Raw genomic sequence first — 57671 nt, forward strand, 5'->3', positions numbered from 1 at the left:
GGGTCAACTCCGTAAGAAGAAACTTTGGCTTTGCGGATATAGTAGAATAAATATCTAAAAATCTTTTTTCTATTTCATCAACAGATTTTAATTGCAAAATTAATTATAAATACTTCAATATTTTTTTGAAACATTAAAACTTGATATTTCTTTCTTTTTTCAAGAAACTGAATTCAGATCCTATAATTTCAATTCAAGCCCATTGATGTCTAGCTTTTACTTCGTTAAGCCCGAATATAGTGAAGTAAAAATGGCTATTTGCTGTAAATAAGTTAATATCTCCATTTAAATTGGAGATACAATTAAATTAGGGTTAAGTGAGTTGGTTAGCCGGATACTTGAACTTCTATCTTGTGTAGTAATATGTTTTATGCCGGGATTATCCCTCGATGTTTTTCTTTATTCTTGTTATGTGCTTCAGGAGTATATCTGGGGTAAGATATAACAATGTTGATACTAGTTACTTGAATTATATTCAAAAGTATTACAAGTTAGAGAATTTAGTTGATATTTAGGGTAGATTAGTGGGTAAAATTGACGTAAGTATGACAATATTCAGGCAAAAATAGCCTATTTTACCAAGTTTGAATAGGGTTTTTCCCTGTTTTTTTTAAGCATTTTAATTATATTTTATAAGATTTAGCAGATTTAAATCATTATTTCAGCTGAAAACAGTTGTATTTTCCTGTTATTTAGATTATATGATACGTTATAGTATTTAATGAGTTTATAAAGTTTTATTATTCTATAAATTTGTCAAAGTTTATGGACGCGCTATTGTGGGAGTAATAAGTGTAATAATATTATTGAATTAATTATGATATTTAATGTTTTTCCATCTAAGAAGTGTTAGTAAATAGTTCCTTTTAGGTTTTTATTTAGTAATATTATGTATTTTGGATTTTGAATGGTTTTTGTTATTCTATAATCTAGACGGAGGTTATTATGTCGATTTTATATAAATATTACAACTAATAATACAAATACGATTATAAATAATAATCCTATAATATAATATATATGTTACATTTTATTTTATAAATTTAATTGTACCTAATCATATTAATAATATAATATATATGTTACATTTAAATATCATAAACTTTTATAATATTATATTATGAAGTATCAAAAAGAGGATATTCTTAATGATCAAGTTTTCAAAAATTTTCTAGATCATAAAAATATAGATAATAATAATACTATAATACAATATGAAACAAGAATAAAATCATACTGTAACTTTACAGAGAAAACAACAACTGAATTAATAGATGAAGCAATAGAAGAACAAAATAATAGTGTAAAGTCTAATGATAGAAAAGTTAATAAATATTTACAAGATTTTATAAATAAATTAACGAAAAAAAGTAAATCAGAAAATACTATTAAAGCATACTATGACACAATAAAAGCATTATATTACGATAATGATATTGAACTTCAAAAAATAGAATTTACATTTAATAAAAATGTTCAAAATACTTTTGAAGAATTACCTAATAAGGAACATATACTTAAAGCTCTTAAATATTGTAATTTAAGAGATAAAGCTATTATTCTTTTACAATTTTCTAGTGGATTGAGTGCTGCTGAAATACGGCATTTAACATATGGTCAATTTTTCATTGCAATTAAGGAATATATCAATTTTAATAATAATGAGATATTTAATATTGATAAAATATACCGTCAACTTAAAAATAAAGATAATATCATAGGAATTTGGAATTCATATGAGTCAAACACTGATATTGATTATTTAACATTTAATTCATCTGAGAGTAACAAAGCAATTATAGATTATCTATTAGAACGTAACAATAAAAAACCTATCACATCATTTAATGAACCGTTATTCATTGCTAATGGAAATAAAATTGGAGAACATACATTATCAGCTATATATCGAAGAATTAATCAGAGAGCAGGTTTAGGATCACGTAATGAAAAACGAAATTTTTTAACATCCAATATTCCACGTAAAATGTTCCAGAGAGCATTACTAGAATGTGATGTTGAATATTTAGCTATTGAATTAATGTTAGGCCATAAGATAGATAATATAAAATTAGCTTACTATAAAAATAACCCTGAAATACTTAAAAAGGAATATCTTAAAGGTCTCAGAAATATTACATTAGAAGAAGTAGAAATAGTAACAACAGATAGATATGATAACATAATCCTGGAGTTAAAGATCGAAAAGGATGAAAGAATAAAACTAGAAAATCGAATAAAAAAACTAGAAGATGAGAAACAAAACTCTAAAAATATAAAAAATCCTGATTTTTATAATAGTATAAAGGATAACTTCGAAAAATATAGGGACATCAATTTTTTTAAGAATATTAAAAAACCACGATGAAATGAAAAATTTTGAATGTTCACAATATCCGGTTTTTGCAGTTCTTCCCATATTTTCTCGTCTTTACCCGTATCAATTAAACGCTCACGGAAAGCCCAGACCGTATAACGGTGGCGTAATTACTTAGCAGAAGAACTCGTTTAATCTGAAGAACCAACGGTCATATGGTTCTTATTTTTTCACTCTTCAACTCTATTAATTTCAGCTAAAGTATCGAAATGCTTATCAAAACTTAGGATTTCATGGATATTAACATTTTTCATTGCAACATAAGTCACACAATCGTTGAAACCAATTTTGTTATCATGATATCGTTCTAAAATGACTAAAGCATCTTTTATGTCTTTTGTAGTCACAGCATAAATTTTGATATTTGGTGCTGTGACTACAAAATCTAAAATTTCTTTTGCAGCTTGATGGCTTAACCAGCTTTCTAAGATGTTGGCTACTTCAAAGATTTGTGCAGTAGTAATTATTACTTTTAAACTGCCAGTTTGCAAATTCTTAATAATTTCCATTGATTTTTGCTTAATTTCGCTATCTCTTTGTGTAAGATTCTCTTTAGGCTTTAAAAAAGCATGGATAAGAACATTACTATCCAAAAATTTTTCTTTCATGTCATAAGTTCTCCTAACCTATTTATGAAGGCCTTTTTTTATATAACTCTCTTTTAACATCGTTCCAATTATCATAATCTGATTCGATGTCTATTTCGAGTGAATTAAAGTACTTTGTTATATCCGCAGGTTCATGGCTCTTTACAACTATTTCATCATCTGTAACTTGTAAAAGAACTACAGAACTATTTTTAAGGTGTTTGTCTCTCCATTTTTTAGGAATGACAATACGTCCTTGTTCATCAACCTGTTTTAATACTTCCTTCCCTATGTTTCTCATTTCTTTTCTCCTCTTTCTCGTCCAATCTTTTCATTTCTTTTCTAATTGTATTCTAATATCCCATTTTTATTTTTTTCCTTTTCTCGTCAATGTTATTATTATAATCATGGTATATAAATATAATGGTATTAAATATTTCTACCATTTTTTTAAAATCCCATAAATTATATAATCCTATTGAAATTTTTCAAGAACCTATATAATTATTAATAAATAATAGTTGAAGGATTATAAAAAATATTGTGAAATTTTATATACTATGAAATTACAATGTATCATGAGGGATATGATGGTCACAGAAACAAAAATTTCAAAAGGATTCCAAACAGTAGTACCTTCGAACATAAGAAAAATGTTTAAAGTAGGTCCAGGGGATATTGTAGAATGGAAAACTAATAAAAATAATAGAGTTGAAGTCTTTTTCCGTAAAAAAATAACTATAAACGATGTTTTAGGTATGATCGATGGTCCTAAGACTGATGCTGTAGAAATGAAGAAAAGAATTCAAAGAGGCGAAAAAATTTGATATTTGCAGATTCATCTTTTTTTATTGCCCTTTTAAATAAAAAAGACCAATGGCATAAGGATATTCCTAAAGTATTGCCTCAAATTGGTAAAGTGAAAAAAATAACATCTATTCTTGTACTTTCTGAAACAGTAACCCTGGTAGGAAGTTTAAGCGGAGGCAAAGCAGGTGTTTTGATATATGAATACATCATAGATAACTATGAAGTTGTTTACATGGATAAAACATTAAGTAACAATGCTATGGAAAAATTCATTCAATATGATGGTACATTGTCCTTAGCAGATTGTGTGTCCCTTGAAATCATGGAAATGCACCAAGTTAATAGTATAGTTTCTTTTGATTCTGATTTCGATAAAGTTAAAAATCTCAACAGGATCCATTAATTTTCGATTAAATTATAGTTCAACAGGGCCCATGTACTAAATCTTGAAGTATACAACAACATTCATCATGTAATGGGAAAATCATATCTTCTTGTTCAATATCAAAAATCAACAGACCCCATCTCCATAAATACTGATAAATGCAACTTCACCTAGTAGGTCTTTATTTAATTGTTCGTTCTGTTTATTTAAGTAAATTTTATCATCTTGAAGGTTTTTATACTAGATTCGTACTCATCGAGTTGGTCCTTTATAACTCTTCTTTTCATTTTCTAAAGTTTCACAATCTTAAGTACCTTAACATGTTCAACTTAGTCATACCCACACTTTAGTGAGTTTGTATTTAACTTTTTTTTCCTGGAATAATTTCAAAATAGTATCCACATGAGCTGCATCAATTAGGAAAGTGGCCCTTCCCATCTTCTTACCATGTTCTTGTACTATCCCTTTTCCTTCACTTAAATATTCTTTCCCTTTATGGACTGATTTTACTTGGTAACCATAGATCTTCCTTTTCACATACATCTTATCCTTGGCAGGCATATCACTGAAATTATAAGATATGAATGCTGCAGGTTTCAGGTTTTCTTTTTGGCCCAATATTAACTCTGGACGAGCGTATAAAACTATTCCATCTTTAGTTACTTCCCATAGGAAGTCAGAATCTAAGTCTTCATTTTTATTCATAAATACAAAAGTAAAAGGGTTTTCCATGTTGAGGTTTTTTTCTATTTCTCCCGCGATTTTATGTACCAAATTTACTTCTTCCCCCAGTTCAGGGTCATGTTTAGCATTAAAAAGAAGTAAAATATCGATATCGCTTTTTTTATGCATTTCTCCTCGAGCTGCCGATCCGAATAATACAGCTTCATCAAGGGTTTTTATTTCTCCAAGTTTCTGTGCTAATCCAAAAGCAGATTCTTTAATATTCATCTTTCCAACCTTCAATTATATTCAATATTCCCATAACTTCCTTTATAGTATCTCCATTGCCTTTTCCACCATACCATCTACCATGCCTTATGGTTTCTAATTTGGAAAATAAATCAGCTATTTCATCTTCATCTCTTTCACGTAGAAATCTGATAAGGCCGTTGTGGATATCTTGATGCGTTCCGAACTTCATTTCGGAACCAAATGAAATATAATGTAAAGTACAGCCATAAGTCAGTTCAACTATCGCACTAGTATTTTTTTCATCCTTTTCCAGCGAATTTATACTTGATCTTATTTCATTTGCCTTTTTCAAATGCCCTTCTCTCTTCATTAGAAAACCTCTGTTATATTGATATAGAATTATTAATATATACAATTTTCTGTGTCCATATAACATAATCTTTTAATGTTATATGGATACATAATTCCAGTTTTAGAGCTAATTCTGTTATCTTATAACTATAATTTTTAAGAAATTATCGTTTATAATACAGATTACCTAACAAAAACCAGTACCCAATGTGACATAAAATCCTAAATGTAAAACATGATATATAATCAAAGTTTTCAATATCATCCCAATGTGTAATTTTCCAATTATATTATATTAATTCAACTAGTATAGACCAAAAAAGTGCCAATTGACTTTGAAAATGGAGAGGATAAAGCATATGCTGATGATTTAAGAAATAGTGCCCAATAATCTGAAGCAATACAATAAAGTAATAGTCGAGTTAAATTTTCATAAAAATTATACTTATTAATAATTAAAATTTGACTTCGTTAAATCGTGCTATAACGAAGTAAAACTCCTATTAATAGTATTTAAGTTATTATCAAGCATTAAAACTAGAAATACACGCATATTAATTTTAATTGGATAGATTGCATGATCCTTGAACCTCTATATGTTTAAATTAATATTTTGTATGAATAAATATACAGTAAGTAATACTTATTATTTTTTTAAATAACATATAAGGAACATATTTGAATAAATTTTTTCAGATCCAATAATTTATGAAAATTTCTATTTACTTGATTTTTTTTGTTTGATTTTTTTATAAATTTTTTTGTGAGAATTTTTGAGATTTTTTGACTCTTTTTTTGTGAATTTTCTTTTTTTTCTATTTATTTTCTCTATTTTTTCCATTTTTTTGTTAGCGTTCGCTAGGTTGTGTTTTTTTGTTTGATGGTGTTTAGTTGTAGGAGGTTGTAGCAGAAGCAGGTGAAGATGTTTTTGGTGTGTGTTCGTAGTGTTGTGGTGACTTTTACGTGGCCGTTGTGGAATATGTTTTTGATTACAGCGTATGGTCGTTCTCCTGGTGCTCTTTTGCGTGTTATGCGTTTATTTCGGTGTTTTTCTTTTTTATTTAGTGGGTGGTCGCGTGTTGCGCGGTTCATGGTGGCGTTGTGACCTTTACATGGTGCTCCGAAGTATCCTCGGTCTCGGTATGAAACTTCATCAGGTTTTGTTAGGTCTATTTGACTATCATGAACTGATGCTGGTGTTGTTTCTATTTATCTTATTAATTGGTGGTCTATATCCATTTTGCTGTGTAGTTTGTAGCCATAATAGGATTTTCCATTTTTCTTAACCCAATCGCAGTCTTTATTTCGTCGTGTTTTCGCACTAGGTCCACGAGGTTCATCTACTTTTTTATGGCCTGGCTCTGAAGTTATGAAGGTTGCATCTTGTATAACCCCTTCTTTAACCTTCAATCCCTTGGTATCTATCTGTCGTTGCAGTTCTTCCCATATTTTCTCGTCTTTACAGTATCAATTAAACGCTCTTTGAACGCCCAGACCGTGAAACGGTCTGGGATTCTTTCAGGAAACCCTAAAAACTTTCTGAAAGATATACGGTCAGTAGCTTGTCTTTCCAGCTCAGGATCCGATAAACCATACCACGATTGTAAAACCAACATCTTCATCATAACTATTTCATCATTAGGCCTACCACCCTGTTCGGTATGATTATCATACATTTCCCTAATTATTAGCCTAAACACTTCCCAATCAATAAGAGGATCAATCTCACCCAACTTATCACCAAGCTGTTCCACAAGCGCATACTTTTTCTTCATGAAATAATCATTAAATGACTTCATAATACTCCTATGTACATAATAACATATAAACAAATCCTATACAACAATTCAAACACCAAAACGAACTAAAAACAAAAACAATCAAAAAAAAGTAAGGTTTATAGAAATTTTCTTTTATATAGAATTCTAAGGAATCCCGGTGCGGCGGTGCCATAATGAAAATACTTAGTGTTTGTATTTCTCTTCCAAATGAAAGTGCTGCTTGGTGGAGAATCTCTAATATTGCAAAATTATTACAAAATAATGGCCATGAAGTAGAATTCGTTTTTTATGTTAGTAAAAATACCTTTAGAAAAATTGATTCAAATAAAATAAAAATTCCTTTTAAGTATTCCATAATCCAAGTAAACTTCATAAACATCCATTTTAAACACTTAATATTCATTTTAAAAAAACGATATGATCTTGTTTATTCTAATTTACAATCTGCAGCTTTTTGTTCTATTCTAACAAAATTCACGGGCATACCAATGGTTTTTGATATGCATGGAGATGTAGGAAATTTAGAAGAATTCTTAGAATATGATCTTAATACGAAAGAAAAATCTATAACGAATTTATTAAAGTATGTAATAAATAGAATTGTTGACTATTCTTCAATAAAATTTTCAGATAAAATAATTTGTGTATCAAAAAAAAATGATAATGTATTTAGAAGAAAAAGGCACATCTAATGAAAAATTAGTGTATTTAACAAATGGAATTTCTCAAGATAAAGCAAAAAAAACATAATAGAATATATCTAAGAAAAAAGTTAGGAATAAATGAAAAATTGGTTTTTGGATATATAGGAAATTTTCAAAAATGGCAAGGAATTGAAAAATTTGTAATAGCCGCTGAAACAATTGAAGATGATCAGATAGCTTTCATTATTGTAGGAAGTGAAAAAAAAAGAACTTACTAACAAAATTTATTATTTTCCAAAATTAGAAAGATCTGAAATATATGATTATTATTCAATTTGTGATGTTTTAGTTCTTCCCCGTCCGCATAGTATTGCTACTGAAATTGCTGCACCAACGAAATTTGCAGAATATTGTTCTATGAAAAAACCTATATTAACTTCTAATGTGGGTGATGCAGCAGATTTAATAAAAAGATATAATTGCGGAATTGTTGTAGAGAATAATGATCCAGAAAAGTTATTAGAAGGTATACTCAAATTTAAGAATATTAATAATAATGATCTAAAAAGGATGATTAAAGGATCAGAAGAATTATCTAAAAACGAATTTGATTGGAATAATATTAAAGATGATTTTTTAGATGCTATTAATTCTCTCAAACCTAGCCCATAAGTTATTTATATTACAAACGAAGAATAGGCTAATATGGATTTAAACAGCTAACAACATTCCATATAATGGACTAAAAAATATTATATTTGCGGAGATAAGAACTATTTTATTAGCAGAAATCTCCATATGGAGGCAACCCCTCTATAAACCCATATAAACTTTAGTTCAAATATAAAACTGAAATAAAAGGTAAATTTATGACCTAACTATTCAATAACTTTTCTTTTACCTCAGTTTTTTGTTACAGAATATCTTGAAGTAATATATCCTCCTTCTTCATTTCTTTTTACGTCCAAAATTATACCATTCTGCTCTTCAACTAATCTACATATTTCTTCTTCTTTTATCACATACATTTCCACTACATTATCTTTAAAAAAGTTTATAATTGACGTAAATGATTTTTTAACAAAATTTGTTTTTAATTTATTAATACCTAAAGCTTTACTCGGCAAATAAAATATTGAAATACCACCCGGTTCCAATATCCTTAAAAATTCTTTTATATATTTTTTGGAATATTTTGGTTCCATATGTAATAAAGTAATATTTGAATAAACAAAATCCATAGAGTTATTTTCAAATAGTTCTAGATTATCTTTTTCATTAAGAACAAATTCACATTTATCTTCCGGAAATAATTCATTGGCTAACTTTATCATCGTAGGAGAGATATCAATACCATAAACTTTATCAAAAAAATTTGTCAACGGCTGAGTTAATCTACCTACTCCACATCCAAAATCAACTGCTTTTTTAGTTGAAATTTGTTTATTTAAAGTTTCTAAATACATCATAAGGTCATTAATTTCATTAATACCTGTTTTAAAAAAATTTTCTAAGTCCCAATTTTTTTCGCTTGTTATAATAGCCCCTAATGGATTATCCTGAGCCAATCCTTCCCAATTTTTTTGAACATCTTTTAAATTAATAAATACACCCCCACCCATCTCGCAGATTTTAATAATAAATCCACTATAGAACGCAACTATAATAAAAATTAATTCTATAAATCACAGCTCCATATAGATCTAGTAATATATAAGTGATCTAGTAATATTAAATTTAGGGTCTTAAATTTTTTATGTTTCGGAAAGCTTTTGGAGTGCTGTTTTGGTGGTGTAGCCTGTTGTTGTGATGAGTCCTGCTAAAAATACAGTTAGTATGGTGGTTCTTTTGGCTGATTCTGGTGTATATTTGTGTAATTTTTTTAAGCTTAGTCCTGATTTGCATAATTTGAAAAAGTCTTCAATTTTTCCACGGATTGGTTTATATTTTTTCCAATTGTTTATTTTTTTGAGTAATTGCTTTTTTAGCTGCTTTTTCAGCCAAATCAAAGGAGGAATTTATAATTTATCCGTGAATAAGGTAATAAGTTTGTTTTTTCACTATAATCACTGGTTTACATTATACGGAAGGATTCGCAACAATTGACGATTACAGTTACTCTGGAAAGAAATATAAATTTGAACTAAGGGGTAGAGTAGATCAATCCAGATATTTATTTATAAATTAACTCGTACCACAAATAAGTGCCAAAAGATCCTATGCAAATCAGGTTAGTTCTGAAAGAACTTTCCGTGCTAACATAAATTTAATCTTGGATCAATGCAATTTTAGGAGTTGTTACATCAGAGCCGGCCAGAATAAATATTGCTTGCTTAAAAATGTAAATAGAAGAGATATCATGCGAAATTTAAACCTTTTTAATTTCTGCAGGGATTCCTACAGCAATACAATCGGAAGGAATATCATTTAATACAACAGCATTAGCCCCAATCCAAACATTATTCCCTATATTCAAATGACCTAATATTTTTGAACCCGTGCCGATTATAACATTATTTCCAATAGTAGGATATCTTCCATAAACTTTCTTCAATCCAATGACTACACCCATGTTTATAGATGCATTGTTCCCTATTTTACCCCCCCCAATTACAATACATTGTGGGTGAGGGATAAACAAACCAGAACCTATTTTTGTAGTTGCAGATATTTCAATAGGATTGAATAAGATGTTAAAAATATTAAAGAAGCGATATAAAATAGTGTGTTTTAAATGTAATATATGAGAAATCCTATAACAAAAAACAGCCCTAAATCCCCCTGAAACAACAAAAAAATATAGAGTATACTGAATTAAAACTAGTTTATTTGTTGTTAATACATTTATTCGACGTAAATCGCTGATTATGAGGTCAGTAACTTTCATGATTTTATATTTTAGTTTAGTTATATAATTGATTTTCTATTACTTTGTGTTTGTATTTTTTTGTATTTTTAGTTATTTTGTCATGTTTTTTTCTATTATTGCCTTTTTTTCTTTTTATGACTTTTACGTGGCCGGAGTGGAATATGTTTTTGATTACTGCATATGGACTTTCACCGTGCTATTTTACGTGTTATGCGTTTTTCGCATTTTTTATCTTATATTGAGCTTTTGGTCGCTGTTGTGCTTCATGGTGACGTTATGGCCTTTGCAGGTTGCTCCGAAGTATCCTCGGTCTTGGTATACAATTTCTCCAGGTTGGTAAAGGTCTATTTGACTATCATGAACTGAAACTGTGGTGGTTTCTAATTCTCTTATCAAACTGTGTTCCTGGTCCGTTTTCGTGTGTAATTTGTTGCCTTAGTGGGATTTTCCTCTTTTTTGGTCCAGGTGCCGTCTTTGTTTAGCCTGGTTTTTGCCTCTGAATTCACGTAGGTTCATAAACCTTTTGGTGGGTTGATCAGCTGTTATGAATGTGGCATCTTGTATAACGCCTTCTTTAATCTTTAATCCTTTGGAATCAATTAGTCTTTCAGTTTTTCTATATCTCTTGGTCTTTATCGTTTCTTTAATTGCGCTATAAGCTTTAACCGTGGAACGGTCTGGGATTATTTCAGGGAATCCTAAAAACTTGTGAAACGAAATATGAACTTTAGCTTGTCTTTCAAGCTCAGGATCCGATAATCCATACCACGATTGTAAAACCAACATCTTCATCATGACTATCTCATCATTATTCGGCCTGCCACCACGCTCTGTATGATTATCATACATTTCCCTAATAATTGGCCTGAAAACTTCCCAATCAATAAGAGGATCAATCTCAGCCAACTTATGACCAAATTGGTTCACACGAGCATACTTAATATTCATGAAATACTTCTCAAACGACTTCATAAAACTTCTATGACATTAAATTATTGCATTTAACAGTTAAACCAACATAAACAAATAAAATAACCCCAAAAAAATAAAAATAAAAAAAATTAAAAGTTTATTAGAAATTCTCTATTTTTTTAAAAAACAAAGTGTTTAAATCTATTATATCACAAAGATATTTTAATGAATGCAACACAAAAGCTTACGAAAAATATAGGTTCTCTTTTCACTTCACAATCTTTAAGCTACTTAATAAGTTTAATATATACAATTTATTTGGTCAGATATTTAGGTGTTGTAAATTATGGTATATTGTCTTTCGCATTAGCATTGACAAGTATACTCGGAATTTTTGCAGATTTCGGGTTAAACACTCTTATGACAAGAGAATTAGCTATAGAAAAGTCTTTGACCAATAAATATCTTAATAACATATTCTCAATCAAATTGTTAGAGGTTTCAATACTATTGATTTTAATCATTTTAATTGTACAAATAGTGGGTTATCCACAACAAACAGTATTTGTTCTTTACATTATGATGATATTTTTAATATTTAATACTTTTTCGACCTTTTTTTCATCACTATTTCAAGCTTATGAAAAACTTGAATATCAATCCATTGCTACTGTTTTAAATAGTTTATTGATGTTAGTAGGAATTTTAATTCTTATACACTATAATAATAATCTTATAACATTTACGCTTCTATATGCTATAATTGGGGGAGTAATATTAATTTATTATTTGTTCGTATCAACAACAAAATTTGAATTTCCACTGCCAAAAATAGAAATCGATTGGAATTTTTGGAAACCAACAATTAAAACAGCTGCTCAATTTGGCTTAATCGGAGTTTTTGTAACAATTTATGTATGGATAGATTCAGTAATGTTATCATTCATGCAAGGTAATCAAGCTGTAGGGTTATACAATGCAGCATATAGAATTGTACTACTTTTATTATTCATTCCAACTGTAATAAATGCTGCAATTTTCCCAGTAATGTCTAGGTTGTATGGTTCATCAAGTAATTCCTTGTCAAAAATAGTAGAAAAATATTTCAAATTCATGATCTTGATTGGCATCCCTATTGGTGTGGCAATAACTCTTTTATCAAGTCAGATAATTATTATGATCTTTGGAAATGCATTCTTAGAATCTACACCCGCTCTTCAAATACTTGTATGGGCTACTGTTTTTACGTTTGGAAATGCAGCCTTTGTCCAACTATTCCAGTCTACTGATAAACAGATACTCTTGACAAAAATAACTTTTATAGGGATGATCATAAACATTACACTTAATGTGATTCTAATTCCAAAATTTAGTTACATCGCAGCAAGTTTTAATACATTGATAACTGAATTTATCATTCTAGCATTGGTATTAATCCTAGCTAAACGATTAGGATATATCAAAAATGGAAAAGGACTAATAAAAGATTCAATTATAATAACGATCAGTTCTTTGATAATGGGAATATTTATTTGGGAATTTAAAGATTATAATCTATTAATATTAATATTAACATCAGCATTTATATATCTAATAATTTTATTTGCTTTAAAAGGAATAAATAATGATGATATTAATATAATTAGGAATATGAGGAATTAAAAATGGTTTCTTTTGAAATTACAAATATTTATAAAAGATTGAAAAATATCCTACTATCTAAAAGTAAAAACCCTAATATAATAATTGGTGAATTTACTTATGGAAATCCTATAATACATATTTGGACAGATAAATATAGAGTCGAAATTGGAAAATTCTGTTCATTTTCAAAAAATATTACGATTATAGTTGACGGTAATCATCAGACAGACTGGATAAGTACATATCCATTCGGAAGATGTATTGATAATATAAATCAAAATCCCGAACATCCCTCAGGTAAAGGGGATATTATTATTGGAAATGATGTATGGATAGGATTGAATGCTCTTATTTTACCTGGAGTAAAAATAGGAGATGGCGCAGTTATAGGGGCAAATTCAGTTGTAACAAAACCTGTAGACGATTATGAAATTGTTGCCGGAAATCCAGCAAGACACATTAAATATCGTTTCGATCAAAAACAGATAGATTTATTAAAAAAAATCAAATGGTGGGATTGGCCAATTGAAAAAATTAAAATTAATGTAGATATCCTAGAATCTCCTAATATCGAAGAATTTATTGAAAAATTTAGTTTATAGAGTTAATAAATAAAAAACTAATTTAAAATTATATAATTAAGTAAACGAAATCAATGCTAATTCATGATTTTAAATTCTATTACAAAATTTATCAATTAGATCGATTTGCATATGTTATGATTTCACCCTCAAAACATGTCTTGATTCTATAACCTAAATCTGTTAATAGTTCTTCTAATTGATTATAGGTTTGAACACCTTTAACTAAATGATAAGATGCAATTGACAGATTTATGTCATTGTTTTTTAAGGTGTGTTTTGAACCTTTAATTGCTTCAACTTCTGAACCTTCAATATCTAATTTAATAAAATTAATCTTTAATTTATATTTCTTAAGAATAGCATCTAAACTTACGACTTCTACTGCTATTTTTGAATCAATATTTTCATCCATAATAAATGTAGATCCGAAATTTCCTACACTAATGAATTCCAATATTGTATTATTACTCCACAAGCCTTTATTTATAGGAATTATATTATTAATATCATTTAAAGTAATATTATTAATAAGTTTTTTGTAACTTTTAGGGTCAGGTTCAAATGCAATTACAGTTCCATGTTTACCTACGAGTTTAGAAGCTATTAAAGCAAAAATTCCAGTGTAAGCTCCCCCATCAACAATATTATCCCCTTTTTTAAGTTTATAATATTTTAAATAAATAGGGATTGGAGTACCAATAATATCATAATAAGGATTATAATCAAATTTAAAAATCATATTATCAAAATTAACAATAAATTTTTTTTCATATCTAATTTTAAAATCGCATATAGATTCATCTTTTATTTTACGCTTGCCCCAACTGCTATTATAGTATTGGCACAATAATTTATATCTTAGAAATTTTGGAAATAATTCCACAATCTTGCCTATTAATCGTTCCATCATATTAACTCCCATCATTATGTGTAAGATTATATAACCAAATTAATCGTTTGTTTTTATACGAAAATTAAAGTTTAAAATAGTTTTATACTTTAATATAAGTTAATTATCTTTCTGTACTTAAAGTTTATAAAAATTATTATTTATAATAATAATTATACAATCTAAATCTATACAAGATCTATCCATTTTATATTAAATAAAGTTAAATGATTAGAAATCAGTTTATATATAACAAACGAATATTAAAAACCTATAAATTATTGATTTTTAGTTTAGTTGAATCAAATTAAGAGGACTAAATTTTAATTGATAAATATTAAAAAAATGAATTTAAATTATGAATTTTAAAAGGAGTAAAATTGATGCCTAAAGTTTCAATAATAATACTTAATTGGAATGGTTGGGAAGACACCATAGAATGTCTGGAATCTCTTTATCAGATTGATTATCCCAAGTTTGATGTTATAGTTTTAGATAATGCATCTTCTGATGGATCGATAGGAAAAATTAGAAAATATTGTGAGGGTAAATTAAAAGTTAAATCCGTTTTTTTTAAATATTGCATAAATAATAAACCTATAAAAATATTCGAACTTACTAACAAATCATTAACCAATAAAATAATTCCTATTGAATTATTGGATTTACCTTCAAATAAAAAATTAATTTTGATTAGAAACGATAGTAATTATGGTTTCGCGAAAGGAAATAATATTGGAATTCAATATGCTCTGAACTGTTTAAAATCGGATTACATATTACTTCTGAATAATGATACTGTAGTTAATAAAGATTTTTTAAATAATATGATAAATGTTGGCGAACAGGATAAAAAAATTGGTATTATAGGCCCTATAATTAATTATTACGAAAATAAAGATATTATATGGTTTGCAGGAGGTAAAATGAACTGGTTTAAATATCCATTTTATCATCATATAGGAATAAATGATAAAGAAAAGAATTTTTATAGTGGACTAAATTATTGTGATTGGATTACAGGAGCAGCAATTTTGATAAAAACAAATATTAAGGACATAAAATTAAATAATCGTTTTTTCTTTGGCTGTGAAGATGTAGATCTTAGTCTAAGGGTTAAAAATAATGGATACAAAATAGTTTGTGTTTTAGATTCCAAAATATGGCATAAAATTGGTAGTTCAAGAAAAAAAAGTTCAAATAAAAAGATAGTTTGGATATTCAGAAATTTAAAAACAAATTTAGAATTAATGAGAATATATAAGAAAGTATATTTAATGTTATTACCAATTTACATATTTCAAATACTATTAAAACCTTTAGAAAATTTTTGTATAAATATATTCCGGATATTATTTAGAAGTAGCCTTTAACAGTACCACTATCATAAATTTCATTATAATGTGAATCTAAAAATCTATTTACATCATAATTAACTTTATATACGCTTCCAGAGAAAATTGAGGGATTATTAATTATATTTTCTCTTATTACTTTTAAATAGTTATCATCTGTGAAATTTTTACCAACAATTTCCTCATCGACATCATTAATACCATAAATATTGTGAAGATAATCTTGAAAAACACTTGTTCCATAAATTCCATCAGTCGATATTTTACCATTATAACTTTCATTAAAAAATTCTGCAGCATCCATCTCAGAATTCGTATAACCATAAGTTACACCAGTATTCTGGGTTAAAGAAAACCCATCGACATTTGCTAAAGTGTTCGTGACCATGAAAAAAGTTAATAATAGGAAGATAATAGAAGATAGAATAATTTTCGTTTTTGAATAATTTTTTAACCAGTTTAGTATAATAAAAATTGCAACAGCTACGGGAATGGACAATAAAATCTCAGAAAAATAAATCCACCGTTCTTGGAGTATTCCTAACCCAATAACTAAAGAAAAATAAGAAATAAAGAATACTCCTAAGCCAATAAATGCATAAGTAAATGATTTTTCATCCCAATTTCTTTTTGAAATCATGAAAAAACTACCCAAGATAGCTAAAAATGAAAAAATCATATAATTTATATTTTCAACAATTTTAGAGATTAATGGAAGATTTTTTGAATATTCCAATATTACATTAGGAGCAGTTATAAAATTATCTATATTGAAACCCCAAGCAAATAACTCTTTAAAAGTATGGATAGTTCCATTCGCTGCAAATGCCCACCAAGATAACATGAATACTGTGAAAAAAATGAATAATGTTAATGAAATATGTAAATTATATTTTAATATTTGTTTTTTATTGATATATTTGTAAAAATTGGATGAGATAAATCCTATTAAAAGTATAATTAACATGGCTAATGCGGAAATAGAATGGGCCATAATTATCACCGCAAACATCAAAAAGATTAATACTGTTTTTTCAACTTTTATACTCGATTTAAATAATAAATAGATTATTATGGGGACAAATATGAAAGCAAATGAGGATGGAATGATCCAAATTGAATCTAAAATAAAATAACTAGATGTTACCATAATTAATGCAGCAAGAAGACCAATTTTGTAATTTAAGATTTTTTTAGATATTAAAAAAATGAATAATGTATTAAGAATCAAAATAGGGATACTACAAAATAAAATAGCTGAAAATTTATAGTTTAATGAACTCAAAATAATTGTTATAGCTACACCTAAATGAAAAATTGGTAAATTAGTATATGAAGTGCCAGTAATTATATGTCCATTTAGTATAGATTGTAAAGTAATAAACTGGTGATACCATGGATCTAATCCTATAACTCCTTGAAACAATAATAACTGTGATAAATCAATGTTAATTCCAATTATTATTATCTGAGATAATATAGCAATAGTATTACGATTAGTATTATTACTTAATAATATTTTAAAGAAAACACTCATAATCATTAACGTAATGAAAATAAAATAACTGAAAGGTCTAACATAAATTTCATCAAAACTATAAACTGATAAAATGCTTAATGTTAATCCTAAAAAAAATATTATGTCTAAAAGTACCAGGTAATTATTATTCTCTTTTAATTTAAAATTTAATGAACCCTTTTTCCTACTAAAGATCCAAGCTAAACATGCTAAAATAGGGAATATTGCCGAAATTTTATAAACCGGATTTTTAACTATTATCAAAAGTATAATTAATAAAATAATTCCCAAAATGGCCAGAAGCCAGTCAATATCAATTTTTCTAAGATTAATAGACATCATGACCCTCTAAAATTTTTTCCCATTTACTTTTAGTATTATCAAAACTAAATTCATTTTTTACAATACTTCTATTAATTTTAATCATTTCATCTATTTTGGTAGAATTTAAGGCACTAATTACAGTATTAACAATATTTTTAGTAGAATTATCTGGTATAATAAACCCATTTTTTCCATCTTGAATGAAATCTGGTACTGCACCCACTGGCGTAGTTATTATAGTAGTTCCACAAGCCATTGCTTCCAAAATTATATTAGGAAGTCCTTCAGTAAAAGAAGGTACAACAATTAATTTCAATTCATTTAAAATTTTGGGTATATCTTCGTGAGATATCCAATCAAAAAGTATTACTTTATCATTTAAATTTTCATTATTTAAAAAACATATTATTTCGTTTTTTAATTTCCCATTACCAACTATCCAAAATTTTAAATCTTTATTTATATTTAATAGTTCAGGGATTGATTTTATAAAGTTTAAAATACCTTTTTCGTAACTCAAACGTCCAATATAACCTATGAGATTCTCTTTATTTTTTACATGTTTTTCTATCTTAAATTCATCAAAGTTTAAAAAATGTTCACGTGCTATTTCAATTTTATCTTCATATTTTACCAAATTCCAATCCTTGATTAATGTTGGCGAATAAACTAGTATCTTATCTGCTAATTTACAATTGATATCAGATAAAATCTTTCCAAATTTATAAAGTTTATTTCCGGAAGACTGTTCAATTTTAGTTGAAGAACTAGCAAATAACAAAAATACTTCTTTCCTAAATAATTTTGCTAATAACATAGGAAATACTAATGTATCGCCGCCAATAAAAAATATCCATTTATCTACATTTTTAGTAATTTTAAATAGCATGCATGTTATCTTTATTTGAGTTATAATATATTCTAAAATTATCAAAAACGAATTTTTGTGCTTTTTATGATTTATTTGATAACTAAAAATTCTTTTATCATCTTTAAAATAATAATAGCCTGAATCACCAGTTATCAGATACATATTTTCTGAAAATTGATTTATTATTTCTATAAGACTAGATAAAGGTATTGTACCTGCTTGTTCAATTGGGAAAGTTAATATTCCCAAATTCATTTTTTTCATATTTATCACTCAAAAAGAAATTTGTAAAAATGTTATACTTAAAATTTTTATTATATTAAATCACAATTTTTTGGTAAATTTTTTAAAATATTCTATATTTTTTTTTCATTTATTATAAAAGCTAAGTTTCACTATTTTTCAATAGTTCTTTCTTGGAATTAACTAAACATCCTCTAGATATGTTTTTTCAATATCATTACTTATACTTTGCCAATTAAACTTAGTTTTAACAATATTCCTCCCATTTTGGCCAAATTTATTTCTTAAATCCTCATCAGAAAGAACTTTACATATAACATTTGATAATTTGATTTTTTGTAAATTCACTAACTGCAATTATTTTGTCTACACTTGTAATAGCTCTTTTCTCTATTAAATGTGTAAAAAAACTATTTTCTCCACTTATGTCAAATATTGTAGAAGTTAAAGTGAGATTATTATGTTTTGTGGCATCTGTTGTAATATGGTGTACAGTGAGTACTTGTGGAATATCTAATATTTTTTTATTCCTGAACCAATATGAAATTCCATTAAAATGTACTAAATCAAATTTATTCTTTAAATATTCTTTCCTCAAAACTTTAGGCAATTTCAACCAAAACTGCAATGCTTTTAGAGGGTTTTATTATTTATATTTACTGGAATTATTTTTAAATTTTTATTTTTATTTCCAGTTTCGTAGATATTAGGAGTAAAAACTGTGACTTCAATACCTAACTCTGCTAAGTTTTCAGTTATATTTTTAGCATAGATCCCTGCACCACCCATTATAAAAGGGGGATATTCATAAGTTACGAATGCAATTTTCATAAACTTTTTCGACCTCACTTGCAATTTTTTCCCAGTTTAAATTATTTATAATATATTTTTTTCCATTTTCGATTAATTTTGATTGTTTATCAAGATTTTTGAATATGTAACTAACTACATCAATTAACCCTTGAGTATCACCATATTCTACAAGGTTTCCACAATTTACTTTTTCTACCAATTCGCCACAACCATCATTTTTAGTGACAACTACAGATGTATCACACAAAATTGCTTCAAACGGCACCAAACCAAATATTTCGTGTATTGCAGGATAAACCAAAACGTCTGCGTCTGTATAGGCTTCCCATTTTTCTTCATCGTACAATGGTCCAGTTATTATAACTTTCCCTTCTTTAATTAATGTTTTTGATTGATTTTCTATTGTTTTTAGAAAGCCATCATCAGGACCCACAATAACCAATTTTACATGGCTTAAATTATCTGAAATATCAGGAAAAGCATTTAATAAGATATCTATACCTTTCCTTTTATGAATTCGTCCTAAATAAAGTATTATTTTTTCATTTTCATTAATTGAATATTTTTGTCGGAATTTTCCTTTTTCGGGGATTTGATCTAGGATAGATAAATTAATTCCATTAGGTATAATATCAATCTTTTCTTCATTTACTCCCATCTTTTTATATTGTTCTAATTCTGTATTAGTCAATGCAATTACTTTAGATGCATTTTTTAGGATATTATATCCCCATAATCTATCAAAAAATTTTTTTAAATTCGTTTTTTGGAATATGGGCATTACTGAGCCGTGTGCTTGGATAATATAAGGTATATTAGATTTTTTTGCATAATAGCATATAATAACTGCTAAAATCGTTCTGTGTTCATGGATGTGTATTATATCATAATTTTTAATTTCTTTCCTTGCTATTATAGGTAAGTAAAAAGGATTTGCTATTTGAAATTTGGATTTTATTTTCTTAGAAATATTTTTAAAATAATAAACTTTTAGCCCTTCAATATTTTTTGCATGTTTATTGTTTGGAGTTACTTCAATGCATCCATCAGTAGTATATACAGTAACTTCATGACCCATTGCAACTAGTTCTTTTGAGACTTCATAAACTACTCTCGCAACACCTCCTGAAGCGAAACATGGATAAAAAGATTGACTAACTTGTAATATTTTCATCATTTATCACCAATAATTTTTTTCATAACCCAAAGTTCTAGAGGAAATAATTTGGTTGAAAACTTTCTTAAATAAGGTTTTGAAGATAGATTAGTATTAAAATAAACAAAAAAACCTTTCATATAATTTTTAAATCCAGGTTTTAATAATTCTGTATTGTATTTTGGTATTTCTTTATTTAGAAGCCGTCTGATCAAGAATCTTCCGTTAATATCTTTTTTCTTTGATTCCATCATGGCCCCTGATTTTTTAACTTTTTGCGGGCTGATAATTTCTAAATTAATATATGTCTCTTCAACTGAGTCTAAAAGAAGTTTATTAGCATTTTCAGTTCTGCAAACAATTAATGTTTTTCCTTTTTTTTCTTTTTGAGTTATTTCAGGTAGCCATGGATCTCCAAATGATATATCAGATAGTTCTGCAGTTAAATCGCAGCAAAAAAGACATCTGCAAAGAGAATTTATCCATAAAATATGTTGAGACATAGCTTCTTGAAAGGGTAAGTTAAATATATTCCCATTCTTTAGTTCAATTACCATTTTTCCAGGCCACCCCTCACCCCTATAATCAATTTTAAGTACATCACTTTCTGCAATATCTAATTTATTGATTAAAGAGTAAGTTTGCCAAAATGTATCAGTATGCGAGCAAAATAGACCTAAATGCAAAACTATTTTATTTTTAAGGGATTTATTAAGTATTTCAGCTTTTCTTATACCATGGATATGGCAGGGTAAACCAACTACGGCAATTTTTAAATTTTCTGATTTCAGAATTTCCGTTATCAATTTATTTAATGGTACTGGACAATATTTTGATTTAGCTGCTTCTATAATTTCTTCTTTATTCTTTGCAATAAATGGTTCTGGTTCAAAAGGGTTATCTTTCTTCATTCGAGTAACTAGAGCTCCGTCAATAATACCTTTTTCTAAGGCATATATAAGTATTGATGTTATTACTCCTCCAGATGAAGAGTTATATCTTACATCTTCGTCTACGGAATTACCTAAATAACAATTAGAATATACTCCAATTCTTAAATCTTCAGGTTCTTTATTAAAAAAATATTTGTTTAACGATTTAAAATCTACAGAATAACCCGGACACACTAAAAAACAAGTATTACAATTATCACATTTTTTTCTATTTATAATAGGTTTATATTCCCTTCTATCATTATCTAAAATCAATCTTATGGCATTTTTGGGACATATACCTTCACATGTACCGCAATTACAACAAAGATCATTGTCAATTACATCTTGAATATTTTTAATCATTATTACACCTACTTAAATTAGTAGATATAATAACTTCGTTTATTAACTTACCATTTAGCAAAACTTGCTTTTTTACAAATTTTTCTCTTATTTTTAAATTTTCACTAATTTCATTCCTGATATCCAATATTTCAGTGACTTTAGATTTGAGAAGTAAAAAAAACTTGTCATAATTAAAATTATCGTCAATATCAAGGAGAAAATCTTCTTGTTGCATCATTTCCCCTAAAATTCCATGAAATTTATTATAACTGTAGGATACAATGCCTATGCTTGGAACAGCAAGGGAAGTTGAAGCCACTAAAGCATGGAACCTTGAACAAATAAACAGATCACATGCACTTATGATACCTTTTGTTTCTGGTGCACTGAATTCAAAGGGAAATGATATAATATTCTCGGATTGATTAACTTGATTACTTATTTTTTCTATTAGATATACATCTTGATAGGTATTGGTTAAGTAAATTATTTTATAATTAAGTACATCAATAATATAATTACTCAATTCAGAGAGTAATTTTATGTAATCTTCTTCAGTAAAATTAGAATTAACCATAGCAGCCGGCGTTATTCCTACAAATGAATCATTGATATCAATATCTAATTTTTTTAAAATATCATGAATTATACTTTCTTCAGGGGCATCCATAAGAAATGCCAAATCTGCAGTCAAAACTTGTTTAGTCTTATTAACTCCTAATTTAGGCATATAATCCAAACTAAATCTTTCTCTAAATGTGATTAAATCAACTTTATTAAGATAAATTCGAGCTAATATGCTAAGAAATTTACCATAAGAGCCTATTGTAGCAGAACACACAATTATTGGTTTTTTAACTGATAAAATATTTTTTATTCCAAGTAATACAAATAGTACGCCTGTAAAATTTATTATACTGAATTTATCTACTAATTTTTCAGGTTCAATAAAATTTAAATCTACAAAAGCATCGTATTCACTAAATCTTTGTGTTCTAATTTTGTTATTAATATTAAACCTTATTGAATTAATAAAAAAATATACACCCGTAATTATGAATGAATTTTTTTCATTAAACCAAAGATGATCCTCAAAATTAACTTCAGAATATTCATTTTTTAATCTAATAAATTCAGGATCCTCTTTATCAAAGTAACGATGAAAAACAGTGATTTCACATCCAGGAATAGTATCATTTAAACAATTTACCATTCCTTCTAATCTTCCCATACTACCTTTATTTGCAGAGGAATTTGTATCAAGTATCGCTATCTTAACCATCCTAATTCTCCAAAATAAGAATTAATTTAAATTTTATTAATAATATCCTCAAATTCATTTGTAATTTCGTTCCAGTCACACTTTTCAGCAAATTTACGAGCTTTTTTACCTTCAGCCTTGACATCAATCTCAATGACCTTCGATACCACATCTTCAGGTAGATCGACGTAAGAAATACCATTATTCTCACCAAACTCCATAATAATTCCTGGAAGTTTGGTTGTTATTACAGGTTTGCTCATGGCCATGTATTCATATATTTTTATAGGTACTATATCTTGCATAATCTCCTCATTTGGGTATGCTGGTAAAATGCAAATATCGGAAACTGCAATATATTCTGGTATTTCATTGTAATCCTTACGACCCACCAATAAAACTTTATCCTCTAAATTATGTTCTTTAACAATATTTTGAAGATCATCATATACATCTCCATCTCCTACAATTAACAACTTAACATTTTTATATTTACCTTTTGCTAACTCCAAAGCAACTTCTTTAAGCCCAGCAAAATGATATAAAAATCCCATAAAAAATAAAATCGTATCTCCATCCTTGATCCCATATTCTTGACGAATTCGAGACCCATCTAATGCCGGATCGAATTTATCCAAATCTATACCCGCCCCTATTACCATAGTATTTTTAGCACCTAAATTTCGTACAAATTCTTCCAGTTTATGGTTAATGGTGATGACTTGGGTTGAATTCTTGATTGTTGTCCTTTCCATGTACTCACCGAGAGCCTGAAAACTCTTTTCAGGTATTAATCTGTGTAGAACATCTATCCAATAGTATATGAAAGGTATCTTTTCTTTTCGGGCTATTCTGGCTGCAATGTAAGAGTTGATTATCCCAAAGCCCAGTAAAACATCTGGTTTGAATTCTTTTATCTGGCGTTTTATCTCCTTTCTGTGGGAAAATATAATAGATGGATAAACTAATAATGGTATTTTTAAAATGCTCGGCCTTATAACCTTCACGTTGGCTAACTGATGTATCTTATGGTATCCTTCCACCACTTCTCTCTTCTTGTAGTGGCCTTCCTCTTCCTTCCAGTCAATTGGGTAATCTATAACCCTTATTTCATGTCCCCTCATTGATAATCGTTCCATGAGGTGATGTTGCTGGTGAGGGTTCCTTTTAATCCAGTCAGATTCTTGAACAACTAGTAATCTCATTTTTTTGTTCCTTTAATTATACTCACATTACCAAATAAAGCATTAAATAACTTAAATTTCATGAAGATATTAATATATCTTGAAATCAACTTAATCATATTCAATGTTAAATTATTATCACCATAATAAGGTGGAAAAAAGAAATATTGAATTTTCATATTCATACCCCTTTCATTAAATATGTTTTTTACTCTGTTTTCATCCAAGCGATTTGGTTCAATTCCGCACCATTCTTCTTTAAACAAACCGAGTAAATTTAAAAACTTAGTTAATTTAGCATCCATAATATCAACAAATATTACTTCTTTAGAAACTCGGCATATTTCAGATATACTTTTATTATGGTTTGGGAAGTGATGTAAGGCTAAATAGATGTAACATATGTCAAAACTTTTGTCATTGTGCTTTAAATTTTCCGCATCCCCTAATTCAAGTTCTAAATTATTCAATTTATGTTCTTTTATTCTAATTTTTGCAGATTCCAACTGTCCTGGTGCAATATCAACCAATAATAGTTTTTTAACACCATTTTTTATTAAAAATTCTGCTTCGTTACCATTACCCCCACCAACATTAATTACACGCTTCCCCTTTAAATCCAGATTTTTAATACTCTTTTTTAGTAAAAAATCATTCCATTCATTATTATACTTATCAGCAATTGATTGGGACTTAACATCAAAACAGGAAGGTCCTTTCCACATTTCTGATTCAATTTTTTTTATTTGATCTGAATCCATTTTAGTTGATTTCATAATATTAAAACTCCGCACTCTCTTGGATGTTTTCCCAGTTTTCCACGAACCAGCTATGTGTCATTTTAAGACCGTCTTCAAAACCTGTTTTAGGTTTGTATCCTAATATATCATGAGCTTTATCAATTGATGATAATAAACAAGTTTTAGCATCCCAATCTCGTCTTTCAGTATATTTAATCCCTGATTTATTCCTAGTTAGTCTATTTATTATCTCTGCCATATCCCCTACTCGATGATCATTGGCGGAGCCAAGGTTTATAGCTTCCCCAATAGCTTCTTCAACTACACCCATTGCTAGAAGTCCATCGACTATATCTTCAACATAGGTCCAGTCCCTGGTTTCTGTGCCGTTTCCTGTTATGGGTAAAGCCTGACCATTCATTGACCAGTAGAAGAAGTTTGGAATTACGTTACGATATTTTCCTGGAATTTCACCAGATCCAAAGACATTGAAAAATCGGGCGTTTACAATGGGTAGGTCGTATAAATTGTGGAAATAATTGGTGTAAAGCTCCCCTAAAAGTTTTGTAACCTGGTAAGGAGTGTGTAAATTAATGGAAATATCATGTTCTTTAAATGGCATTTTAGACCCTAATCCGTAAACCCCGCAGCCTGATGAAGAATAAACAAATCTTTCAATTCCAACGAGCTGTGCATACTGTAGTACTTTTAATATTCCAATACCGTTAACCATTAAATCCTTCTCAGGATTGTCAACAGAGTTCTGGTTGGCAAAGTGTGCTGCCAAATGGAAAACATAATCAGGTTTTTCCTTAAACACCCTTTTCAGGTCTTCATCGTTAAGTATATCACCCTTCACAAATTGAATGTTTTCTGATTTAGGTATGTTCCATTCATAGGCGGATGATAAGTTGTCAAGGATTATAACCTTCTCAACATCCAGTTCAGAAAGTTTTTTGCATAAGTTACTTCCAACGCACCCTGCCCCACCAGTAACAAGTATTTTTTTTCCTTGATATTCAGTGTAATTCATTTATTCACCAACCCTGTAGTACCATTTCATCCATTCAACTGTTTTTTTAATTCCTTCTTCAGGAGTCACCTTGGGGTCGTGTTTTAAATCTTTTATAGATTTAGAAAAGTCAATAGTTTTAACATGTGTTGTAAATGGTTCTGCTTCTTCATATGTGACAATTGAATCATCAACTCCAACAGCATCTAAAATGATATCTGAATACTCTTTAATTTCCCTTTCCCATTCTTGTTTTCCGCCAACGTTATAAGCTTCCCCTGGTTTGAAGTTGTCAAGAATGTTTGCAAATGTTTTGGTAGTATCCCCTACGTAATCTATGATTCTTTTATGTCCTTTATAAACTGTGTAAGGTTTCCCAAAAAGAGCATGATAAATAAATAATGGTATAAAACCCCGGTAGGGAGTGAAATGTTCCTCTGGACCGTAACAGTTTACAGGCCTAACTCTTACGGTTTCGGTGTCATACATTTTTGCAGAGTTCATGCACATGAGTTCCCCTGCCCATTTACTTACTGCGTAGTCGTTCATCTGGTAGGTGTCTTTGATTGGATTATTTTCCATAACATCTTCACTCATTACACCATTGTAGTCCCCGTAAACTTCCGCTGATGAAAAAAAGATCATCTTAAAACCTAGTTTCTCTTGAAGACGTAACATATGTTTTGTTCCGATTACGTTAGTCTGCCAAAGGTTTTCATAATGTGCTTCACCGTTCCAGCGACCGTATTCTGCTGCTAGATGGTACACATAATCAAAGTTGTAGTTTTCAAACACTTTTTCAAGTTGTCTATAATTTTTGACATCTGCCCGTAGGTAGTTATCAAGATCAGAGTTAAGCAAATCAATGGACATAACTTCGTGCCCTCTTTTGTTTAATTCATTTACAAGGTTAGTACCTATGAATCCTGCACCACCAGTTACTAAAATTCTTTTTGTGTCCATCCTTAATCTCCTGATTAGATTTAACCTTAATTCTAGAGACTCATTTTATTACCGTAAAATTAATCGCCTCTAAATCTACTAATTCATAATTCTAATTACAGTATATATATGATTATGGATTCAAAAATTAGTCCTAATTCTAATAATCATTCGAATGTAATCAAACATTACTCTACTCGATTTTTTGTTGATTTTAAAATTCTTTAATAATTTGTTAAAACTTGGATAAACCTGTAAAAATAGGAAAATGGTGGAAAAAATGATTTCAATGACGATTTATCCCATTCCTCGTTGGTGGGTAAAAACATGATTTTTAAAAAATCTTTGATACGATGAGATCTTTTTTCACGGATATTGAAACGGATATCTGCCATTTGAAATAGACTATCATAATTCGGCATAAAAATTCTTTTTTTTACTTTAAAAGTTAAATATTGGATAGTTGTTGATTCTAAATGTTGATGAATAGTATTAGGAAGATTTAAATCTAAAAGATCCACAGCTAAACAGAGGTTTACTAATATTAATCGCTTAATTCCCAATTTATCAGCCTTTTCAAAGATGTATTCCCAATTGATCTCATAAGATTGAATCAGTTCAGATACATCACATATCCATGATAAACGATCCCAATAATGTCCTGAAGCATGGATACATAATATTAGTAACATGTTCTCAGGTGAAAGTGATGAAATTTCTTTATTGCTAATCTTAACTATTTCAACATTTTCTGGATCTCCCAAAAACAGGGGATCATTAGATAAAGAGAATGAAACTCCTTGAAACTGCCAATGTACTTCCAGGCTAATATTAGTTTCGGGATTCTTAAATTTGTATTCTCGTTGTGACTTAATAAATCTCTTTTCTTTGAATCCTTTAAGTTCGAATTGGGGATTGTACCCATATGAAATAAGTATTTCCTTTACCTTCAACACATCATTTTTGTCAACAAAAATATCAAGATCATCGAACTGCCTTAAAGCAAGGTTTTTATAAGCATAAATAGCCAGTAATGGGCCTTTATAGGGGATTACATTCAAGCCATGTTTTTCAAATAAATTCACTAATTTGAGTAGTTCTCCTAACATTAAAAGGTTTTTTTTAACATTTCTATTAAAACTCTCTTTAAAACATTTTAAAACATTTTCAGGGACTTCTTCCTTAAATTCTTTCAAATTCCAATATAATAATGGAGTTAATTTATGTTGAAAAGCTCTTTGAATTAGATAATCCCAATCTAAATCACTATGGAATAATTTAATTAATTTGGATTTAATTTCAGGATTTAATTGAGTTCGAGCGCATAGAATGAGTAGTTTATCTTCATTTGTTATTTTGATATTCTGATCCAAATTATTGCCCATTATAATCCACTCCAAAAAATTATTTGATATAACTAGATTATTATGAAACACTTATTATCTAGTTAGTTCTTTGATAGATTAGTAAAGAAAATTTTAAATTATTTCTCAATATTTATAAATGGTGAATTGTAATGTTTAAAAAATATTTCCTAGTGATTTTAATCTTATCATTGATTATTGTGGGAATATCTGGTTGTACAACAAAAACAGCAACTAACGGCACATTCGGAGAAAAAACAGTTTCAATCAATTCAATATTAATATCAAATAATACTACTGCAGATACTTACAATGATACGGATAATGGAAATGAATATTATTATATCGATGGTTATTTAGTAAATAACAATTCTAATGATGCTTTTAATGTAAAAGTCAATGCAACTGCATATGATGCAAATGGTAATGTGGTTGCAACGAATGACAGTGTATATTTAGATCCGACTGCAATACCTGCTAAAGGAGTTTCTGAATTTTACGTTGAGTTTCCAGACACTAATAATAATATAGTGAGATATGATGTAAAAATTGTTGATGCAACGGGAACTCTTTAATAAATGGGTTTTAATGAGATATTTCGTTTCTATTATTTTCAATTAATTGTTTATACCTTGAGCTTCACAAATATCTCTAAACCATCCTTCTTCTTTTTTTAGTAGTTCGTCCCATGTTCCGGACTCTAAGATTTGGCCTTCGTCAATTAAATAAATGTAATCCGCATTTTTAATGGTGGATAATCGGTGTGCTATGATTAAGATGGTTTTTTCCCCGTGAAGATCGTCAATAGCTTTTAATATCTTTTTTTCATTTTCTGAATCTAAGTTGCTGGTTGCTTCGTCTAATATGAGTAAATTAGGTTTTCTTAGTAATGCACGTGCCAGTGCGAGCCGTTGTCTTTCTCCGCCAGATAATTTAACTCCACGATCTCCTATAACTGTGTTTATGCCTTCAGGGAGTTTTGAAACGAATTCATATGCAGCTGCCAGTTTCAATGCGTCGAGAATATCTTCTTCATTAGATTCAGGTTGGGATAAATTTAGGTTAAATTTTATGGTTTCATTGAATAGGAAGGTTTCTTGGGACACATATCCTATTTGACTTCTCCATGAACCGATACTAAATTTAGAAAGTGGAACGCTATCAACTGTTATTTTACCTTCAGAAGGTTGAATTAAACCCATTATAAGATCTGCTACTGTACTTTTGCCTGCACCTGATGGCCCTACAATTGCTATACTTTTTCCAACTGGTATCTCAAGATTTAAGTCTTTCATTAAAAAGTGTTCTTCATCTCTGTATGAAAATGATACATTTTCAAGATTAATAACCTTGTTTAACAATATTTGACACTCTTTACTATCTAAAAGATCAGTATTCTCAAGACATTGTTTTTCAAGATTCATTACATTGTTAAAGGCGGGTAACATGTTTATGAAGTATTGGTAGCTGCGTTGTATAGTTGAAAATTGTGGAATCATAACTACAAATAAGTAGATTAGTAAAAATAAACTTGCAGTTGGTAATTTAATTACTTCAATTAAAAACAGTACCATTATGGAAAGTACAATTACAGTTCCTATATCAAATAATAATTTAACATCTGCATAACTCTTGATGGCATCAAGGTAATTATTAGCTACTTTGTTACTTTGATTGGAGAAAATATTAATATTTTCTTCTTGCATACCGAAACTTTTGATAGTTTTCATACCATCCATGTGTTGCATGATGGAAGAGTATAGGTCTCTTGTAGTAGTAGTGATTTCATCACCACTATGTCTAGATTTTACAGCTCTTCTGCGAAGCACTAATAGAATGGTCACCCCTACAAGGAATATTATACCTGTGCCTATGCCTGCAATTTTCAGGGCGAAAATTATATAGACAATCAAAATCATTATACTAGCTAAGAATGTTAAAAATTGTCCAGTTCCTATGCTAATTCTTTCTATCTCATTGGTAAGAGCATGGGCAAAGTTTGAGGACTTCATCTTTGTGAAAAAAAGCCAATTTGAATTAGTAATAGCCTTGTAGAGACGTTTGCGCAATTGGGCTGCAAATTGATACTCAATATTGGAAGTCCCGAGTGTCTGCAATCTAGATAATATTGCAATGAAACTGATTACTAGCACATAAATAATCAGAACTGACAATAAAGTAGGTTGTACATTTATAATGGCGAAAAATTCGGATACAATTCCTGCAATCTGGCCAAGAGATCCTTGACTAACATTCAAACCAACCAATTGTAATAGAGGGACTAATAATAGTAAACTAATTCCTTGAAGAAGACTTATCAAAACCATCAGGAACAGAGAAATAGCTACCTTTTGAGGCATTAATTTTATAAGGTTTTTTGTGTAATGGCCTAAGAGACTTTTTTTAAAATTAAGAATAATTTTTCCAATCATGAATAATCCCTATTCTTATAATATTATTTTTTGATTAAATCTTTGAAAAAAATTTAATCTATGCCAAAATATGCTATTATTCCTCTTGAGTGGGTAGAAAGATTAATCTATCTTTATGAAAATTTTGATTTTATAAATTTAAATATATCTGAAGACAATTTTTTTATTGATCTAACTCTAATATTGGCACAAACTCATTTTCAGATTCCCCCAATACGATCTCATCACCGATTTCTAACCATGCATGAGCTTCAAATTCATCTCCTTTCATAACACCTATTTTAAGATTAGACCGATGATTATATCTTGAAAGTAGTATTTGACCGGTTATTGCTTGGGTAAGGCATGTGGCTCTAGGAATATATGGGGATACAACTCTTACAGACCATATAATATCTCCAATAGTTGAAGTTGCTTTGGAATTATTTGGAGGTATTGAAAATATTTTTGAAATCTTTTTACCCCTTGAAAATGATAACAAAGAAAGTGATAATCGAATGAAGATTGTCAAAATCAAGCTCTTAATAAACAAACTTTTCTTTTCTGATGATAATTTATAAAAACTATGTATTTTATTCATTAAATTTAACCAGCCCGTTATCTAAAAGCTCTTCTACTAATTCGAAAATATCATCCTTGCATCGGTTTTTATCTACATCGTATTCATTCCATATTACTTCGACAACATCATCTATTGTTTTAGGCTTTTGAATTAAGTTCCAAATTTTAGCCCCTATAGGATCTAATCCATAATAAACTCCATCCTTGAGGTTTAATATCGCAGCTTCACCATCGAGATCACATGAAACCACATCATCTGCTACAACTACACTAGAATATATTGATATTTTTGTCATATTTTTTCACTTTTTAATTATCTTAAAATATATTATGTTTGTGAATATATTAATTAATTTTTAAGTTTGTTTCATTAGAAGAATAAAAATAATTGATTATTTTTATTTTGTGATTTCTATCACATAGGATAGATAATTGAAAAGAAAACTTTATATTTAATCACTTTAGTAGTATTGTTATGTGAAAATCATAGGCGGATTAACCTAAAAATATATACGATTTTTTATAAAAATTTATTGCTCAAAAAATAATAAAAATAGGAGGGAAAAAAATAAAAAATTATAAACAAATTTTGCTTTTTGTTTTAGCCTTTGCATTTATAATCACTATCTGTGGAACGGCCTCAGCTGCCACACCACACCAAGTAACAACAATTAATTCTCATAATAATAGTTCAGTAATTTCAACATTGCAAACACATTCAAAAAAAGCTAAAAAAACAGTTTCAAAGGGAGATCCAATAATTACTGGAACAGTAACAGTTAAAGAATATGACCATAGTCCAAGAAATTTATTTAATGCTACAGTTACTGTAAATTCATTAAGTGGTAGAACTTTAGCTATCACTAATACAGATAAGAATGGATATTATTCTGTAAACTTTTACAGTACAGATCCACAATTTAGGGTTACTGCTAGGTATATGGGATGCGATCCGGTAACAAATACAGTGACTGTTACACCTAGTTCAAATCATGCTGACCCCAATTATTATGGTACATCCAACATTCAAATAACACCTAAACAAGCATGGTGGAATGGGAATCTTGGATATGGAAGTAATATTTATATAACGCATTATAATAATTATTATTTTGCGGGACAAATAAAAACGTCAGTAGATGGTACAACAAACGTTTATAATTCTTACTGTATAGATATATATACCAATATATACGCAAATGATAAATTACTAGTAAATGGGCCTTTACCAGGAACTACAGGAGATTTATCAAACAAAATAGATTGGGGAGCAGTTAATTACATTATCAATAAGTATAAACCTACTTCAAATCAGGAAGGTGGTGCTATACAGTCAGCTATATGGGCGCTAACCACAGTCCAATACCAGGATTACAATCAAAATACCGGTAGTGCATATTATCATTTTTTAACCGCCCCAAACGATGCAATTACTTCTGACGGTGGAACTGCTATACGAAACAGAGCTTTGGAAATTGTAAGTGACGCTTCAGCTCACTCTATGTCTTACCCTTCTACTATCAGCGTATCACCAAAAAATACAAGAATTGCCAATGGACAACCCGTAACTATAACCGCTACCATACTTGACAATCTAGGAAAACCATTTAAAGGTGCAACAGTTAACTTCCAAACCACAGGGGGAATACTGGACACCATTACAGGAATTACAGATTCAAATGGACAAGTATTTACCACATTATCCAACCTACCCATCGATAGCAGTGTAACCGTAACTGCGTCCTTAAGTGGAGATTATGGTAATTTATTATATGATAATATAAATGATCCAAGACAAAATTTAGTGGCCGAAAATATTTTATCTGAAATTGTCTCAGACATTTCAATTATAAATTCCGACGTTACAGCAAATGTAAAATTAAGTCAAACTGCAAACTCACCTGTTAATACCGGTGACCTTGTAACCTATACAGTTACTGCCGTGAATAACGGACCCAACACTGCCACAGGTATAATGATAAATGATTTTGTGCCAGCAGGACTAACCGGGGTTACAGTAACTCCATCGGAAGGTACTTCATATTATAACGGTGTTTGGGTTATTCCAACTCTTGATGAAGGTGCATCAGCAACTTTAATCATAACTGGAACCGCTAGTGCAAGCATGGCAGGAACTACCACTACAAACACTGCAATCAGAACATCACAGGATCAAAGCAATTCATTATCCGCAGTAACAAAATCAGGAGTATATACAAAAATTGTTGATGTTGCTGTTTCAAATGGTGGATGGTATTATCTCACAGCGGAGGACAAGTATCAGGATTCCTTTGTTGTGGGTAACACACCAGTTTTCATGTGGGGTGTAAGAAATTCAGCAATATATGACGAAGCCACAGGAGTTGTAGCAGAATACATTATACCAAAAGGTTTTGAATACGTTGGCAGCAGCACAAACGTTGGAACACTATCATACATATACAATAACATAAATAAACAAGGAATAATAACATGGAATATCGGATATATGCCCAAAGACGGTAGCGTAATGACTTATGTAACTCTAAGAGTTGCCAAAGTAGGAGATAAAACATCCGACCTAACCCCAATAGCTAAACTAAAACAAGTAGACCAAACAGATAATAACTCTTCAAATGACCAATCAACATTTCCAATAATTGGCCAAAACTGTGCAGACATCCAAGTAAATCAATCATACAACACAAACACAAACAACGGCAAACACTACGTGACCTATTACATAACAGTAAATAACAATGGACCAAGTAGCGCCACAGGAGTGCAAATAACAGACATATTACCTGCAGGATTAACATATATCAGCCACAGCACCTCAAACGATGACGGAACAACATGGAACGACAATGACCCAGCATACAACCCAGAAACCACAAACGGAATATGGAACATAGGAAACTTCAACTATGGAAGCCAAACAAAAATACTTGTAATAACCGCAGAAATCACAGCAACAGAAGGAACCATAATAAACACAGCCACAAGAACAGCCCGAAATGAAAAAGACCCAAACTACAACAACGACGCACAAACAACATACCTCACCATTTCAGGGATTTACAAGAAAATTGTTGATGTTGCTGTTTCAAATGGTGGATGGTATTATCTCACAGCGGAGGACAAGTATCAGGATTCCTTTGTTGTGGGTAACACACCAGTTTTCATGTGGGGTGTAAGAAATTCAGCAATATATGACGAAGCCACAGGAGTTGTAGCAGAATACATTATACCAAAAGGTTTTGAATACGTTGGCAGCAGCACAAACGTTGGAACACTATCATACATATACAATAACATAAATAAACAAGGAATAATAACATGGAATATCGGATATATGCCCAAAGACGGTAGCGTAATGACTTATGTAACTCTAAGAGTTGCCAAAGTAGGAGATAAAACATCCGACCTAACCCCAATAGCTAAACTAAAACAAGTAGACCAAACAGATAATAACTCTTCAAATGACCAATCAACATTTCCAATAATTGGCCAAAACTGTGCAGACATCCAAGTAAATCAATCATACAACACAAACACAAACAACGGCAAACACTACGTGACCTATTACATAACAGTAAATAACAATGGACCAAGTAGCGCCACAGGAGTGCAAATAACAGACATATTACCTGCAGGATTAACATATATCAGCCACAGCATCTCAAACGATGACGGAACAACATGGAACGACAATGACCCAGCATACAACCCAGAAACCACAAACGGAATATGGAACATAGGAAACTTCAACTATGGAAGCCAAACAAAAATACTTGTAATAACCGCAGAAATCACAGCAACAGAAGGAACCATAATAAACACAGCCACAAGAACAGCCCGAAATGAAAAAGACCCAAACTACAACAACGACGCACAAACAACATACCTCACCCTACCTTTGGAAGATTCTTCAGTTGCAACGTAAAAAGTCTAGAAATTTAAAAATCGGACAGATATTAAATTTCCGATTTTTTAACTTCTTTTTTTTGATGATAAAATTTATTAATTAGAATAATGATTTAATTGTATGAATTAATTGGTGCTTAAAAATGGATAGTGAAAACAAAATAGTTTATAAAAAACCTAAAGTTGAAATACACGGTAATATCAAAACCATTACAAAAAAAAGTGGCAGATATGATGATGGGGCTAAGCCCGCCTCTCATTAACTAAATTAATTTTTTTTTTATTTATACTCTCATTTAACCATAAATCAAGCAATGTAACTAACCATATATATCGATTAGAAACAATATCTCCCCTTCCGGAATTATATTCCTTGTAAAACTCTTTGATCATTTCTATGTCGACATATTCCTTAATCATGAGATTTTCATGGCAAAAAATCTTTTTTAAAATATTGTTCTCGAATAATAAAAGATTTTTTTCATATACTGGGTTAAAAAATTTTTTTAAAGGACGCCATTGAACCTCTTTAGGTAGAATATTATCCATTGCCATTCTCTGTATATACCTGTTCCAACCAAATCTGAATTTCATTTCTGTTGGTATTGCATAACTAAATTCTACTAATCTTTTATCAAAAAATGGATATCTAGGTTCAATAGAAAATTCTGAAACAATTTTATCTATCATTTCCATTGTGCTCTGGTTTGAAATATTATTAATGTCAAAATAATGGGCCTCTTTAGCAGTTTTAATTGTTTTATTTTGATTAAAATAGGAATTATTATTACATTCAAAATCTATTGATCTTACAAATTCTTTATTTAGAATAAAACATTTATTTTCAGACCGTTTCATTATTAAAAAAGGTACAATTTCATGATAAAAATTCTTCAGAAATATTGGAGTTAATGGTATAAGAACTTCTTTTATAATTAAATTAAAAATACCAATGTTAACGCGTTTTGAGTAACCATTTATTTCTCTTATCAACTTTTTCCACTGCATACTTGTAGCAAGATCTCTGAGGTAATTTTTTCCATGAGAAACAGTTTCATCACCACCATTACCACCTAAAACAATGCGTATATTATCTTCTTTCATTGTTTTGTACATATTACAAAGTATTGCCATATTGGGAGTATAGAAAGGCTGTTCTTGATGCCATAAAATGCTTTCAATTTTTTCCAATGGACTTATTTTATCACTGATAATTAATTGAGGATTAGCTTCACAAGCATCTGTAACACTTTTTATATAATAACTCTCATCAACCTGAGGAAAATCATTGAAAATCATTGAAAATGTATTAATATTTGTTAGGTTAGAATGAACATTTTTTGATATATCTTTGGCCATACATACTACCGATGAAGAATCCAAACCTCCGCTTAATTCAAATCCTATAGGAAATGCACTTCTTAAACGACATTGTATAGCCTCTGCAAATATATCCTGAAATCTTTGGATATATTCTTCATCGGAATCTAAAATTATTTGATGTAATGGGTCTAATTCCCAATATTTTTCCAATTGATTATGATTTTGACTGATGCGTAATGATCTTGCAGCTGTCAAACAGAAAATATTTTTATAAAATGTTAATTTTTTGTCTGTATCCTCTTGCATTAAATATAATGCTACCTTTAGTTCATTTAATTCATAAGGAACATCAGAAATGGTGAAAAGCGCCTTCATCTCAGTTGCAAAGAAAAATCCATCGTCTGACAAATGATAATAGAAAGGTTTAACACCCATATGATCCCTGGCACAGAATAATTGTTCTTTATCTGGATCCCAGATTGCAAATGCAAAATCTCCTAAAAGGTTTTCAGGACAAGATTCGCCCCATTTTTCATAGGCTCTGATGATAAACAGGCTGTCTGGCACGTTTTTATTATTTTCCATTTCTAAAAGTTCTGAAAGTTCTTTGCGGTTGTCAATCCTTGCATCTGCAGTAATTACAAGTCCTGTTTCGTCATCTATGAATGGTAATTCTTCTTGCAGGGATTCTGGTGTGGTATGTAACATTTGGTGACCAAATGCCACTGAGCCTTCAAACCATGTTTTTGATCCATCTAACCCCCTGTGGCTCAGTTGATCATTCATTTTTTTTATCATTTTGGAATCGACTGATCTTCCGTCACGATAAAAAATACCAGTTATAGCACTCATAATTTTTCACTCAAATCTTCCTCAACTATCATTATAACTTCTTGTATTTTTTCGAGAGAATCTGGTATTTCCAAAATGGATACATCTACATTTTTAAGAATTCTTTCACACTGAAAAAAATTATCTGGGAGTTCTGATTTTGAAAACATATGAATTCCAAAAGAATTTTTAACAAGTTCTAAAAAAGCTTCCGGAGATTTAAGATCAATAATTTTAGATTCTTTACCTCTCTGTAGAATATAAATCTTTTTTAGAGGTATTTTATTACTAGAAAAATTGTTCGGAACAGATGCATAGATTTTATCATTATTAATTTTTAATCTAGGTTTATCAACAGTGCAACCCATAAAATCCATTGATTTAGATGAAAGCCTTAAGCTGGGGAATCCTGGAGAAATAAGTGGAATTTCGTCTTTATCAACATCAACAGCTATGTAATCATCGGCTACAACCGGGTATCCGTTGTTGTAAAATGCCATGGCCGTTGTTGATTTTCCATAGCCACTGAAGCCGGAAAAAGCTATTGCAGAACCGTTTATATTAACTGAACTGGCGTGGAATACAAATAAACCTCTTAGAATTAAAAACGTAGCAAATACTGTTCCCAAAAGAAAATTCCTTAAAATTATTTTATCGACTTCAGACGAGGGATCTATCATGATTGAATCCTTATTTATTTTAAATTTACCTATTACGTCCCAAAATCTATATATAGCATTTTCTGTAACTTTATAACTTAACTCTTCGTTCAGTACATTCTCAATAGGCAAATCAACTTCACCTAAATAAATGGTAATGTCTGCATTTTCTGATTCTGATGGTGTTAATTCCGGTAAAGATATTGTAGAATGAATCTTTAGTCCAAATGCTTCGTATTTGAAGCTTAAATCATTTGATTTAACAGATGCCATATTAATAATTACTATTCAATATATTTAAAAATATTGTATTGTAAAAAAAATTAGAATTGAATTGTAATTATAGTAAATTTCACATTTTTAGTCCAAATATAATAATGATATTTCTAATCATGTGGATATAACTCCAAATAGACATATTTGTAAATACTGAAAGAATATTTGAATTCAAGTTTCAATTAGATAATGATTTTATCCAAATATTTAAGATTTAGGTCAAAAATATATAACTTAGAACCTGTTATATACTTTAAATGATTACTGATAGATAGAGGAACATCTATGAAAAACCCACTCCCTAAAGGCATTGTACTGATAATTCTGCTAACAGTTATATCCATGTTTTGTATAGTTTATTTTCCATTAAATAAATATCCGATTAATTTAGTTTCATACTTACTCCTAGGATTGTTTTTACCCGGTTACGCATTTATGGTAGCCACATATCCTCTGAAAAATGATTTGAGCATGTTCAAACGAATTTCAGGAAGTATCATTATAAGTGGTTTGTTAGCTCTTCTTTTATTATTGATATCCTATTATCAAATTATTGGAATCAGTTATTCAAGTGTATTCCTTTTAATTGGAATTTTGACTATTTTATTATCCATTGATGCTTTAGGAGGGAGTAGGCGAAATTCAAAAGAAGATAATTTTAAACCAAATGAAGAGATAGCGATTTATAATATTCATCATTCAATTAAAGACATTTCTATTGTTATATTTTTGACCTTGCTCTCTCTGGTTATTCTGTCAATACCCATAAAATACATGGGGAACTCTTTCATTTACATTTTAAAACCTGTTTTTAGCTATTTATTAATATTTATAGTTTCTGGCTACGCATTTTGGGCAGCATTAATCCCAAGAAAGCAACTTAAAGCTAAAAGATTACTTCTCACTTTGATCTTTGGAATAATGCTATTTATTGTATCTTACTTCCTATTAAAGTTCAACCCTTTAAAAGGACCTTCACTCGTTTTTACAAGCATATTATCAATATTTATAGGCTTAATGTGTATAATAACCATTTTGAGGAGAATAAATACTCCAAAAATAGAGAAATATCCAGGTAAAAAATATGATGTTAGTAAACAAGAAGTTGTATATGAAAAAGTAGAATCCAAAAGTCCAGCTAATGAAAAACTCATTAGAGATGATAAAAAGTTGGATATAATTTACAATGAGCAAGGATCTAGTAACTTTATTACTAACGAACATACTTTACAGGAAAGCCCTAAAATACGTTTTAAATCATTGGATCTGTTATTAATAGCTATTACAACTGTTATATCCATTATATATATTTTAAATCCAATATTAAACAATACTGTACTTGAACCTGTTCTGGGGATAATATTAATATTATTTTTACCAGGATATGCTATAATTTCAGTTATATTTCCAAAGAAAGATTATTTATATGGTATTGAGCGTTTAGCACTGAGTTTTGCTTTCCCATTAATTGGTTTAGCAATATTTATATTTTTAACTAATTCCGCAGCGGTTTTAATTAGTTTGAAATCATTATCAATCGTAATTTCCGTTTTTACAATTCTAATGGTTTTAATAGGATTTATCAGAAGGAGAAGAGTAGCAGATGATGATAGGTTCTATTTGAATTTTGGTGGATCAAAAACAAGGAAAATTCTTACGATAATTTTAATCCTGTCAATTATATTAGCTATTTCAACTGCTGTTTATATTATTTTCAAACCCAATCAGAATGGATCAACCAATTTCAACATTTTAAGTCCAGTAGGTAATGCATCGGTTTATCCTACGAATCTGACTGTTGGAGAAAATGGTACGGTAATATTAGGCATTGTAAATAATGAATCTAAAACTGTTGATTATCATCTAATTATTAACTCTAACGGTGTGGTTATAAGTGAACAGAATTTAACACTGACAAAAGGTGAAAATAAAGAGATTCCATATACTTTCACTGCAGGTTCTGTTGGTTATAAGAAAATTGAGTTTTTACTGTATAAAATGCCTGACAATACAAACATTTACAGATCACAGTATATTTATGTTAACATGGTTTAAAATAAATCTACTACTTATTAATACGAACTTTTATCGAATATTTATAGGATACTATTAATCTTGAATATAGGACAGAGGGCATCTAAATGAAAAATCCATTTCGTAAAGACATTATGCTGGTAATCATATTAACCATTGTATCTATTGTATCTATAATTTTATATCCTTTAACTAAATATCCACTTAATCTGGTTTCATATATACCTCTTGCATTGTTTTTACCAGGTTACGTATTTATAGCAACCAAATATCCTCTGAAAGATGATCTGGGGTTGTTGAAACGTATCATAGGGAGCATTATAATAAGTGTATTATTAACTCTTCTTTTAATATTAATAACCAATATTAAAATTCTGGGAATAAATTTAACAAGCGCAATCCTGTTAATTGGAATTTTTACAATATTATTATCATTCAATGCATTAAAAAAAGATACAACAATAAATGAAGATGATGATGTCAAAACAATTGATAAAACAAGTTTCATATCAAAGGATCTTTTATTGATATTTTTAACCACTTTACTGGCTATAATATTTATTGTAACTCCCAAATTGAATGAGACTTTTATAAGAACAATTTTAGGACTATTTTTAATACTTTTTATACCAGGTTACTCGTTAATAGCTGCATTGTTCCCTAAAAAAGATGATTTAAATGGTATTGAACGGGCTGCTTTAAGTTTCGGTTTGAGTATTGCAGTCACCCCATTAATAGGGTTAGCGCTTAACTACACACCATGGGGAATTAGATTAACTCCTATACTAATTTCACTCTCGGCCTTTACAATTATAATGGTATTAATTGCATATATCCGTAGAAGAAGCGTTCCAGAAGATGAAAAATTTTATGTGAACTTTGGTGGATTTTTTAGTTCAATTAAAGGAATGTTTAAGGGAGAATCTAAAACAAGTAGAATACTTTCAATAATATTAATCATTTCAATAATCTTAGCCATAGGAACTACAGCATATATAATTGTCAAACCTAAGCAGGGTGAAACATTTACAGAATTTTATCTTTTAGGCCCCGGAGGTAAAGCATCAGATTATCCGACTAATTTAACTGTTGGACAGAACGCATCGGTTATAATAGGTGTTGTAAACCATGAATACAAAACAGTTGATTACAACGTAGTTGTTACCTCAGATGGTGTGATTATGAGTGAACAGAATATAACATTAACAAATGGTAACAAAACGGAAATCCCATACAACTTCACCGTCAGTTCGACAGGCACAAAGAAAATTGAGTTCCTTCTCTACAAACTTCCAGATACTACAAATATATACAGATCCTTACATTTGTTTGTGAACGTAGTTTAAACTAGAACTATAAATGCAATATTTAAGCCTAAATCCGATGTTATAACACCGAAAATTATTATTAAGAATATTTGGTGTTTTCTAAAATGAACTTTGAAAAAATTGTAACGGCAATTCTAATTATTTTACTTGTAGTCGCAGTTTCATTTACTGTTTATAATAGTCAATCCTAATCATGGTGAAAAATTTACTGAGTTTTATATTTTAGGTGCAGGTGATATGGCAGGGAATTATCCGACCAATTTGAGTGTTAATGAAACTGCAAATGTTACAATTGGGATTGTTAACCATGAACATTCCACAGCAACATATAACATGATAACAACTTTAAACGGTACAATAATATCATATGAAAATTATACGCTGGTGAATAATGAAACCAAATTGATAAATTATTCATTCCAACCAATAATATCTGGTCATCAATCTTTAGAATTTAAACTCTATAAATTACCGGATAACAATACAGTTTATCGTTCACTATTACTGTATTTGAATGTGAATTAATAGTTAGTTATAACAAAACGTTATTTAAAACAGTAGTTTCTGTTAAAATCACGTATGAACATTTTTTTCGTGAAAAAAGTCACATATCTGTTAGGGAAGAATAGAAAATCATATATACTAGTAAAAAAAAACTATATGTTATGATATCTACAGTAACCACAACCACAACTACCGTAACTACGACTGAGGTTATGGCTTACAGTATTATCGCTGTAATTGCTTTAATAGCATTACTAGCCCTTAAAGAAGTATTAAGTTCAGAAACAGAGAATACTAACCTAAAATCCTTTGTTAAAGGATCAAATATTGCCATAGTACCATTATTATTAGTTTTTGTAGCTATTGTGGCATATAAGGTAGTAACAGTAATTTAAGGAGCCAGTAATTATGAAAAGCACTAGAAATTCGATAATATTGTTAGTTTTAATCGCTTTAATAGCGGTAGCGGTGAGCGGATGTACCAGTAATACCAATTCCACTAGTGTAAATCAATCATCTACTAAAGTCGCTTTTTTCAACAACGGATCTACTTGGTTCCATTTTAATGCAGTAATAGAAAACATGACATTGAAAAATGGCACAGTACAAAATTTCTATGTTGATGGATATATGAAACCAGGCGGTAATGTTACCCTTGATTTAAGCAGTATAGCAGGTTATGGAAATCAACAGTTACCTGCTGGAACAACAGTCAGAGTTATGGCTTGGAAAGGATTATTCAACCAAACAATAAATTCCACTACAAACTCAAGTACTATGGAATTAGTTATGCAGGGATGGTCAAAAACTTTAAATCCTACATCTAATGATACAGCATACAATGTTTCAGTACCAAATTTACCTGTTAATCAACTACCAGCAAACATCACAAACAGTACATTGATAATTGGTACCGACCCTGCATTGATTCAAGGATCTGGTAATAATTCAACTATGTTACCTATCTTCGAAGAAGAAATTTTTACAGTTGATGCAAACGGTAAAGTAACAATGGTCTTTGTAACACCGGCAACACTGTGTAACATCTTAGCTATATAATTAAATATTTCTTTTTTTTTTAGAAATTAAATAACTATCTATATATGAAAGTGATATTGTGGAAAAAAAAGTTAAAATAGGCATAATATTAATCATTGCCTCCGGTTTTCTAATATACGGAGCAGCAACTGGTAGTTTAATGAGTTATGCCTTTGATCAGATTAATTATAATTACACTGGCTTTGCATCAATACCCAACAATACTGTAAATGGAGGATCGCTTGGAGGACCTTATAATATTAATGGTAAAGGTCAAAAGTTTAAATTCACAGTTGCATTGAAGGGAGCTGAAAATTTTGAAGATCCATTATGTTATACTAAAGATGGATTAACAGCTGATGGTAAATTAGATACTATCAATGTAAACTCTAATACTATAATGGCCCTCATGAATAAAGACTTTAAAAAGGCAATGTTTGTAACGCCCTTAACCGGACATTTTAACATGTCCTGTGCTGCATGGACCGGATATGGTAACTTCACAAATAATGGAACAGACTTCCCCGGTAACTTTAAAATTGATGGAGCTGTGACAGATTGGGAGGGAACATTTAAATTTATTCCTGATGGTAATAAAATTGCAATTATAACTAGTTATATATGGTATCCTCATGGACAGAAAGCTACCGGGCCAATCCATAATGTAAACAAAACATATTATATGTAAAAATATTAATTTTCTAATTATTTTTTTATTTAATTCAATTCTTTTTTTAAGAAAATTATATCATTTTTAAGGGTTCTTCGTTAATTCTATATGGATATAATTACATAATAATAAGTTGAGATATGTGTAATATATTCAATTAGAATTAGTCAACTTTTATGAGAATATAAAGGTGATCTTTAGTTAGGGAGTTATAATATTGTGTCTTATGAAATTAATATCAAAGAAAGAATTATATAAAAGATAAAATCGTATTATAATGATTATCCATGGTCTTTGGATAATACCATTGTGCTTGGAATATTTTAAGGAACGATTTGAAGGTTTAGGATATAATGTATTGACACCTGCATGGCCAGGTTCATGAAGGTGATGTTGAAGATATTCGTAGAAATGCCCAAGCAAAAATAACTAATCTTGGTTTAGAAGACATTATTCAACATTACGAAAAAATTATCCATGAAATGGGATGGCCTGCAATTCTTAATGGTCATTTGTTTGGTGGTTTGATTGTACAAATACTCCTTGACAATGGATATGGATCTGCTGGGGTAGGTATGGATTCTGCGGCTCCTAAAGGAGTGCATAAATTAACCTATGCTGAGCTAAAATCTGCATTTCCAGTATTATCTCGCCCAGGAAACAGACACAAGGCAGTTGGCTTAACTTTTGAAGAGTTCCATCATACATTTGCAAATAATATGTCAGGAAAAGATGCAAAAAAAGTTTATAACCGATATGCAATACCTGATACGGGTAAAGTTGTTTTTGAAAGTGTTTTCGATGACTTTACAAGTCATGCCCTTATAAATGTCAACTACAAAAAATAGCAAAAGAAGTCCGCTTTTGTTTATTGCGGGTAGTGATGATCATATAGTACCCGCAGCTGTAAGTAAATCAAACTATGGTAAATACAAAGATTCCACAGCTGTAACTGATTTTCACGAGTTCGAAGGTCGTTCATATTTGATCATGTTAGAAAAGGGCTGGGAAGAAGTAGTAGATTATATTGAACAATGGATAACAAAGATATTATAAATAATATCAATTAAATTTTTTTTAGAAAAATACTTCAGATATTCTTTTAATTCAAAATTTTGGAGGGCAATATATGACAGAAATTACCGATGAATATATGAAACAACTGCTTACAAAATCAAAAAATTACACCATTGTAATTTTAAGGAAAACTGAAAAAATTAATGAACCTGGGAATGATCAAATCAAATATGAACATGGCAAAAGGAATTTCCAACTTAGAAAAAATGGAATTATTTCAATTATTTGTAGAATAAAGGATGAAAGTAATATAAGTGGAATAGCGATTTTTAATAGCAATCCAGATGAAGTGAAGAAAATCATGGATGAAGATCCAGGAGTTACCGCAGGAATATTTACATATGAAATTCATCTCAGTAGCAGCTTCGTAGGTGACAAACTTCCATGATTAGAATATAAATATAATATATCAACAAGGGAATTTAGAAATATAACGGATATTTAATAAAATGGATTAAAAACAATCCATTTATCTTATTAAATAGAATTATTTCGATATAGTTATAAATCCTTTTTTTTAGATTAAGTTTTTTATTTTTAATTAAAGGAAATGGAAAAGTACAGGTGCATAAAATGGCACTATTAAAAAGAGGAATGTATTAGATATTCCGTGTGAGAGAGTTACTCCTATTATACTTCTTGTTTTTTGGAATGCATAACCATAGAACAGTGCTACAGAGAATACAAATATAAGATCGTAAAAAGAGTTCCATCCGATGTGGAGAGCTGTAAATAATAAAGCAGTATATAAAAGCCCTAATACGGTACCATAAACATTTTCAGCATTTTTTTGAATAATCCCTCTGAATAAAAGTTCCTCTGCTAATCCTGTTGAGATGATCAATATGACCGATGCAATAATCAAATTTACAGGATTTAATGTAGAAATTAATGGTTTAGGTTGAAGTATCAAATATTCAATGGTCCCCAAAAATATACCGGTTAAAGCTATTAATAGCTGTATCTTTTTATTACCCCAAATTAACCCTACATGTTTTCTTGTAAGTCCTTGACTCCTCATAATAGTATATGAAGCAGCAAATAGAGGTACTGCAATTACAGGGAACCAATATAATGCAGGCACTTGCATTAATGGTATAGAAAGACCAATAATCCTTATCATTGGCAATACCATCATGGATCTAAGTAGAATAGAATAGTTATGGGAAACATTAAATGATGAATTTATCAGAAGTGCGAAAAGTATAACAGTTTCCAAAACAAGTCCAAGTTCCTTATTCAAAAAAGTGACACATAACTCTGCAATGATTAATCCAATTAAATATGTAACAGCAAGTATTTTCTCGTTTCTTGTTGTTTTAACTTTAGAACGTTTGCTAGAAATTTCATGGATCAGTTTGTTGATATGTTTTACCCTGTCGTGTTCACCTATCTTTTCAAAAATTGTAGCTGAACTTTCATATTCTATTATTGCATCTTCCCATGCATCTTGTGATTCATAGGTTCCACCAACAAGTGATTGTACAACTGCTTTCCTTTCCTGTTCCTTTTTATTATCAAATTTGTTGATAGCATCTAAATAATATCCTCTTGCTTCAACAAATTTTCCTAACTTTTCTTGTATTAATCCAATTCCAGTTAGAGCATATCCTTCACCACTTTTATCTTCAGCTTGTTGATATGCTTTCAAAGATTTTTCATAGTAATCTTGTCCATTTTTGTAGTCTTCACTTTCAATGTAGATGTTGCCCATTTCAAGAAGTATATCTGCTTCAGTTTTTTTATCATCTTCATTTTTAAGATAATCCAATGCCTTATTATAGTACTTTAATGCCTCTTCAAAAGCACCAAGTTTATGAAACTTTGATCCTCTTTCTAAAAATTCTTGTACATTCTTCCGATCCATGTTTTATAACCTTGAAGAGTTTATTAAATATAATTGTGAATTAACTAGCATTTAATTTACAATTAGGGAGTTATAAATTTATCCAATAACATTACTTGTACCCTCTTTAATATACAGTTTTGTTGAGTTTATTTCATAAGTATATAATTACAGAGATAAAATAAAGATATAGGAAATGGAGATTATAAAAATGAGTTGGAATGATAAAAATGTTTTAATCACAGGTGCCAATGGTTTTGTTGGGTCATATCTGGCAGAGGAACTTCTAAAAAATGGATCTAATGTTTATGGATTGATACAAAGAGGAACAGGAGATTTGTATTCTACAAATCTGACAGATCATGGTTTAGAAAACGATCTTAAACTTATTGAAGGTGATTTAACCGATATAACTTCTCTTGCCAATGCATTAGATGAATCAGAACCAGATTATGTTTTTCATTTGGCTGCACAATCTTTTGTTCCTGCTTCATTCAAGAATCCTTTGGCAACACAAATGATAAATGGTATAGGAACTGCAAATCTTTTAGATGCAATCAGAATTAAAGAATATAATCCAAAAACAATTTTTGCAGGTTCAAGTGAAGAATATGGCATGATAATAACATCACAAGAACAGTATGAACAGGTGAAATCACAATACAAGAATATTTTTCCCGAACCTGAAGAAATTCCCGAACTACCTATAAAAGAAACCAATCCCCTTAGACCTATGTCACCCTATGCAACTTCAAAGGTTTATGGTGATTTTCTAATGAGAAATTATTTTAATTCATTTGGATTGAACACTATTGTTTCCAGGGCTTTTAACCATGAAGGTGCTGGAAGGGGAGTTATGTTTGTAACATCTGTAATCACGGATCAGGTAGCAAAACTTAAATCTGGACAAATAGATCGGATTAAAATAGGAAATCTAAACTCATTTAAAGACTGGTCACATGTAAAAGACATTATTATGGGTTATATGAAACTAGCTTTAAATGGTAAATCTGGAGATGTTTATAATCAAGGAGCTATGAGAACCAATTCTGTATTGAGTTACATACTACTCAGTTTAGAACAAGCAGGTTATACTATTAATAGGATAGAAACATTCAAAGGTGAAAAAAAAGTATCAAACCCTACAGAAATAGATGCTAATCCAATCTTTGGTGTTAAATTCGATAAAACACTTGTTGATCGAAAGATGCTAGAAGAGGATCTTGAATATTCAATTACAGATAAAGGAATTAATGTATGGACAGACCAGGGAAAAATTGTTGTAGAATTTAATCCAAACAGATTCAGACCAGCAGAGGTTCCAATAATGCTAGCCGACACAAGGAAGATTCAAAAAATTGGCGCTAAAACAAATTATTCCATAAAGGATATCATAAATGATCAGCTAAATTATTTAAATAAATAGTCTAATATTATCCATACAAATAAATTCCAAAACATTAAAATAACTGTTATATATAAGCAAAAATCAATTAATATTATTATAATATTTAAGGAAAAACTTGGGATTAATTTCATTTATAAATTTATTGTTAAACTCTGTAAAAATTCATCTTTAGAGGAGAATAATCAATGTACAAGAATAAAATTTTAGTTGTAGATGAGAATAGATTAGATGCAATTAAAATTAAAGAAAAACTTGAAAAATTAGGTTATAAAATATTAACAGCTACAACCGGTAAAGAAGGAATAAAGATTGCAATTGAAAATAATCCTGAAATTATTCTTGTAGATTTACAGCTAACAGGAAAAATGAGTGGAATAGAAGCTGTAAAAAAAATTCATACATACCACAATATTCCTGTTATCTATATGACAGATTATTGGGATGAAGAGATATTAGAAAAGGTTAAATTAACTAATCCCTATGGTTTTATTGTAAAACCCTTAAAAATAAGCGAAGTCAATGCCAATATCCAAATGGCAATTTACAAACATCAATCTGACAGTAACAAAAGAGAATTTTCAGAACGTATTACAGCAATAATACCTGCTTACAACGAACAAGTAACAATTGGAAGTGTTGTTTTAAAAACCAAGATGTATGTCAACAGGGTAATTGTTGTAGATGATGGAAGTACTGATAAAACAGTGGAAATAGCTGTTCTTGCTGGTGCAGAAATTATAAGACATAAAACCAATATGGGTAAAGGAAAGGCTCTTAAAACAGGTTTTGAAGTTTCAAAAGGTGCACAAATAATTGTGACATTGGATGCTGATGGTCAACATAGTTCATCAGATATACCGAAACTTGTAAAGCCCATAATTGATGGAGAAGCCGATATTGTTAATGGAAGTAGATATATTGATGGTGATGATAAAAATACTCCATCTTATAGGAGAGTTGGTCAAACTGTTTTGGATAAGGCAACAAACTTCAATGCAAAAACCCATATAACAGATAGTCAAAGTGGGCTCAGGGCATTTGCATCTTATACAATTCCTGCATTTAAATTCAGAGAAACAGGTTATGGTATTGAAAGTGAGATGATAATAGAAGCTTCAAATGCTGGATTTAAAATCGTAGAAGTTCCAATAGGAGTACGGTACGATGTTGATGGTTCTAAAATGAATCCTTTAAGCCATGGTATTGGTGTATTGGTTAAAGTTCTTCAGGATATAGAATTCAATAGACCCCTTTATTATTTCACAATACCTGGAGTTATTATGATAGCAGTAGGTTTAATATCCGGTTTAATATTCTTTGGATCTTATCTCGATCATAGAAGTAGTAGTCTTGCACCAACAATATTAGCAGCATTGTTAACAATAGCTGGAACATTTATAGCATTTACCGGAATAATACTACATTCAATTAGCAGAATGATTGAAAGAGTCTTAGACTAATAGATTTTATATTCTTAATAACACTTTTTTTTAAATAAAAGAGGAAAATAATATTTATTATACCCTGGTATGTAAAAACAATTTAAAAAAGGAAAAAAATGAATATAAAAATATTTATACTAAGTTCTGGTGATTATGGTTCCAGAATAATTAATAACATTGCAAATAGAGGATTTGCATCAGCCATAGTGGGTTTACATGAATTTCCAGAAGATCTTCCAGAATTTATTGATGATTTTAATAATTACATACCTAAAGATCTACCCGAATGTGATCTTATACTCTCACTAGGACTTAAAGGTGATATAAATATGATATTAGCAGAAATAGCTTCTAAAACCGGGGCTAAATCTGCTATAATAGAGATACATAATCCTGTCCAATTACCTTCCGGACTTCAAAGAGAGATAGAAGCCTCTTCAAATGGATTAAAGATAGTTTTTGCCAAACCTTTCTGTTCCCTAAAACCAGTGGGAGATAAAATAATAGATGAATTCGTAAAATATTTTGGAAAACCCGAAATTGAAATTGAGGGAGAAAGGTTTGTAAAAAAAATAAATGTTATTAGAGGAGCTCCATGTGGTTCTACATGGTATGTGGCTGAAAGGCTTGAAGGTATCCCCTTGGAAGATGTAGAATTAGAATCCGGAAACAAAATCCATAACTATCCATGTATAGCTTCCATGGCCACAGATTCTGTTATTGGTGATACAATATTACATCTTGCAGGCTATAAAATCAAGGAAGCTGTTAAGGAAAGTTTGGGATTTGCAACCAAATCAGCTGTTGTTGATGAGTCATCATGTAATGGTGGTGAAGATTGTGAATATCTCTGTATTGAGGTTTGTCCTAATATTAAAATTGGAGACAATACCATTAAAGTGAATGATAACAGTAAAGCTGTTATTAACTCTGCATCTTGTGGCTGTTGTGAAATATGTATCAGAATATGTCCTTACGGTGCAATTGAAATAATTGAAGAAAGAATGGAATTATAGAAACATTTTACAGATAGTAATTATAAAAAAATGGTGATTTAAATGGATGGAAAGGTTATTTTCATTGGCGGAGGTCCAGGTGACCCTGAACTCCTTACATTAAAAGCTTATAATGTAATTAAAAAAGCTGATGTTATTATATACGCAGGATCCCTTGTTAATAGAGATGTTTTAAACTGTGCAAAAAATGATAGTATCATAAAAAATAGTGCATCAATGAACCTTGATGAGATATTGGATCTAATGAAGAAAAGTGTTAAAAATGGTAAATTAGTTGCTCGTGTTCATACAGGGGATCCAGCCATTTATGGTGCTATAGGTGAACAAATAGAAGGTTTGAAAGAGAGGAAAATATCTTTTGAAATTATTCCCGGAGTAAGTTCATTTTTTGCGGCTGCAGCAGCTCTTGAAACTGAATTAACACTACCGGAAGTGTCTCAAACAGTAATAATAACACGTCCTGAGGGAAGAACTCCAAAACCCTCGTCTGAAGCTATTTCAAAACTATCTGAACACAATGCAACTATGTGCATATTTCTAGGAGTGCAGATGATTGAAAATGTGGTTGATGATCTTTTAACACATTACAAATCCGAGACTCCTGTGGCAGTTGTACAAAAGGCATCATGGCCAGATGAAAAAATTGTTAGGGGTACATTAAGTAACATATCTGAAAGGGTAAAAAGCTCTGGAATCACTAAGACATCTATGATAATTGTTGGTGATGTATTAAATACTGAATGCATAAAACCGTCAAAACTCTATGATAAAGAATTTACACACGAGTATAGAATAGGTGATAAAAAAATTTAATCAATTCATTTTTAATTTAATGTGGAGAATTTATATTTAATAATATATTAATAAATACTGGTTGATAAAAAAAATGGGAAAAAAATTAATTGTCAGTATACTAATTGTAATAGCTATTTTGTTAGTTAGTATTTACTATTCATATAGTATAGTTTCTAACGGCCCTATAAACCCATTAGGCAGACTTTCCTTTGTTAAAATTGAAAATCCCGATATGTACCCTGGACATCCACACTCCGAACTATTAGCAAATTATGCAGCTGAAAGAAATTCCCAATGCGCGATTGTAATACATTTTGCTGGAAGTTCTAACTATCGAAGCTATGAACAAACAGTAAACAATACAACTTCCAACCAAAGTTCAGTGTATATTATTGAAGCATCATACATCGACACTAAAGGAAAGGGTTCAGCAAATCTGAGTCAAATTGATTTTTTAGACTCTTTTAAAGTTGCTTTATTTGGCGTTCCCGATAATAGATATAGATACGTGTCTGATGGAAATGTATACAATAGCTACGATGAATTGCTGGCCCATATCAATACACTTGCACAGGAACATGGACAAAAAGGCCCTATTCCCATGGTATGGCATGGAACTGTAAGAACAGATAATCCTATCATTGATCCCGGATGTGGATTTCCATTATATTTCCAAATATTAACCAAAACCTATGGAATAATCCCAGCATATGTGTATATGGTCTACGGACTAATTTTTCCATATCTTAACAACCCATACAAAGATTATGAGTTATCAAATGCTTCAGAATTACAGAAACTTTACAATCAAAACGCAACCAACTTTGTTAAAAACAATGGTACTTCAAATACTGACAAATATATTTTAAACAATTATAGTGACAACATGAGTAACTATGATTAATTATTGTGAAGATAATTAAATCAATTTTTATTTGTTACCTAGTTAATACATATTGTAAGGGGACTTATTCTTTATTAAAGACCATAATAGGAGATTTTCAACATATTCATAAAAATAATTACAAATGTTTAAATCCAAAAACCATATTCTAATCATTTAACTGTAATTAGGTCCCTCCTCCCCAAGTGAACCATAACTTACCATCAATAATCCCATAATAAATGCAGTAATAGTTTATAAAAGGTAGTATTTATATAATCAGAACTGTTTAATAAGAGCATACTTCGATTTATGACAAGTTTAATTATTGTGATATCCTCATAATTAATTGATTAAGTTCATTTTCAAAGACTTCAATTTCATAGAATGGAAATGTTAAAGACTGTATAATATGCATAAACATAAATTAATCATTCTGATCCGGTTTAATTTTACTATATATGAAACCAAAATAATACTTGATACAGAGTGGATCACACCATCCAAACTCTATGACAAGGAGTTAACACATGAATACCGGAAGGGTCAATTAAATTAGAATTAGTTTATTAAATTGCTGTTTATTGATAATCTTCCTTCAGTATTGAAGAAGTTTTTATCTAGTCTAAATATGATACAGACTTTTTTTTCTTTTATTTCGTATAGTTTTTTTATTGGTTAATTCATTAAGAAGCAAATTACAAAATTTGGAGAAGCTGTACTATGGCAAAAGTTGATTACAACTTGGATAACATGTTAAAGTGTATTTGTTGTAAGTGTAAAGTTCAAACTAGAAGTATTTGTGCTAAGAACAAAACTAAAAAGATTCAAAAAATAGAATCAAAGGAACTGGAAGCAATACCCCTCTTTGAGCCTAAAGAGTTTCCATGGCTTTATTGTGCCACAGGTAAAGCAATATGTGAAGATCTAAATTTTGATGAAGAATGTAAATGTAAGGACTGCAATGTGTGGCAGGAAAATAAACTAGACCTTACATATCCATTAGAATTTTATTGCAAAGATGGGAAACCCGAATAAAAGAAATTATGGGTTTGAGCTTCTTATTTTCGATGATTCTTTAGAATCTATTAATTCATTGTAATCCAATGTTTCATTGTAGTTCATTATTTCATTGTAGAAATCTTGGAATCTTTTTATATTAAGGTCCATGAGATCGTAAAAATTAGGAGAATAAAAATTTTTAGAATATTTGATTTTTAAGTCAATTCGAACTGAAGGAGGTATAGCATTAACCCTTAACGCCATTAGAAATTCACTATCATCTTCTGTTTTATATTTTCGTATTTCTTCGGATTGTTCTGTATTAATTCCATCTATTTCTTCATCAATGAAGTATATGAAAATTGTATTTTGATCAATTATCTCTTTTGATATAGTTTTTAACATGTTATCACGATACCTATTTTCACCCTAATACATCTTATTACATATTAATATGACATAATAAATAAATTTTTCGATCAAACCAAGAAATGGTTAATTAGTAAAAAGTAATTAGTAAAAAGTAATTAGTAAAAAGTAATTAGTAATTAATTTTTAGTTTCTAGTAAACATTTAATAAAGACCGTCCATCAGGATGGTTTTAAACATCTCATAATTAATCTCTTAATGTAATCTAATAGATATCATATAATAAATAGAGATGGTTGGTTTAAAATTTAATATATTAAAAACTAATAATTAAAAAGTAAAAAGTTTTTATTTGTAAAACTGAAATTAAGTAGTACCGGAGTGAATTTAAAATGACTGAAGTTATAGGAATAATTAATCAAAAGGGTGGAGTGGCCAAAACCACAACAGCAATAAATTTAACAGCAACATTAACCCGGAAAGGAAAAAAAGTTTTATTGGTGGATTTGGATCCACAAGCCAATGCAACAACAGGTCTTGGAATAGATAAAACTAACTTAAATTATTCAATACGCGATGTATTGTTGGATGAATGTGAAATTGAAGAAGCAATAATACCCACAGACTATGAAAATTTAGATATATTACCTAGCAATTTATCTCTGAGCAAGGTAGAGAAACAGTTAGCAGGAGAAACAGCACCAGAATATATACTCCGACGATATTTGGAAAGGATTAATGAAAATTATGATATGATCATAATTGATTCACCCCCTACACTCGGAAGACTTGCATATAACGTTTTAGTTGCAAGTGACAGTGTAATAATACCTGTACAAACAGAATATTATGCAATGGAAGGAGTTGTAGACTTATTAGATGCAATCAAAGAAGTTGAAGATAAACTTTACAGCGAAACAGAAATCAAAGGTGTGTTGTTAACCATGCATGATAAAAGGGAAAAACTCACCAAAGAGGTTGCATATCTTGTTAAAGAATTTTTTAACGATAAAATGTTTAAAACAATCATCCCCAGAAATGCACCTGTAAAAAGAAGTGCTGCCGATGGAATACCCTGTGTAATAAAATATCCAGACAGTACCGGTGCTATAGCTTATGTTAAATTTACAGAAGAATTTTTGGAGAGATCATAATGAATGGAAAAAAAGTCATTTCAAGATCGCCACTACAAGAAAGAGCGGAAAGAGAATCTAAACCCACTAAAACTAAAAATCAACAAGGTGAAATTGATGAAATCATCATAAAAAAAGTTTTTAAGAAGATCGATAATAAACCTCGTTTAGCTTTTTGGGATCATGAATCTGCAGTAGTATTACATTACCTAAAAGAAACACTACCTAATTTTAGTATGAGTGCTGAAACGGCACGCTTAATGAGAAAAGCCATTAAAGAGGAACATCCAGATATTTGGCGTGCTGTTACAAACAAACTAAGAGAAAAAAAATTAGGAACAAAATAGGACAAATATTAAGTATTTAGTTTCTAGTTTTTACTAAAAACTTTTTATTAAAAATTAAGTATAATATTAAAATTAGATCATCCAAAATAAGATGATTTAATCGAAAAAATTATTCCCTGTTTTATTCAGTTTATAATCTTGAGAAATGTATTTCACATCTTCCTTTTAATTTTTAGTATGTTAAGGATAGTTTGACTGTTAGTTATAAAATATATATCTAATGTGGCACCCTTGTTAAATATACAACCGCTTGATATGATATTTCAGGATCTCCATACATTTGTACACCTAACATATCAGATACCACACCAATAAAGCAATGGATAATATAAAAACTAAAATGAATCTCAAAATAAAACAGTGCAAATAAAAAAAAGGAATTAATTAAAGAAGTTCTTCCCTTAGATCTATAGTATCTACAAGATCTGGCCCTGTTGATATTATGGTTACAGGAACTCCTGTTTCTCCTTCGATTTCTGCAACAAAGTTTTTAACATCTTGTGAGAGCTGTGAATAATCTTTAACACGTTCACATTTTGGGAATATTCTATCAACGCATGTAAGTGCAATCTGTGTTGCTCCATTTATCATACATGATTCCTTTGCAAGATCCATATCAAACATACCAACACGTCTTCTTCGACCTGTGACTGTACCGTACTCTTCTATATCTAATGATTCTGCTTCTTTTTGTGTTATTTCTGTTTTGAACGGCCCTTCACCCACACGTGTTATGTATGATTTGAATACTACAATTACTTCATCAACCCTTGTTGGTCCAATACCAACATCTGCTGCAAATGTGCTTGCTGTTGTATCTTTACTTGTAACGTATGGGTATGTACCGTAGTAGAGTGATAATCCGAATCCCTGTGAACCCTCTATGAAAACCTCTTTACCTTCGTCGAGTGCTTCATTAACTTCTGTTGGAACATCTGCTGTATAACCTTTCATTTCAGGTATATCGCCTGCGAGTTTAGCAACCCTCATGACTCTGTCTGAATTTGCAGGTCCACATCCGCTTCCAGTACTTCCTATTTTCTTTGAAAGATAGTCTGATGCCCTATCTTGTTCCTTGTGCTTTGGTTCTATTATTGCAGATCTGAAGTCTGCAAAAGTTCTTTCTTTTACATTGTATTTATTAAGATAGTTGAGTTCATAGTGGAATACTTCAGGATCCACAAGTACTCCTGCCCCAATAAGAAGTCTAGCACCGGTGTGCACAAATCCTGATGGGATCATTCTTAATCCATATTTCTCGCCATTAAATTCAACAGAGTGGCCTGCATTTGGCCCTACACCCGCTCTTGCTATGATATCTGGTTTATCGTTGAAACAGAGGTAGGTAATGCATTTACCTTTACCTTCATCCCCCCATCCTCCTCCAACTAATACGTTACATGTCATTTGAACTCTCCTTAAAGCTAATTCCTAACCTCTTTAATATTGTAAACTGCTTAATAAAAACCTTTCCATCGAGTGAAAAATTCTAAAAAATCCAAATCAAATTAGTTTAATTTACAATAAAACTATATAAACCTCATCAATCCAGATTTAGCGAGAAATATTGCCCAAAAAATATTATAAACATTAATAAATTTGTCAATATTTGAATATACCAGTTTTAGAGGTTAATTTTTTTGATTTAAACTTTTTTGTTAATTATTCTTTCATATAGTTCGGGTGTGTATTTTCGCTGGAGTGCAATTAAAATATGTTCATCCAAAGCTTCTTCAAGAACATCTAATGTGATTTTATCTTTATTATTTCTTATCCTTACAGCCTGTGCAATTTGTGCTATATCCCTAGCGTGAGCATAAGTTGGTTTTAACTGTTCCCCACCCTCTGAAATAGGAATATATACCTTTTTGAATCTATTAAGTATTGAATCATCATATTCTTCATTAAGTAGATCTAAGTTTCTTTTGAAAACCTCCAATATTTCTTCAGGGGTTGGTGGTCCTAAAAGAATGTGCATT

The 57671-nt window shown here is 29.8% G+C and carries 59 protein-coding genes and 2 pseudogenes (2 of these 61 running past the window's edge); 29 read left to right on the plus strand and 32 right to left on the minus strand.

The genetic code is table 11. The features are described from left to right. A protein-coding gene (locus DL91_RS07680) for a TRAM domain-containing protein (RefSeq protein WP_048192616.1) crosses the window boundary here: on the plus strand, nt 1-50 show its final stretch. 181 nt of this gene lie to the left of the window's left edge; the window shows 50 of its 231 coding nt (coding positions 182-231); the start codon falls outside the window, past its left edge; it ends in the stop codon at nt 48-50. 1070 nt (nt 51-1120) lie between these two features. Beyond that, nucleotides 1121-2368 (plus strand): site-specific integrase, encoded by a 1248-nt coding sequence (locus DL91_RS07685; protein ID WP_048190950.1) that lies wholly within the window; start codon nt 1121-1123, stop codon nt 2366-2368. Nucleotides 2369-2547: 179 nt separating this feature from the next. Here the strand turns inward: DL91_RS07685 and DL91_RS07690 are convergent, their stop codons facing one another. Together DL91_RS07690 and DL91_RS07695 are read right to left on the minus strand one after the other, a co-directional pair. After that, on the minus strand, nt 2548-2985 hold the full coding sequence (locus tag DL91_RS07690) for a type II toxin-antitoxin system VapC family toxin (RefSeq protein ID WP_048190951.1): 438 nt from the start codon (nt 2983-2985) through the stop codon (nt 2548-2550). Between the two features lie 22 nt (nt 2986-3007). After that, nucleotides 3008-3265, minus strand: a complete 258-nt coding sequence (locus DL91_RS07695) for an AbrB/MazE/SpoVT family DNA-binding domain-containing protein (RefSeq protein WP_048190952.1) — start codon at nt 3263-3265, stop codon at nt 3008-3010. A 289-nt stretch (nt 3266-3554) separates the two neighbouring features. Between DL91_RS07695 and DL91_RS07700 the strand changes: the two genes are divergently transcribed. Together DL91_RS07700 and DL91_RS07705 are read left to right on the plus strand one after the other, a co-directional pair. Further along, nucleotides 3555-3791, plus strand: a complete 237-nt coding sequence (locus DL91_RS07700; protein WP_156096054.1) for an AbrB/MazE/SpoVT family DNA-binding domain-containing protein — start codon at nt 3555-3557, stop codon at nt 3789-3791. Continuing rightward, nucleotides 3788-4177 carry a type II toxin-antitoxin system VapC family toxin gene (locus DL91_RS07705; protein WP_048190953.1) on the plus strand — a complete coding sequence of 130 codons (390 nt, stop codon included), beginning with the start codon at nt 3788-3790 and terminating at the stop codon, nt 4175-4177. Before DL91_RS07700 ends, DL91_RS07705 begins: the two co-directional genes overlap by 4 nt. Before the next feature lie 315 nt (nt 4178-4492). On the opposite strand, the gene DL91_RS07710 is transcribed toward DL91_RS07705, so the two are convergent. The 3 genes and pseudogenes from DL91_RS07710 to DL91_RS07720 all read right to left on the minus strand — a co-directional run bounded on the left by DL91_RS07710 (nt 4493) and on the right by DL91_RS07720 (nt 7224). Further along, nucleotides 4493-5110: a nucleotidyltransferase domain-containing protein gene (locus DL91_RS07710; RefSeq protein WP_048190954.1), complete on the minus strand. Its 618-nt coding sequence runs from the start codon at nt 5108-5110 to the stop codon at nt 4493-4495. Continuing rightward, on the minus strand, nt 5100-5444 hold the full coding sequence (locus DL91_RS07715) for a hypothetical protein (protein ID WP_048190955.1): 345 nt from the start codon (nt 5442-5444) through the stop codon (nt 5100-5102). Before DL91_RS07715 ends, DL91_RS07710 begins: the two co-directional genes overlap by 11 nt. A gap of 839 nt (nt 5445-6283) precedes the next feature. Then, nucleotides 6284-7224 (minus strand): annotated as a pseudogene (locus DL91_RS07720) (IS5 family transposase). Between the two features lie 155 nt (nt 7225-7379). Between DL91_RS07720 and DL91_RS07725 the strand changes: the two are divergent. Genes DL91_RS07725 through DL91_RS07735 form a run of 3 tightly spaced genes read left to right on the plus strand, consistent with a single transcriptional unit; the run spans nt 7380 to nt 8522 of the window. Then, entirely contained in the window at nt 7380-7898 is a 519-nt protein-coding gene (locus tag DL91_RS07725; protein ID WP_048190956.1) for a glycosyltransferase, read from the plus strand. Nucleotides 7899-7921: 23 nt separating this feature from the next. Continuing rightward, nucleotides 7922-8128, plus strand: coding sequence for a hypothetical protein (locus DL91_RS14235; protein WP_048190957.1), 207 nt, complete (start codon nt 7922-7924; stop codon nt 8126-8128). After that, nucleotides 8106-8522 carry a glycosyltransferase gene (locus DL91_RS07735; protein ID WP_048190958.1) on the plus strand — a complete coding sequence of 139 codons (417 nt, stop codon included), beginning with the start codon at nt 8106-8108 and terminating at the stop codon, nt 8520-8522. The genes DL91_RS14235 and DL91_RS07735 overlap by 23 nt, the downstream gene beginning before the upstream one ends. Nucleotides 8523-8752: 230 nt before the next feature. Here the strand turns inward: DL91_RS07735 and DL91_RS07740 are convergent, their stop codons facing one another. The 5 genes and pseudogenes from DL91_RS07740 to DL91_RS07755 all read right to left on the minus strand — a co-directional run bounded on the left by DL91_RS07740 (nt 8753) and on the right by DL91_RS07755 (nt 11691). Beyond that, nucleotides 8753-9472 carry a methyltransferase domain-containing protein gene (locus DL91_RS07740; RefSeq protein WP_052374306.1) on the minus strand — a complete coding sequence of 240 codons (720 nt, stop codon included), beginning with the start codon at nt 9470-9472 and terminating at the stop codon, nt 8753-8755. Nucleotides 9473-9604: 132 nt separating this feature from the next. Continuing rightward, a pseudogene (locus DL91_RS07745) lies at nt 9605-9850 on the minus strand (IS5/IS1182 family transposase); the annotation flags it as partial. A 368-nt stretch (nt 9851-10218) separates the two neighbouring features. Further along, a complete protein-coding gene (locus DL91_RS14240; protein WP_231551433.1) occupies nt 10219-10491 on the minus strand; it encodes a serine O-acetyltransferase in 273 nt (90 codons plus the stop codon). Between the two features lie 456 nt (nt 10492-10947). Further along, entirely contained in the window at nt 10948-11115 is a 168-nt protein-coding gene (locus DL91_RS13630; RefSeq protein WP_156096055.1) for a hypothetical protein, read from the minus strand. Between the two features lie 39 nt (nt 11116-11154). Continuing rightward, complete coding sequence (locus DL91_RS07755) at nt 11155-11691, minus strand: transposase (protein ID WP_081882640.1); 537 nt, start codon at nt 11689-11691, stop codon at nt 11155-11157. Between the two features lie 165 nt (nt 11692-11856). Between DL91_RS07755 and DL91_RS07760 the strand changes: the two genes are divergently transcribed. Further along, entirely contained in the window at nt 11857-13293 is a 1437-nt protein-coding gene (locus tag DL91_RS07760; RefSeq protein WP_048190960.1) for a flippase, read from the plus strand. 2 nt (nt 13294-13295) lie between these two features. After that, nucleotides 13296-13877, plus strand: a complete 582-nt coding sequence (locus tag DL91_RS07765; RefSeq protein WP_081882641.1) for a CatB-related O-acetyltransferase — start codon at nt 13296-13298, stop codon at nt 13875-13877. A gap of 91 nt (nt 13878-13968) precedes the next feature. Here DL91_RS07765 and DL91_RS07770 read toward each other — a convergent pair whose 3' ends face one another. Further along, nucleotides 13969-14742, minus strand: coding sequence for an FkbM family methyltransferase (locus DL91_RS07770; RefSeq protein ID WP_197050625.1), 774 nt, complete (start codon nt 14740-14742; stop codon nt 13969-13971). A 389-nt stretch (nt 14743-15131) separates the two neighbouring features. On the opposite strand from DL91_RS07770, the gene DL91_RS07775 reads away from it, so the two are divergent. Further along, entirely contained in the window at nt 15132-16121 is a 990-nt protein-coding gene (locus DL91_RS07775) for a glycosyltransferase family 2 protein (RefSeq protein WP_048190961.1), read from the plus strand. Here DL91_RS07775 and DL91_RS07780 read toward each other — a convergent pair. The 12 genes from DL91_RS07780 to DL91_RS12930 form a co-directional block, all read right to left on the minus strand. Continuing rightward, nucleotides 16105-17961, minus strand: coding sequence for a hypothetical protein (locus DL91_RS07780; protein WP_048190962.1), 1857 nt, complete (start codon nt 17959-17961; stop codon nt 16105-16107). The genes DL91_RS07775 and DL91_RS07780 overlap by 17 nt on opposite strands. Next, nucleotides 17951-19081, minus strand: a complete 1131-nt coding sequence (locus tag DL91_RS07785; RefSeq protein ID WP_048190963.1) for a glycosyltransferase family 4 protein — start codon at nt 19079-19081, stop codon at nt 17951-17953. Before DL91_RS07785 ends, DL91_RS07780 begins: the two co-directional genes overlap by 11 nt. A 286-nt stretch (nt 19082-19367) precedes the next feature. After that, a complete protein-coding gene (locus DL91_RS07790) occupies nt 19368-19676 on the minus strand; it encodes a glycosyltransferase family 4 protein (RefSeq protein ID WP_197050626.1) in 309 nt (102 codons plus the stop codon). A gap of 17 nt (nt 19677-19693) precedes the next feature. Beyond that, nucleotides 19694-19891, minus strand: coding sequence for a glycogen/starch synthase (locus DL91_RS07795; protein ID WP_048190965.1), 198 nt, complete (start codon nt 19889-19891; stop codon nt 19694-19696). Continuing rightward, nucleotides 19866-21047: a glycosyltransferase gene (locus DL91_RS07800; protein ID WP_048190966.1), complete on the minus strand. Its 1182-nt coding sequence runs from the start codon at nt 21045-21047 to the stop codon at nt 19866-19868. Before DL91_RS07800 ends, DL91_RS07795 begins: the two co-directional genes overlap by 26 nt. Continuing rightward, a complete protein-coding gene (locus DL91_RS07805; protein WP_052374312.1) occupies nt 21047-22327 on the minus strand; it encodes a Coenzyme F420 hydrogenase/dehydrogenase, beta subunit C-terminal domain in 1281 nt (426 codons plus the stop codon). The genes DL91_RS07800 and DL91_RS07805 overlap by 1 nt, the downstream gene beginning before the upstream one ends. Then, on the minus strand, nt 22320-23591 hold the full coding sequence (locus DL91_RS07810) for a polysaccharide pyruvyl transferase family protein (RefSeq protein WP_048190967.1): 1272 nt from the start codon (nt 23589-23591) through the stop codon (nt 22320-22322). Before DL91_RS07810 ends, DL91_RS07805 begins: the two co-directional genes overlap by 8 nt. Before the next feature lie 26 nt (nt 23592-23617). Beyond that, complete coding sequence (locus DL91_RS07815; protein ID WP_048190968.1) at nt 23618-24775, minus strand: glycosyltransferase; 1158 nt, start codon at nt 24773-24775, stop codon at nt 23618-23620. Further along, entirely contained in the window at nt 24772-25530 is a 759-nt protein-coding gene (locus DL91_RS07820) for a class I SAM-dependent methyltransferase (protein ID WP_048190969.1), read from the minus strand. Before DL91_RS07820 ends, DL91_RS07815 begins: the two co-directional genes overlap by 4 nt. A 4-nt stretch (nt 25531-25534) precedes the next feature. Next, complete coding sequence (locus DL91_RS07825) at nt 25535-26527, minus strand: NAD-dependent epimerase/dehydratase family protein (RefSeq protein WP_048190970.1); 993 nt, start codon at nt 26525-26527, stop codon at nt 25535-25537. Then, a complete protein-coding gene (locus DL91_RS07830) occupies nt 26528-27469 on the minus strand; it encodes an NAD(P)-dependent oxidoreductase (protein WP_048190971.1) in 942 nt (313 codons plus the stop codon). It abuts the gene before it with no gap. 203 nt (nt 27470-27672) lie between these two features. Next, entirely contained in the window at nt 27673-28833 is a 1161-nt protein-coding gene (locus DL91_RS12930; protein WP_052374314.1) for a nucleotidyltransferase family protein, read from the minus strand. Between the two features lie 131 nt (nt 28834-28964). On the opposite strand from DL91_RS12930, the gene DL91_RS07840 reads away from it, so the two are divergent. Next, nucleotides 28965-29387, plus strand: a complete 423-nt coding sequence (locus tag DL91_RS07840; RefSeq protein WP_048190972.1) for an FxLYD domain-containing protein — start codon at nt 28965-28967, stop codon at nt 29385-29387. A gap of 42 nt (nt 29388-29429) precedes the next feature. Here DL91_RS07840 and DL91_RS07845 read toward each other — a convergent pair whose 3' ends face one another. The 3 genes from DL91_RS07845 to DL91_RS07855 form a co-directional block, all read right to left on the minus strand. Then, the gene (locus tag DL91_RS07845; RefSeq protein WP_048190973.1) at nt 29430-31244 is read right to left on the minus strand and encodes an ABC transporter ATP-binding protein; all 1815 of its coding nucleotides are present in this window, start codon (nt 31242-31244) and stop codon (nt 29430-29432) included. A gap of 163 nt (nt 31245-31407) precedes the next feature. Next, nucleotides 31408-31824 (minus strand): lasso peptide biosynthesis B2 protein, encoded by a 417-nt coding sequence (locus tag DL91_RS07850; RefSeq protein WP_048190974.1) that lies wholly within the window; start codon nt 31822-31824, stop codon nt 31408-31410. After that, the gene (locus tag DL91_RS07855; protein WP_231551434.1) at nt 31817-32056 is read right to left on the minus strand and encodes a PqqD family peptide modification chaperone; all 240 of its coding nucleotides are present in this window, start codon (nt 32054-32056) and stop codon (nt 31817-31819) included. Before DL91_RS07855 ends, DL91_RS07850 begins: the two co-directional genes overlap by 8 nt. 338 nt (nt 32057-32394) lie before the next feature. Between DL91_RS07855 and DL91_RS07860 the strand changes: the two genes are divergently transcribed. Beyond that, on the plus strand, nt 32395-35730 hold the full coding sequence (locus DL91_RS07860; protein WP_048190976.1) for an Ig-like domain-containing protein: 3336 nt from the start codon (nt 32395-32397) through the stop codon (nt 35728-35730). A 224-nt stretch (nt 35731-35954) separates the two neighbouring features. Here DL91_RS07860 and DL91_RS07865 read toward each other — a convergent pair whose 3' ends face one another. After that, complete coding sequence (locus DL91_RS07865; protein WP_048190977.1) at nt 35955-37886, minus strand: lasso peptide isopeptide bond-forming cyclase; 1932 nt, start codon at nt 37884-37886, stop codon at nt 35955-35957. Beyond that, nucleotides 37883-38797 carry a hypothetical protein gene (locus DL91_RS07870; RefSeq protein WP_048190978.1) on the minus strand — a complete coding sequence of 305 codons (915 nt, stop codon included), beginning with the start codon at nt 38795-38797 and terminating at the stop codon, nt 37883-37885. The genes DL91_RS07865 and DL91_RS07870 overlap by 4 nt, the downstream gene beginning before the upstream one ends. A 288-nt stretch (nt 38798-39085) precedes the next feature. On the opposite strand from DL91_RS07870, the gene DL91_RS12935 reads away from it, so the two are divergent. From DL91_RS12935 to DL91_RS07910, 9 genes are all read left to right on the plus strand, one after another. Beyond that, on the plus strand, nt 39086-40855 hold the full coding sequence (locus DL91_RS12935; RefSeq protein WP_052374317.1) for a DUF1616 domain-containing protein: 1770 nt from the start codon (nt 39086-39088) through the stop codon (nt 40853-40855). An 86-nt stretch (nt 40856-40941) separates the two neighbouring features. Next, complete coding sequence (locus DL91_RS07880) at nt 40942-42180, plus strand: DUF1616 domain-containing protein (RefSeq protein ID WP_081882645.1); 1239 nt, start codon at nt 40942-40944, stop codon at nt 42178-42180. 201 nt (nt 42181-42381) lie between these two features. Continuing rightward, on the plus strand, nt 42382-42687 hold the full coding sequence (locus tag DL91_RS07885; protein ID WP_231551498.1) for a DUF1616 domain-containing protein: 306 nt from the start codon (nt 42382-42384) through the stop codon (nt 42685-42687). Nucleotides 42688-42827: 140 nt separating this feature from the next. After that, nucleotides 42828-43061, plus strand: a complete 234-nt coding sequence (locus DL91_RS07890) for a hypothetical protein (protein ID WP_048190979.1) — start codon at nt 42828-42830, stop codon at nt 43059-43061. A gap of 13 nt (nt 43062-43074) precedes the next feature. After that, on the plus strand, nt 43075-43725 hold the full coding sequence (locus tag DL91_RS07895; protein ID WP_048190980.1) for a hypothetical protein: 651 nt from the start codon (nt 43075-43077) through the stop codon (nt 43723-43725). Between the two features lie 58 nt (nt 43726-43783). Next, a complete protein-coding gene (locus tag DL91_RS07900; RefSeq protein ID WP_052374323.1) occupies nt 43784-44392 on the plus strand; it encodes a hypothetical protein in 609 nt (202 codons plus the stop codon). A 464-nt stretch (nt 44393-44856) separates the two neighbouring features. Next, on the plus strand, nt 44857-45222 hold the full coding sequence (locus DL91_RS12940; protein WP_052374325.1) for a hypothetical protein: 366 nt from the start codon (nt 44857-44859) through the stop codon (nt 45220-45222). Next, nucleotides 45203-45430 (plus strand): alpha/beta hydrolase, encoded by a 228-nt coding sequence (locus DL91_RS12945; RefSeq protein WP_052374327.1) that lies wholly within the window; start codon nt 45203-45205, stop codon nt 45428-45430. The genes DL91_RS12940 and DL91_RS12945 overlap by 20 nt, the downstream gene beginning before the upstream one ends. Nucleotides 45431-45503: 73 nt before the next feature. Next, nucleotides 45504-45839 carry a hypothetical protein gene (locus tag DL91_RS07910; RefSeq protein WP_048190982.1) on the plus strand — a complete coding sequence of 112 codons (336 nt, stop codon included), beginning with the start codon at nt 45504-45506 and terminating at the stop codon, nt 45837-45839. 153 nt (nt 45840-45992) lie between these two features. On the opposite strand, the gene DL91_RS12950 is transcribed toward DL91_RS07910, so the two are convergent. Continuing rightward, nucleotides 45993-47318: a type II CAAX prenyl endopeptidase Rce1 family protein gene (locus DL91_RS12950; RefSeq protein ID WP_052374329.1), complete on the minus strand. Its 1326-nt coding sequence runs from the start codon at nt 47316-47318 to the stop codon at nt 45993-45995. A gap of 190 nt (nt 47319-47508) precedes the next feature. Between DL91_RS12950 and DL91_RS07920 the strand changes: the two genes are divergently transcribed. The 6 genes from DL91_RS07920 (at nt 47509) to DL91_RS07945 (ending at nt 53879) form a co-directional block, all read left to right on the plus strand. Next, on the plus strand, nt 47509-48723 hold the full coding sequence (locus DL91_RS07920; RefSeq protein WP_048190983.1) for a GDP-mannose 4,6-dehydratase: 1215 nt from the start codon (nt 47509-47511) through the stop codon (nt 48721-48723). 167 nt (nt 48724-48890) lie between these two features. Then, nucleotides 48891-50165 (plus strand): glycosyltransferase, encoded by a 1275-nt coding sequence (locus DL91_RS07925; protein ID WP_081882647.1) that lies wholly within the window; start codon nt 48891-48893, stop codon nt 50163-50165. A 98-nt stretch (nt 50166-50263) separates the two neighbouring features. Beyond that, complete coding sequence (locus tag DL91_RS07930) at nt 50264-51163, plus strand: DUF166 domain-containing protein (RefSeq protein WP_197050628.1); 900 nt, start codon at nt 50264-50266, stop codon at nt 51161-51163. Nucleotides 51164-51205: 42 nt separating this feature from the next. Further along, nucleotides 51206-51976: a precorrin-4 C(11)-methyltransferase gene (gene cobM / locus DL91_RS07935; RefSeq protein ID WP_048190984.1), complete on the plus strand. Its 771-nt coding sequence runs from the start codon at nt 51206-51208 to the stop codon at nt 51974-51976. 73 nt (nt 51977-52049) lie between these two features. Further along, complete coding sequence (locus DL91_RS07940; RefSeq protein ID WP_048192644.1) at nt 52050-52862, plus strand: hypothetical protein; 813 nt, start codon at nt 52050-52052, stop codon at nt 52860-52862. Between the two features lie 702 nt (nt 52863-53564). Beyond that, the gene (locus DL91_RS07945; protein ID WP_052374331.1) at nt 53565-53879 is read left to right on the plus strand and encodes a hypothetical protein; all 315 of its coding nucleotides are present in this window, start codon (nt 53565-53567) and stop codon (nt 53877-53879) included. 6 nt (nt 53880-53885) lie between these two features. On the opposite strand, the gene DL91_RS07950 is transcribed toward DL91_RS07945, so the two are convergent. Next, the gene (locus tag DL91_RS07950) at nt 53886-54248 is read right to left on the minus strand and encodes a hypothetical protein (RefSeq protein ID WP_048190986.1); all 363 of its coding nucleotides are present in this window, start codon (nt 54246-54248) and stop codon (nt 53886-53888) included. Nucleotides 54249-54604: 356 nt separating this feature from the next. Between DL91_RS07950 and DL91_RS07955 the strand changes: the two genes are divergently transcribed. Further along, nucleotides 54605-55366: a ParA family protein gene (locus DL91_RS07955; RefSeq protein WP_048190987.1), complete on the plus strand. Its 762-nt coding sequence runs from the start codon at nt 54605-54607 to the stop codon at nt 55364-55366. After that, nucleotides 55366-55692 (plus strand): hypothetical protein, encoded by a 327-nt coding sequence (locus DL91_RS07960; RefSeq protein WP_048190988.1) that lies wholly within the window; start codon nt 55366-55368, stop codon nt 55690-55692. Before DL91_RS07955 ends, DL91_RS07960 begins: the two co-directional genes overlap by 1 nt. A 384-nt stretch (nt 55693-56076) precedes the next feature. Here DL91_RS07960 and DL91_RS07965 read toward each other — a convergent pair whose 3' ends face one another. Next, the gene (locus DL91_RS07965) at nt 56077-57099 is read right to left on the minus strand and encodes an adenylosuccinate synthetase (RefSeq protein ID WP_048190989.1); all 1023 of its coding nucleotides are present in this window, start codon (nt 57097-57099) and stop codon (nt 56077-56079) included. 238 nt (nt 57100-57337) lie between these two features. After that, nucleotides 57338-57671 carry the 3' end of an ATP-binding protein gene (locus DL91_RS07970; RefSeq protein ID WP_048190990.1) on the minus strand. 1007 nt of this gene lie beyond the right edge of the window, so only the last 334 of its 1341 coding nucleotides appear in the window; its start codon lies off the right edge, out of view; the stop codon is at nt 57338-57340.

Origin of the sequence: Methanobacterium sp. SMA-27, assembly GCF_000744455.1 — an archaeon.
In the GTDB taxonomy this organism is placed as follows: Archaea; Methanobacteriota; Methanobacteria; order Methanobacteriales; family Methanobacteriaceae; genus Methanobacterium_B.

What these genes read in the sequence shown, in the direction of transcription:
- DL91_RS07690 (WP_048190951.1), bottom strand. Translation starts at nt 2,985, where the DNA reads ATGAAAGAAAAATTTTTGGATAGTAATGTTCTTATCCATGCTTTTTTA.
- DL91_RS07740 (WP_052374306.1), bottom strand. Translation starts at nt 9,472, where the DNA reads ATGGGTGGGGGTGTATTTATTAATTTAAAAGATGTTCAAAAAAATTGG.
- DL91_RS07930 (WP_197050628.1), top strand. Translation starts at nt 50,264, where the DNA reads ATGAATATAAAAATATTTATACTAAGTTCTGGTGATTATGGTTCCAGA.
- DL91_RS07710 (WP_048190954.1), bottom strand. Translation starts at nt 5,110, where the DNA reads ATGAATATTAAAGAATCTGCTTTTGGATTAGCACAGAAACTTGGAGAA.
- DL91_RS07695 (WP_048190952.1), bottom strand. Translation starts at nt 3,265, where the DNA reads ATGAGAAACATAGGGAAGGAAGTATTAAAACAGGTTGATGAACAAGGA.
- DL91_RS07865 (WP_048190977.1), bottom strand. Translation starts at nt 37,886, where the DNA reads ATGAGTGCTATAACTGGTATTTTTTATCGTGACGGAAGATCAGTCGAT.
- DL91_RS07755 (WP_081882640.1), bottom strand. Translation starts at nt 11,691, where the DNA reads ATGAAGTCGTTTGAGAAGTATTTCATGAATATTAAGTATGCTCGTGTG.
- DL91_RS07785 (WP_048190963.1), bottom strand. Translation starts at nt 19,081, where the DNA reads ATGAAAAAAATGAATTTGGGAATATTAACTTTCCCAATTGAACAAGCA.
- DL91_RS07895 (WP_048190980.1), top strand. Translation starts at nt 43,075, where the DNA reads ATGAAAAGCACTAGAAATTCGATAATATTGTTAGTTTTAATCGCTTTA.
- DL91_RS12945 (WP_052374327.1), top strand. Translation starts at nt 45,203, where the DNA reads ATGTCAACTACAAAAAATAGCAAAAGAAGTCCGCTTTTGTTTATTGCG.
- DL91_RS07760 (WP_048190960.1), top strand. Translation starts at nt 11,857, where the DNA reads ATGAATGCAACACAAAAGCTTACGAAAAATATAGGTTCTCTTTTCACT.
- DL91_RS07960 (WP_048190988.1), top strand. Translation starts at nt 55,366, where the DNA reads ATGAATGGAAAAAAAGTCATTTCAAGATCGCCACTACAAGAAAGAGCG.
- DL91_RS07805 (WP_052374312.1), bottom strand. Translation starts at nt 22,327, where the DNA reads ATGATTAAAAATATTCAAGATGTAATTGACAATGATCTTTGTTGTAAT.
- DL91_RS07800 (WP_048190966.1), bottom strand. Translation starts at nt 21,047, where the DNA reads ATGAAAATATTACAAGTTAGTCAATCTTTTTATCCATGTTTCGCTTCA.
- DL91_RS07700 (WP_156096054.1), top strand. Translation starts at nt 3,555, where the DNA reads ATGGTCACAGAAACAAAAATTTCAAAAGGATTCCAAACAGTAGTACCT.
- DL91_RS07840 (WP_048190972.1), top strand. Translation starts at nt 28,965, where the DNA reads ATGTTTAAAAAATATTTCCTAGTGATTTTAATCTTATCATTGATTATT.
- DL91_RS12940 (WP_052374325.1), top strand. Translation starts at nt 44,857, where the DNA reads ATGGGATGGCCTGCAATTCTTAATGGTCATTTGTTTGGTGGTTTGATT.
- DL91_RS07890 (WP_048190979.1), top strand. Translation starts at nt 42,828, where the DNA reads ATGATATCTACAGTAACCACAACCACAACTACCGTAACTACGACTGAG.
- DL91_RS07815 (WP_048190968.1), bottom strand. Translation starts at nt 24,775, where the DNA reads ATGAGATTACTAGTTGTTCAAGAATCTGACTGGATTAAAAGGAACCCT.
- DL91_RS07940 (WP_048192644.1), top strand. Translation starts at nt 52,050, where the DNA reads ATGGGAAAAAAATTAATTGTCAGTATACTAATTGTAATAGCTATTTTG.
- DL91_RS07830 (WP_048190971.1), bottom strand. Translation starts at nt 27,469, where the DNA reads ATGGACACAAAAAGAATTTTAGTAACTGGTGGTGCAGGATTCATAGGT.
- DL91_RS07950 (WP_048190986.1), bottom strand. Translation starts at nt 54,248, where the DNA reads ATGTTAAAAACTATATCAAAAGAGATAATTGATCAAAATACAATTTTC.
- DL91_RS07825 (WP_048190970.1), bottom strand. Translation starts at nt 26,527, where the DNA reads ATGAATTACACTGAATATCAAGGAAAAAAAATACTTGTTACTGGTGGG.
- DL91_RS07780 (WP_048190962.1), bottom strand. Translation starts at nt 17,961, where the DNA reads ATGTCTATTAATCTTAGAAAAATTGATATTGACTGGCTTCTGGCCATT.
- cobM (WP_048190984.1), top strand. Translation starts at nt 51,206, where the DNA reads ATGGATGGAAAGGTTATTTTCATTGGCGGAGGTCCAGGTGACCCTGAA.
- DL91_RS12935 (WP_052374317.1), top strand. Translation starts at nt 39,086, where the DNA reads ATGAAAAACCCACTCCCTAAAGGCATTGTACTGATAATTCTGCTAACA.
- DL91_RS07765 (WP_081882641.1), top strand. Translation starts at nt 13,296, where the DNA reads ATGGTTTCTTTTGAAATTACAAATATTTATAAAAGATTGAAAAATATC.
- DL91_RS07925 (WP_081882647.1), top strand. Translation starts at nt 48,891, where the DNA reads ATGTACAAGAATAAAATTTTAGTTGTAGATGAGAATAGATTAGATGCA.
- DL91_RS07920 (WP_048190983.1), top strand. Translation starts at nt 47,509, where the DNA reads ATGAGTTGGAATGATAAAAATGTTTTAATCACAGGTGCCAATGGTTTT.
- DL91_RS07910 (WP_048190982.1), top strand. Translation starts at nt 45,504, where the DNA reads ATGACAGAAATTACCGATGAATATATGAAACAACTGCTTACAAAATCA.
- DL91_RS07685 (WP_048190950.1), top strand. Translation starts at nt 1,121, where the DNA reads ATGAAGTATCAAAAAGAGGATATTCTTAATGATCAAGTTTTCAAAAAT.
- DL91_RS07850 (WP_048190974.1), bottom strand. Translation starts at nt 31,824, where the DNA reads ATGAATAAAATACATAGTTTTTATAAATTATCATCAGAAAAGAAAAGT.
- DL91_RS12950 (WP_052374329.1), bottom strand. Translation starts at nt 47,318, where the DNA reads ATGGATCGGAAGAATGTACAAGAATTTTTAGAAAGAGGATCAAAGTTT.
- DL91_RS07810 (WP_048190967.1), bottom strand. Translation starts at nt 23,591, where the DNA reads ATGGTTAAGATAGCGATACTTGATACAAATTCCTCTGCAAATAAAGGT.
- DL91_RS07820 (WP_048190969.1), bottom strand. Translation starts at nt 25,530, where the DNA reads ATGAAATCAACTAAAATGGATTCAGATCAAATAAAAAAAATTGAATCA.
- DL91_RS12930 (WP_052374314.1), bottom strand. Translation starts at nt 28,833, where the DNA reads ATGGGCAATAATTTGGATCAGAATATCAAAATAACAAATGAAGATAAA.
- DL91_RS07845 (WP_048190973.1), bottom strand. Translation starts at nt 31,244, where the DNA reads ATGATTGGAAAAATTATTCTTAATTTTAAAAAAAGTCTCTTAGGCCAT.
- DL91_RS14235 (WP_048190957.1), top strand. Translation starts at nt 7,922, where the DNA reads ATGGAATTTCTCAAGATAAAGCAAAAAAAACATAATAGAATATATCTA.
- DL91_RS07870 (WP_048190978.1), bottom strand. Translation starts at nt 38,797, where the DNA reads ATGGCATCTGTTAAATCAAATGATTTAAGCTTCAAATACGAAGCATTT.
- DL91_RS07795 (WP_048190965.1), bottom strand. Translation starts at nt 19,891, where the DNA reads ATGAAAATTGCATTCGTAACTTATGAATATCCCCCTTTTATAATGGGT.
- DL91_RS07955 (WP_048190987.1), top strand. Translation starts at nt 54,605, where the DNA reads ATGACTGAAGTTATAGGAATAATTAATCAAAAGGGTGGAGTGGCCAAA.
- DL91_RS07880 (WP_081882645.1), top strand. Translation starts at nt 40,942, where the DNA reads ATGAAAAATCCATTTCGTAAAGACATTATGCTGGTAATCATATTAACC.
- DL91_RS07945 (WP_052374331.1), top strand. Translation starts at nt 53,565, where the DNA reads ATGGCAAAAGTTGATTACAACTTGGATAACATGTTAAAGTGTATTTGT.
- DL91_RS07715 (WP_048190955.1), bottom strand. Translation starts at nt 5,444, where the DNA reads ATGAAGAGAGAAGGGCATTTGAAAAAGGCAAATGAAATAAGATCAAGT.
- DL91_RS07775 (WP_048190961.1), top strand. Translation starts at nt 15,132, where the DNA reads ATGCCTAAAGTTTCAATAATAATACTTAATTGGAATGGTTGGGAAGAC.
- DL91_RS07965 (WP_048190989.1), bottom strand. Translation starts at nt 57,099, where the DNA reads ATGACATGTAACGTATTAGTTGGAGGAGGATGGGGGGATGAAGGTAAA.
- DL91_RS07725 (WP_048190956.1), top strand. Translation starts at nt 7,380, where the DNA reads ATGAAAATACTTAGTGTTTGTATTTCTCTTCCAAATGAAAGTGCTGCT.